This window comes from Amycolatopsis suaedae (genome assembly GCF_004214935.1).
GTDB lineage: Bacteria > Actinomycetota > Actinomycetes > Mycobacteriales > Pseudonocardiaceae > Amycolatopsis > Amycolatopsis suaedae.
Map to the genome: position 1 here is coordinate 168731 of NZ_SFCC01000005.1, position 55989 is coordinate 224719.

Annotated in this window: 54 protein-coding genes (2 of these 54 only partly in view); 14 read left to right on the plus strand and 40 right to left on the minus strand. The window is 71.8% G+C overall.

Annotation, left to right across the window (positions count from 1 at the left end; translation table 11 throughout):
• Positions 1-264 carry the 3' end of a carbohydrate ABC transporter permease gene (locus EWH70_RS11645; RefSeq protein WP_240686935.1) on the plus strand. The gene continues 606 nt to the left of window position 1, outside the view, so 264 of the gene's 870 nt are visible here — the last part of the coding sequence; its start codon lies off the left edge, out of view; the stop codon is at positions 262-264.
• Positions 261-1172: a carbohydrate ABC transporter permease gene (locus EWH70_RS11650; RefSeq protein ID WP_130475336.1), complete on the plus strand. Its 912-nt coding sequence runs from the start codon at positions 261-263 to the stop codon at positions 1170-1172. Before EWH70_RS11645 ends, EWH70_RS11650 begins: the two co-directional genes overlap by 4 nt.
• 76 nt (positions 1173-1248) lie before the next feature.
• Here EWH70_RS11650 and EWH70_RS11655 read toward each other — a convergent pair whose 3' ends face one another.
• Positions 1249-2124 (minus strand): NAD(P)-dependent oxidoreductase, encoded by an 876-nt coding sequence (locus tag EWH70_RS11655; protein WP_130475337.1) that lies wholly within the window; start codon positions 2122-2124, stop codon positions 1249-1251.
• A gap of 91 nt (positions 2125-2215) precedes the next feature.
• Here EWH70_RS11655 and EWH70_RS11660 point away from each other — a divergent pair, with 91 nt between their 5' ends.
• On the plus strand, positions 2216-5320 hold the full coding sequence (locus EWH70_RS11660) for an ATP-binding protein (RefSeq protein ID WP_130475338.1): 3105 nt from the start codon (positions 2216-2218) through the stop codon (positions 5318-5320).
• Here the strand turns inward: EWH70_RS11660 and EWH70_RS11665 are convergent.
• A complete protein-coding gene (locus tag EWH70_RS11665; protein WP_130475339.1) occupies positions 5249-6208 on the minus strand; it encodes a GlxA family transcriptional regulator in 960 nt (319 codons plus the stop codon). The two genes, EWH70_RS11660 and EWH70_RS11665, sit on opposite strands and share 72 nt — an antisense overlap.
• A gap of 95 nt (positions 6209-6303) precedes the next feature.
• Between EWH70_RS11665 and EWH70_RS11670 the strand changes: the two genes are divergently transcribed.
• A complete protein-coding gene (locus EWH70_RS11670; RefSeq protein ID WP_130475340.1) occupies positions 6304-7053 on the plus strand; it encodes an NAD(P)H-dependent oxidoreductase in 750 nt (249 codons plus the stop codon).
• Here the strand turns inward: EWH70_RS11670 and EWH70_RS11675 are convergent.
• On the minus strand, positions 7025-7930 hold the full coding sequence (locus tag EWH70_RS11675; protein WP_130475341.1) for a TetR/AcrR family transcriptional regulator C-terminal domain-containing protein: 906 nt from the start codon (positions 7928-7930) through the stop codon (positions 7025-7027). The two genes, EWH70_RS11670 and EWH70_RS11675, sit on opposite strands and share 29 nt — an antisense overlap.
• A 92-nt stretch (positions 7931-8022) precedes the next feature.
• On the opposite strand from EWH70_RS11675, the gene EWH70_RS11680 reads away from it, so the two are divergent.
• On the plus strand, positions 8023-9156 hold the full coding sequence (locus EWH70_RS11680; RefSeq protein ID WP_130475342.1) for a C45 family autoproteolytic acyltransferase/hydrolase: 1134 nt from the start codon (positions 8023-8025) through the stop codon (positions 9154-9156).
• On the opposite strand, the gene EWH70_RS11685 is transcribed toward EWH70_RS11680, so the two are convergent.
• The 3 genes from EWH70_RS11685 to EWH70_RS11695 are packed head-to-tail and all read right to left on the minus strand — an operon-like array spanning position 9140 to position 11144.
• A complete protein-coding gene (locus tag EWH70_RS11685) occupies positions 9140-9730 on the minus strand; it encodes a DUF6239 family natural product biosynthesis protein (protein WP_130475343.1) in 591 nt (196 codons plus the stop codon). The two genes, EWH70_RS11680 and EWH70_RS11685, sit on opposite strands and share 17 nt — an antisense overlap.
• Positions 9727-10293: a hypothetical protein gene (locus EWH70_RS11690; protein WP_130475344.1), complete on the minus strand. Its 567-nt coding sequence runs from the start codon at positions 10291-10293 to the stop codon at positions 9727-9729. Before EWH70_RS11690 ends, EWH70_RS11685 begins: the two co-directional genes overlap by 4 nt.
• Positions 10294-10337: 44 nt before the next feature.
• On the minus strand, positions 10338-11144 hold the full coding sequence (locus EWH70_RS11695) for a thioesterase family protein (RefSeq protein ID WP_130475345.1): 807 nt from the start codon (positions 11142-11144) through the stop codon (positions 10338-10340).
• Positions 11145-11212: 68 nt separating this feature from the next.
• Here EWH70_RS11695 and EWH70_RS11700 point away from each other — a divergent pair, with 68 nt between their 5' ends.
• Positions 11213-11887 carry a TetR/AcrR family transcriptional regulator gene (locus EWH70_RS11700; protein WP_130475346.1) on the plus strand — a complete coding sequence of 225 codons (675 nt, stop codon included), beginning with the start codon at positions 11213-11215 and terminating at the stop codon, positions 11885-11887.
• Here the strand turns inward: EWH70_RS11700 and EWH70_RS11705 are convergent.
• Positions 11884-13794, minus strand: a complete 1911-nt coding sequence (locus EWH70_RS11705; RefSeq protein WP_130475347.1) for an ABC transporter ATP-binding protein — start codon at positions 13792-13794, stop codon at positions 11884-11886. The two genes, EWH70_RS11700 and EWH70_RS11705, sit on opposite strands and share 4 nt — an antisense overlap.
• Before the next feature lie 247 nt (positions 13795-14041).
• On the opposite strand from EWH70_RS11705, the gene EWH70_RS36145 reads away from it, so the two are divergent.
• The gene (locus tag EWH70_RS36145) at positions 14042-14551 is read left to right on the plus strand and encodes an Asp23/Gls24 family envelope stress response protein (RefSeq protein ID WP_240686936.1); all 510 of its coding nucleotides are present in this window, start codon (positions 14042-14044) and stop codon (positions 14549-14551) included.
• Between the two features lie 50 nt (positions 14552-14601).
• Here EWH70_RS36145 and EWH70_RS11715 read toward each other — a convergent pair whose 3' ends face one another.
• The 10 genes from EWH70_RS11715 to EWH70_RS11755 all read right to left on the minus strand — a co-directional run bounded on the left by EWH70_RS11715 (position 14602) and on the right by EWH70_RS11755 (position 26131).
• Complete coding sequence (locus EWH70_RS11715; RefSeq protein ID WP_240686937.1) at positions 14602-15387, minus strand: ABC transporter permease; 786 nt, start codon at positions 15385-15387, stop codon at positions 14602-14604.
• A complete protein-coding gene (locus tag EWH70_RS36150; RefSeq protein WP_240686938.1) occupies positions 15384-15587 on the minus strand; it encodes a hypothetical protein in 204 nt (67 codons plus the stop codon). The genes EWH70_RS11715 and EWH70_RS36150 overlap by 4 nt, the downstream gene beginning before the upstream one ends.
• On the minus strand, positions 15584-16576 hold the full coding sequence (locus EWH70_RS11720; protein WP_130475349.1) for an ABC transporter permease: 993 nt from the start codon (positions 16574-16576) through the stop codon (positions 15584-15586). The genes EWH70_RS36150 and EWH70_RS11720 overlap by 4 nt, the downstream gene beginning before the upstream one ends.
• Entirely contained in the window at positions 16569-18098 is a 1530-nt protein-coding gene (locus tag EWH70_RS11725) for a sugar ABC transporter ATP-binding protein (protein WP_130475350.1), read from the minus strand. The genes EWH70_RS11720 and EWH70_RS11725 overlap by 8 nt, the downstream gene beginning before the upstream one ends.
• Positions 18088-19167, minus strand: a complete 1080-nt coding sequence (locus EWH70_RS11730; RefSeq protein ID WP_130475351.1) for an ABC transporter substrate-binding protein — start codon at positions 19165-19167, stop codon at positions 18088-18090. Before EWH70_RS11730 ends, EWH70_RS11725 begins: the two co-directional genes overlap by 11 nt.
• Positions 19168-19192: 25 nt before the next feature.
• Positions 19193-21631 (minus strand): LamG-like jellyroll fold domain-containing protein, encoded by a 2439-nt coding sequence (locus EWH70_RS11735; RefSeq protein WP_130475352.1) that lies wholly within the window; start codon positions 21629-21631, stop codon positions 19193-19195.
• A gap of 320 nt (positions 21632-21951) precedes the next feature.
• Positions 21952-23136 (minus strand): glycoside hydrolase family 64 protein, encoded by a 1185-nt coding sequence (locus tag EWH70_RS11740; protein ID WP_130475353.1) that lies wholly within the window; start codon positions 23134-23136, stop codon positions 21952-21954.
• Positions 23137-23343: 207 nt separating this feature from the next.
• Entirely contained in the window at positions 23344-24306 is a 963-nt protein-coding gene (locus EWH70_RS11745; protein ID WP_130475354.1) for an ABC transporter substrate-binding protein, read from the minus strand.
• Positions 24303-25091, minus strand: coding sequence for an ABC transporter ATP-binding protein (locus EWH70_RS11750; protein WP_130475355.1), 789 nt, complete (start codon positions 25089-25091; stop codon positions 24303-24305). Before EWH70_RS11750 ends, EWH70_RS11745 begins: the two co-directional genes overlap by 4 nt.
• The gene (locus EWH70_RS11755; RefSeq protein WP_130475356.1) at positions 25091-26131 is read right to left on the minus strand and encodes a FecCD family ABC transporter permease; all 1041 of its coding nucleotides are present in this window, start codon (positions 26129-26131) and stop codon (positions 25091-25093) included. The genes EWH70_RS11750 and EWH70_RS11755 overlap by 1 nt, the downstream gene beginning before the upstream one ends.
• Before the next feature lie 78 nt (positions 26132-26209).
• Between EWH70_RS11755 and EWH70_RS11760 the strand changes: the two genes are divergently transcribed.
• Positions 26210-27166, plus strand: a complete 957-nt coding sequence (locus EWH70_RS11760) for a threonine ammonia-lyase (protein ID WP_130475357.1) — start codon at positions 26210-26212, stop codon at positions 27164-27166.
• A 95-nt stretch (positions 27167-27261) separates the two neighbouring features.
• On the opposite strand, the gene EWH70_RS11765 is transcribed toward EWH70_RS11760, so the two are convergent.
• The 5 genes from EWH70_RS11765 to EWH70_RS11785 all read right to left on the minus strand — a co-directional run bounded on the left by EWH70_RS11765 (position 27262) and on the right by EWH70_RS11785 (position 33754).
• Positions 27262-28728: a glycoside hydrolase family 76 protein gene (locus tag EWH70_RS11765; RefSeq protein ID WP_240686939.1), complete on the minus strand. Its 1467-nt coding sequence runs from the start codon at positions 28726-28728 to the stop codon at positions 27262-27264.
• 78 nt (positions 28729-28806) lie between these two features.
• The gene (locus tag EWH70_RS11770) at positions 28807-30621 is read right to left on the minus strand and encodes an amylo-alpha-1,6-glucosidase (protein ID WP_130475358.1); all 1815 of its coding nucleotides are present in this window, start codon (positions 30619-30621) and stop codon (positions 28807-28809) included.
• A 6-nt stretch (positions 30622-30627) separates the two neighbouring features.
• The gene (locus EWH70_RS11775; RefSeq protein WP_130475359.1) at positions 30628-31914 is read right to left on the minus strand and encodes an MGH1-like glycoside hydrolase domain-containing protein; all 1287 of its coding nucleotides are present in this window, start codon (positions 31912-31914) and stop codon (positions 30628-30630) included.
• Positions 31911-32711: a sugar phosphate isomerase/epimerase family protein gene (locus tag EWH70_RS11780; protein WP_130475360.1), complete on the minus strand. Its 801-nt coding sequence runs from the start codon at positions 32709-32711 to the stop codon at positions 31911-31913. The genes EWH70_RS11775 and EWH70_RS11780 overlap by 4 nt, the downstream gene beginning before the upstream one ends.
• Positions 32711-33754, minus strand: coding sequence for a zinc-binding dehydrogenase (locus EWH70_RS11785; RefSeq protein WP_130475361.1), 1044 nt, complete (start codon positions 33752-33754; stop codon positions 32711-32713). Before EWH70_RS11785 ends, EWH70_RS11780 begins: the two co-directional genes overlap by 1 nt.
• Positions 33755-33874: 120 nt before the next feature.
• Here EWH70_RS11785 and EWH70_RS11790 point away from each other — a divergent pair, with 120 nt between their 5' ends.
• From EWH70_RS11790 to EWH70_RS11805, 4 genes are read left to right on the plus strand one after another with little or no spacing between them, the layout of a single operon-like run.
• Entirely contained in the window at positions 33875-35257 is a 1383-nt protein-coding gene (locus tag EWH70_RS11790; RefSeq protein WP_130475362.1) for an ABC transporter substrate-binding protein, read from the plus strand.
• Positions 35258-35262: 5 nt separating this feature from the next.
• A complete protein-coding gene (locus tag EWH70_RS11795) occupies positions 35263-36204 on the plus strand; it encodes a carbohydrate ABC transporter permease (protein ID WP_130475363.1) in 942 nt (313 codons plus the stop codon).
• Positions 36201-37070, plus strand: coding sequence for a carbohydrate ABC transporter permease (locus tag EWH70_RS11800; RefSeq protein ID WP_205669094.1), 870 nt, complete (start codon positions 36201-36203; stop codon positions 37068-37070). Before EWH70_RS11795 ends, EWH70_RS11800 begins: the two co-directional genes overlap by 4 nt.
• A complete protein-coding gene (locus EWH70_RS11805) occupies positions 37054-38238 on the plus strand; it encodes an ROK family transcriptional regulator (protein ID WP_240686940.1) in 1185 nt (394 codons plus the stop codon). Before EWH70_RS11800 ends, EWH70_RS11805 begins: the two co-directional genes overlap by 17 nt.
• On the opposite strand, the gene EWH70_RS11810 is transcribed toward EWH70_RS11805, so the two are convergent.
• The 3 genes from EWH70_RS11810 to EWH70_RS35435 are packed head-to-tail and all read right to left on the minus strand — an operon-like array spanning position 38235 to position 39862.
• Positions 38235-38648, minus strand: a complete 414-nt coding sequence (locus EWH70_RS11810) for a DUF6292 family protein (protein ID WP_130475364.1) — start codon at positions 38646-38648, stop codon at positions 38235-38237. The two genes, EWH70_RS11805 and EWH70_RS11810, sit on opposite strands and share 4 nt — an antisense overlap.
• Before the next feature lie 33 nt (positions 38649-38681).
• The gene (locus EWH70_RS11815) at positions 38682-39704 is read right to left on the minus strand and encodes a fatty acid desaturase family protein (RefSeq protein ID WP_130475365.1); all 1023 of its coding nucleotides are present in this window, start codon (positions 39702-39704) and stop codon (positions 38682-38684) included.
• A complete protein-coding gene (locus tag EWH70_RS35435) occupies positions 39701-39862 on the minus strand; it encodes a hypothetical protein (RefSeq protein ID WP_165436237.1) in 162 nt (53 codons plus the stop codon). The genes EWH70_RS11815 and EWH70_RS35435 overlap by 4 nt, the downstream gene beginning before the upstream one ends.
• Positions 39863-40229: 367 nt before the next feature.
• On the opposite strand from EWH70_RS35435, the gene EWH70_RS11820 reads away from it, so the two are divergent.
• The gene (locus tag EWH70_RS11820; RefSeq protein ID WP_130475366.1) at positions 40230-40433 is read left to right on the plus strand and encodes a cold-shock protein; all 204 of its coding nucleotides are present in this window, start codon (positions 40230-40232) and stop codon (positions 40431-40433) included.
• A gap of 75 nt (positions 40434-40508) precedes the next feature.
• Here EWH70_RS11820 and EWH70_RS11825 read toward each other — a convergent pair whose 3' ends face one another.
• The 7 genes from EWH70_RS11825 to EWH70_RS35440 all read right to left on the minus strand — a co-directional run bounded on the left by EWH70_RS11825 (position 40509) and on the right by EWH70_RS35440 (position 46719).
• Positions 40509-41738, minus strand: coding sequence for a styrene monooxygenase/indole monooxygenase family protein (locus tag EWH70_RS11825; RefSeq protein ID WP_130475367.1), 1230 nt, complete (start codon positions 41736-41738; stop codon positions 40509-40511).
• Between the two features lie 69 nt (positions 41739-41807).
• The gene (locus EWH70_RS11830; protein ID WP_130475529.1) at positions 41808-42434 is read right to left on the minus strand and encodes a GTP-binding protein; all 627 of its coding nucleotides are present in this window, start codon (positions 42432-42434) and stop codon (positions 41808-41810) included.
• A gap of 39 nt (positions 42435-42473) precedes the next feature.
• Positions 42474-42815: a DUF742 domain-containing protein gene (locus EWH70_RS11835; protein WP_130475530.1), complete on the minus strand. Its 342-nt coding sequence runs from the start codon at positions 42813-42815 to the stop codon at positions 42474-42476.
• A 76-nt stretch (positions 42816-42891) separates the two neighbouring features.
• Complete coding sequence (locus EWH70_RS11840; RefSeq protein ID WP_130475368.1) at positions 42892-43335, minus strand: roadblock/LC7 domain-containing protein; 444 nt, start codon at positions 43333-43335, stop codon at positions 42892-42894.
• Entirely contained in the window at positions 43332-44603 is a 1272-nt protein-coding gene (locus tag EWH70_RS11845) for a sensor histidine kinase (RefSeq protein ID WP_130475369.1), read from the minus strand. Before EWH70_RS11845 ends, EWH70_RS11840 begins: the two co-directional genes overlap by 4 nt.
• 212 nt (positions 44604-44815) lie before the next feature.
• A complete protein-coding gene (locus EWH70_RS11850; RefSeq protein WP_165436238.1) occupies positions 44816-46231 on the minus strand; it encodes an MFS transporter in 1416 nt (471 codons plus the stop codon).
• Positions 46228-46719, minus strand: a complete 492-nt coding sequence (locus EWH70_RS35440; protein ID WP_165436239.1) for an SRPBCC family protein — start codon at positions 46717-46719, stop codon at positions 46228-46230. Before EWH70_RS35440 ends, EWH70_RS11850 begins: the two co-directional genes overlap by 4 nt.
• A 182-nt stretch (positions 46720-46901) precedes the next feature.
• Here EWH70_RS35440 and EWH70_RS11860 point away from each other — a divergent pair, with 182 nt between their 5' ends.
• Entirely contained in the window at positions 46902-48995 is a 2094-nt protein-coding gene (locus EWH70_RS11860) for a prolyl oligopeptidase family serine peptidase (protein ID WP_130475372.1), read from the plus strand.
• Here the strand turns inward: EWH70_RS11860 and dinB are convergent.
• From dinB to EWH70_RS11900, 8 genes are all read right to left on the minus strand, one after another.
• On the minus strand, positions 48992-50185 hold the full coding sequence (dinB, locus tag EWH70_RS11865; protein ID WP_130475373.1) for a DNA polymerase IV: 1194 nt from the start codon (positions 50183-50185) through the stop codon (positions 48992-48994). The two genes, EWH70_RS11860 and dinB, sit on opposite strands and share 4 nt — an antisense overlap.
• A gap of 32 nt (positions 50186-50217) precedes the next feature.
• Positions 50218-50547 (minus strand): hypothetical protein, encoded by a 330-nt coding sequence (locus EWH70_RS11870; RefSeq protein ID WP_130475374.1) that lies wholly within the window; start codon positions 50545-50547, stop codon positions 50218-50220.
• A gap of 126 nt (positions 50548-50673) precedes the next feature.
• A complete protein-coding gene (locus tag EWH70_RS11875) occupies positions 50674-51333 on the minus strand; it encodes a C39 family peptidase (protein WP_130475375.1) in 660 nt (219 codons plus the stop codon).
• A 113-nt stretch (positions 51334-51446) separates the two neighbouring features.
• Positions 51447-52001, minus strand: coding sequence for a hypothetical protein (locus EWH70_RS11880; protein ID WP_130475376.1), 555 nt, complete (start codon positions 51999-52001; stop codon positions 51447-51449).
• A gap of 14 nt (positions 52002-52015) precedes the next feature.
• Positions 52016-53245 (minus strand): MlaD family protein, encoded by a 1230-nt coding sequence (locus EWH70_RS11885; protein ID WP_130475377.1) that lies wholly within the window; start codon positions 53243-53245, stop codon positions 52016-52018.
• The gene (locus EWH70_RS11890) at positions 53242-54267 is read right to left on the minus strand and encodes an MCE family protein (protein ID WP_165436240.1); all 1026 of its coding nucleotides are present in this window, start codon (positions 54265-54267) and stop codon (positions 53242-53244) included. Before EWH70_RS11890 ends, EWH70_RS11885 begins: the two co-directional genes overlap by 4 nt.
• A complete protein-coding gene (locus EWH70_RS11895) occupies positions 54264-55346 on the minus strand; it encodes an MCE family protein (RefSeq protein ID WP_130475379.1) in 1083 nt (360 codons plus the stop codon). The genes EWH70_RS11890 and EWH70_RS11895 overlap by 4 nt, the downstream gene beginning before the upstream one ends.
• Positions 55343-55989, minus strand: partial view of an MCE family protein gene (locus EWH70_RS11900; protein ID WP_165436241.1) — the 3' portion only. Its footprint extends 334 nt past the window's final position; only the last 647 of its 981 coding nucleotides appear in the window; its start codon lies off the right edge, out of view — the gene reads right to left on this strand; the stop codon is at positions 55343-55345. The genes EWH70_RS11895 and EWH70_RS11900 overlap by 4 nt, the downstream gene beginning before the upstream one ends.

Sequence of the window (55989 nt, forward strand, 5' to 3'; positions counted from 1 at the left end):
GTCACCCTGCCCGCGCTGCGGCCGGTGCTGGTGATCCTGGTGACGCTGGCCGCGATCCGTGGCCTGCGGGTGTTCACCGAGGTCTTCCTGCTCACCAACGGCGGACCGAACGGGGCGTCGGAGGTGCTGATGACCCTGATCTACAAGCTCGGGCTGGAACGCGGTGAGCTGGGCGTCGCGGCCGCGGGCTCGGTGGTGCTGTTCCTGGCCACGGCGATCCTGACGATCGTGACGCAGCTCGTGCGCAGGAGGGCGGACGCATGACCACCCGGCTGACCATCCCGCAGCGGCGGCGGCGTCCCGGCGCCTCCGGCGTCACCGACACCGCGCTGGGCCTGTCCGGCCGGCGCGGTCCGGTGTCGGTCGTGCTGCGCGTGGTGCTGTACGTGGCAATCGCCTTCGTGTTCGCCGGGCCGCTGCTGGCGGTCCTGGTCGGCGCGTTCTCCGAGCTGTCCGACCCGGCGGAGCTGTCGCTGATCCCGGACTCGTTCACCCTGAACAACTTCGCGGTGGCCGCGGACCGGGGTGTGCTCGGCTACCTGCTGAACTCGTTCCTGGTGGTCGGCTTCGGGCTGCTGCTGCAGATCTCGGTGAGCGTGCTGGCGGCCTATGCCCTGGCACGCAAGAAGTTCCGCGGGATGACCGCGGTGCTGCTGCTGATCCTGGCCACGATGATGCTGCCCGAGGAGATCTTGGCCATCCCGCTGTCGGTGGTGCTGTCGGACCTTCCGGTGTTCGGCACCAACCTGATCGGCTCGCTGGCCGGGATGATCCTGCCGGTCGGGGCGTGGGGTTTCTCGATCCTGGTGATGACCGAGTTCATGCGGGAGGTGCCGATCGAGCTGGAGGAGGCTGCCCGCATCGACGGGGCGGGCGAGCTGCGCATCTTCTGGTCGGTCGTGCTGCCGCTGTGCCGTCCCGCGGTCGGGGTGATCGGCGTGTTCGGCTTCACCATGGTGTGGGACCAGTACCTGCTGCCGCTGATCGTGGCGACCGAGCCGGGTCAGTACACCCTGCCGATCGCGCTGCGCATCCTGCGCTCCGACGAGCAGGTCGGCTCCGGCGTGCTGCTGGCCAGCGCACTGCTCGCGCTGCTGCCGTCGGTGATCGCGTTCCTGGCCATGCAGCGCCAGTTCATGCGTGGCCTCACCGCCGGTGCCGTGAAGGGCTGACGATCGAAGCACGTGAAGGCCACCTTCATTACGTGAGACGTGCTGAAGGTGGCCTTCACGTGCTTTCGCCGTTGCCTCAGCGGCCGGAGATCACCTCGATGAGGCTGGGCCAGCCCTCCTTGCCACGGCCGGCGGCGATGGTGCGTGCGTACAGGCTCTGCACCGCCTTCGGCAGGACCGTGTCCACCCCGGCCGCCTCGCTGGCACCCACGATGTGGTCGGCCGTGGCGCCCATCATCACCACGGTCGCGCCGTCGCCGGGGTACTCGCCGTCCTCCAGCTGCTTCACCACGTCGTCGAAGTAGTACGACAGGGTGTCGAAGGTTTCCTTGGCGTAGGGCGAGAACGTGCTCGGCGAGACGCCCGCCGACCCGACCAGCGCGTTGGCGTGCAGGTAGGCCGCCAGCGCGGTGAGGAACATGTCCAGCTGCGCCTGGTAGTACAGCTGCGCCAGGGCGTGGTCCTCGCCGCGGTAGTCCGGCCTGCCGATGCGCGCCAGCGTCGCCTCGAACCGGTCGAACTCGGCCTTCGGGCCGCTGTAGAACACGTAGGCCTGCTCGGTGCCGACCAGTTCCTCCGGCACCATCACCCCGCCGACCACCAGCTTCGCGCCACGCGCGGCCAGCCAGTCGGCCGCATCCCTGCTGGCCTGCGGGGTGTCCGAGGACAGGTTCACGATCACCCGGCCGGCCAGCGCGTCCTCCGCCTGGCCGAGGATGTCGTACATGGCCTGGTAGTCGGTCAGGCTCAGGACCACCAGCTCGTTGGCGGCCAGTGCCTGGGCCACCGAGCCCGCCGGCACCGCGCCCTCGGCGACCAGCTCGTCGGCGCGGCTCACCGTGCGGTTCCACACCGTCGTGGGGTGACCGCCGGCCAGGAACCGCCGGACCATCGCCCGGCCCATCGGGCCCAGCCCGATCAGCGTGACACCGGTGGCGTTCTTCTCGGTCATCGTCGTCCTCTCGTGGTTGTTCGCTTCGAGGACCACGGTGCCCGCGGGCTCGCACGAACCACTGTGGATCCACGCACGGTAGGTTCGACCGGTGCGATTCGGGGTGCTCGGGCCACTGGCCGTGTGGACGGCCGACGGCACGCCGGTAGGGGTCCCCGAGCCGAAGGTGCGGGCCCTGCTGGCCGACCTCGTTGTCCACGCCGGAACGGTGGTCTCCGCGGACCGGCTCGCCGAGGACCTGTGGGGCGACCGCCAGCCCGGCAACCCGGCCAACGCCCTGCAGACCAAGATCTCCCAGCTGCGCAAGGCACTCGGCGACCCCGGACTGGTCGTCCGCACGCCGCCCGGCTATCTCCTGCGGGTGTCACCCGGCGCCGTGGACGCGCACCGCTTCGCCGAGCTGACCGCCCGCGCCGCCGCCGAACCCGGCTCCAGGGTCGCCCTGCTCACCGAGGCCCTCGCCCTGTGGCGGGGCGAACCGCTGGCCGACTTCGCCGACGAACCGTTCGCGCGGCCGGTGGCCCGGCGGCTGGCCGAGGACCGCCTGGTGGCGCTGGAGGACCTCGCCGAGGCCCGGCTGGAGCGGGGCGAGCACGGCAGGCTGGTCGGCGAGCTGGCCGACCTCGTGGCCACGTACCCGCTACGCGAGCGGCTGCGGGCCCTGCACCTGCGCGCGCTCTACCGCGCGGGACGGCCGCAGGAGGCCCTCGACGGGTTCCACGAGCTGCGCCGCCGCCTCGCCGACGACCTCGGCCTGGAACCCGGGCCCGACCTGACCGCGCTGCACCAGGCGATGCTGGCCAGGGACCCAGCACTCGACGCCCCGCCGCCGGCGCCGGGCGGCAACCTGCCCGCGGCGGTGACCGACCTGCTCGGCCGGGGCCCCGCGGTCCGGGAGGTCCGCGGCCTGCTGGAGTCGGCCCGCCTGGTCACCCTCACCGGGCCCGGTGGCGTCGGCAAGACGTCCCTGGCCCTGGAGACCGCCCGCCGGATCGCCGACGGCTATCCCGACGGCGTCTGGCTGGTGGAACTGGCCGGGGCCGAGCAGCACACCTGTCCCGGACCGGACGGCGTCACGGAGGCGATCGCCACGGCACTGGACATCCGCGGCCCGCTGCACACCGCGGTGCGGGACAAGGACATGCTGCTGGTCATCGACAACTGCGAGCAGGTGATCGACGCCGTCGCGACCGTCGCCGGCGGGCTGCTGGCGGCCGCGCCCCGGCTGCGGATCCTGGCCACCAGCCGGGAACCGCTCGGGGTCGGCGGCGAGGCACTGTGGGCGGTGCCGCCGCTGGGCGTTCCCGGGCCGGAGGCCGCGACCTCCGCCACCGTCCGCGACCACAGCGCCGTGCGGCTGTTCGTCGCCAGGGCGGCCGCCGCCGCACCGGGGTTCACCCTCGACGACACCAACGCCGCCGCCGTCGCGCGGATCTGCCGGGCACTCGACGGCATCCCGCTGGCACTGGAACTGGCCGCCACCAGGATCCGCGCGCTGGGACCGGACGAGCTGCTGCGCAGGCTCGGCGACCGGTTCCGGTTGCTGGACGGCGGGCGCCGCGGCGTGCCCGCCCGGCAGCAGACGCTGCGCGCGATGATCGACTGGAGCTGGGACCTGCTCGACGAGCCCCAGCGGCGGACCCTGTGCAGGCTCGCCGTGCATCCGGAAGGCTGTGCGCTCGACGCCGCCGAGGCGGTGTGCGCGGGTGACGGCGTGGACGCCGCCGACGTGGCCGGACTGCTGACGCAGCTCGTCGACCGCTCGCTGGTCGTGGCCCAGCCCGGCCCGCGCTTCCGGCTGCTGGAGTCGGTCGCCCACTACTGCCTCGAACGCCTCGACGACGCCGACGCCGTCCGGCTGCGGCACGCGCGGTTCCACGCCGGCCTGGCCGCACGGGCGGACCCGCTGCTGCGCACCGGCGATCAGCGGCGCTGGCTGGAACGGCTGGACGCCGACACGGCGAACCTGCGAGCGGCACTGGACACCTTCGCCCAGCACGGCATGGCCGACGACGCGCTGCGGCTCACCGAATCGCTGGTCTGGTACTGGTTCCTGCGCGGCAGGCTGGCCGAGGCACGCCGGTCGCTGCGCACCGCGCTGGACGTCGGCGGCGGCGACCCCGCGTTGCGTGCCACCGTCACGGCCTGGGAGCACGCGATCACCGTCTTCGCCGACCGTCCTGACGGGCAGCCGCCACCGGTGCGCGGCCGCGCGCTGTGGTTCCTCGGGCACGCCGCCGCGACCATCGGCGACATGGACGGCGCCCGGCGGATCACCGAGTCGGCGCTGGCCGGCTTCGCGGCCGACGGCGACCGCTGGGGCATCGCGGTCTGCCGGATCGACCAGGTCAGCCAGGCGATGGCGACCGGCGACTTCGCCGCCGCCCGACGTTACGCCGCCGAGGGCGACCGGCTGTTCGCCGAGACCGGCGACCGGTGGGGACAGCTCCAGGCCACCTTCGCGGGTGGCACGCTGGCCAGCGTCGCCGGCGACTACGCCGAAGCCGCCCGGCTGCACACCGAGGGCCTGCGCAGAGCCGAGGAACTGCAGCTGTGGCCGGAGGTGTCCTACCAGCTGTCCTGGCTGGGCCGCACCGCGCTGCTGACCGGCGACCTGGCCGCCGGCCGCGAGTACCACGAGCGCGCGATCCGGGTCGCCGCCGAGCAGGGGTTCACCCCGGCGCGGCGCTACGCCGAGACCGGTCTCGCGCTGGGCGCGCGGCAGGAGGGCAGGCTCGACGAGGCGGAGCGGCTCCTGCTGTCGGTGCTGGACTGGCACCGCGACGTCGGGTTCGAGCAGGGCGGCTCGCTGGTGCTGGCCGAGCTGGGGTTCGTCGCCGAGCTGCGCGGCGACGCCGACGCCGCGCTGCGGCTGCAGCGGCAGGGCCACGACCTGGCGCTCCGCGGTGGCGACCCGCGGGCGATCGCGCTGGCCAAGGAAGGGCTCGCCGGGGCCCACGCGCTACGCGGCGAGCACGCCGTCGCGGCACGGCTGCTCGGTGCCGCGACGAGGGCCCGCGAGTCGGTCGGCACTCCCCTGCCACCCGCCGAGCGCGGCGACGTCGACCGCATCACCGCGACCGTGCGCGCCGCACTGGGCGACGAGGCGTTCGCGGCCGAGTTCTCAGCGCCCGCGGAAGGTGGCCCGGTAGGCGGTGGGTGTGACGCCGATGGCGGCGTGCAGGTGCGCGCGTAGCGACCCGGCGCTGCCGAAGCCGGTCCGCCGCGCCACCTGGTCGACGTCGAGGTCGGTCTCCTCCAGCAGCTGCCGGGCCAGCTCCACCCGCTGGCGGGTCAGCCAGCGGGACGGCGACGTCCCGACCTCCTCCCGGAAGCGCCGGGTGAACGTGCGCACGCTCATCGACGCCTGCCCGGCCAGCTCACGCAGGGTCAGCGGCCGGTCCAGCCGGTCCAGTGCCCAGGCCCGGGCCGCGCCGGTCGCCGCGACCCGCGGCTCGGCCACCGGGCGCGGGATGAACTGCGCCTGCCCGCCGTCGCGGTGCGGCGGGACGACCGTCCGCCGGGCGACGTCGTTGGCGACCGCCGCCCCGTGGTCGCACCGGATCAGGTGCAGGCACAGGTCGATCCCGGCGGCCTCGCCTGCCGAGGTGAGGACGCGGCCGTTGTCGGTGTAGAGCACGCCGGGCTCCAGCCGCACCCGCGGGTACAGCAGGCGGAACTTCTCAGCCGACAGCCAGTGCGTGGTGGCCACCGCCCCGTCCAGCAGCCCGGCCGCCGCCAGCGCGAACGCCCCGGTGCAGATCGACGCGATCCGCGCCGACGGCCGGATCAACGCGAACGCCGCCGCGAGCGGCGCGGGCAGCCTGCCCTCGGTCTCGGTCTCGTCCGGTTCATGAGTGGCGGGTACCAGCACCGTGTCGGCCCCGGCCAGCACCTCCGGGCCGACCGTCACCTCGATCGGGAAGTCCGCGTCGGTGCGGACCGGGCCAGGCTCCAGCGTGCAGGTCACGACGTCGTAGAGCCGCGTGCCCTCCGGGGAGATCGCCTGCCGGAACAGCTGGTGGACGATGCCCAGTTCGAGCGGCATGACGCCGTGCCGCACGAGAACGGCGACGCGGTGCATGGCCCGATCCTGACACACGTTGGCCTGCGGGCCGGTCGTCGCGGCACCCGTCGGCCCGCATCGTGGAGGACACCGACGAGCGAAAGGAGCCCGGCATGCGGGTCCTCTGGGTCTACGCCCACCCCGACCACCACTCGCTGAACGCGGCGCTGCGCGACGAGGGCCTCGCGGCGCTGACCGAGGCCGGCCACGAACACCGGCTGTCCGACCTGTACGCGATGAAGTGGAAGGCCGTACTGGACCGCGACGACTTCACCGGCCCGCCGGAGCCGGACGCGACGCTCAGCGCGGCGTCCCAGCACGCCTACACCGGCGGCACGCTGTCCCCGGACATCCGTGCCGAACTGGACAAGCTGGCCTGGGCGGACACGCTGGTGCTGCAGTTCCCGCTGTGGTGGTACGCCCCGCCGGCCATCCTCAAGGGCTGGATCGACCGGGTCTTCGTCAAGGGGTTCGCCTACGGCGTCCCGGGCCGCCGCTACGGCGACGGCAAGCTCGCCGGCCGGCGCGGGCTGGTGGTGACCAGCGCCGGGGCGCGGGAACCGGGCCTCGGGCCACGCGGAATCCACGGCGACCCCCGGCACATCCTGTACCCGCTGCTGCACGGAACCCTGTGGTACACCGGCATCGCGGCACTGCCACCGGTGGTGGTGCCCGGCGCGGACCGCGTGAGCGCGGCGGACTTCCGCGCCGCCGCGGCCGGCCTGCGGGACCGCGTACTGTCCATTCCGGACACCGAGCCGATCCCCTACCGGCACGAGAACGGCGGCGACTACGGTCCCGGCCTGGTGCTGCGGGACGACCTGGCGCCCGGCCTCACCGGCCCGGACATCCACCTCCGCTGAGCCGCTGCCGCAGCCCGCTCAGATGCCGCTCCAGTCCGTGCTCAAACACCGCGTCGAGGTCGCCGGCGATCTCCTCGGACAGCTCGCCGAGCCTGCTGAAACCGTGGGCCCGCAACACGGTGTTCAGCTCGGCGTCCCTGGTGACCCACCACTGGTCCGACGTCAGCCCGGTGTCGCGCTGTGCCTTCACCTCGACACCGCCCAGCAGGGCCATCCCGCCGACGAACGCCGACAACGCGATCACCTCGGTGGTCAGCTCGGCGGGCGAGAGCCCGAGACCGTCGAGTGCGCGCAGCGTCCACTCGGTCTGGGCCATCGCCTCGGGTACCAGCAGCGGCCGGGTCAGCGAGATGTGCTCGGCCAGCCACGGGTGCTCGCGGTAGAGGTCCCACTGCAGCCGGCACACCAGCCGCAGCTTCGCCTCCCAGCCGTCCGGGCCCGGCTCGGGCAGCGGCCGAGCGCCGAAGGCGGACCGGATCATCAGCAGCACCAGCTGTTCGCGACCGCTGACGTGCCGGTAGAGCGACGTCGGCGGCACGCCCAGGTCGGCGGCCAGCCGCCGCATCGACAGCGCGCTCATCCCCTCGTCGTCCGCGATGTCCATCGCGGCCCGCACGATCCGTGCCACCTCGAGTACCGCCTCCGGTCCCCGTGCCGCGGCCGGTGGCGTGGCGACCACCGTCGCGGCCCCCGGCCTGGTGCGGACCCAGCCCTGCTGACGCAGCAGCCCGAGTGCCTTGGCCGCGGTCGCCATCGCGACGTTCCACTCCCTGGTCACCGCCCGGGTCGACGGCACCGGGTCGCCGGGACGCAGCCTGCCGGATCGGATCTGCTCGGCGATCGCGGCGGCGATCCGGCGGTACGGCGGCTCGGCCATATCTCCACCGTACTAGAACAGTGGCGACGCCGACTAGAACACTCCCCCTGATTTTCTTGCCTCGCAACGGCTCCGCCGGGAACGTTGTACGCATGACAGTGCAGCAGCAGACAGTCGCGGGCGGCGGCGCCGGCGACTTCATGACCGTCACCCACCTGACCGTGCGCGGCAGCCAGACCGAGATCGGCCGCGTGCTGGCCGAGCACGCCCGTGACAGCTACGGCTGGCAACCGCGCCCGGCCGAGCCCGTCCTGGCCGGTGCCCGGCGCCGCTGGTTCGAACGCAACTGGCCGCAGCACCACGCCCGCCTGCTCGGCGTCGCCGCTGCCACCGGCACCCGACCGGACAGCGCACACCTCGACGGACTCGGCGGAATCCCCGCCGGTTCCGGCTGTTCGGCGACCGCGTACCCGCCGTCGGCCACCGACGAGGGGAACACGCTGCTGGGCCGCAACTACGACTTCTTCACCACCAGCATGTCGGCACTGGTGGCGAGCATGACCGGCGCGCCGCAGCCCGCCACGCCGGAGCCGCCGGTCTCGTCGCGGCCGTACGTGCTGACCACCGTGCCCGACGACGGCCCGGCCAGCACGCTGATCACCATGAACGAGCTGGACGGCGCCATGGAAGGCGTCAACGAGCACGGTCTCGCCGTGGCGCTGCTGATCGCCGACGGGGAGAACGCCACCCCGCCGGGCGACACCACCCCGCAGGTGGGCCTGTCCAGCGTGCAGCTGCCCCGGTTCCTGCTCGACACCTGCGCCACCGCCGAGGAAGCCGAGCGGGCGCTGCTGGACGCCAAGCAGTACGACCACGGGATGCCGCTGCACTACCTGGTCGCCGACGCACACGGTGACGCGTTCGTCTGGGAACGCGGCCGCGACGGGCACGAGCACGCGATCCGCGCCGACGGCGCGCTGTGCGTGACCAACCACCCGCTGCACCGGCATCCCGACCCGGCGCGGCTGCCGGCCGACAACGACGAGACGATGCTGTCCTACGGCCGGTACCAGCGCCTGCACAAGGAATCCGCGACCACGACCTCGGCACGCCGGCTGCGGGACACGCTGGACGAGGTGGCCTTCGGCGCGGACACCTACGCGGCCTACCCGGTGCGCACGCTCTGGCAGTCGGTGTTCGACCTGGGCACACGCACCATGTCGACGCGGTTCTACCTGGCCGACGACCGGTACAGCCCGGAGATCGTCTTCACAGCGTCAGCGTGATGGCGTGCGCGGCGGCCGCGGTGACGGCGGTGGCCAGGGTGGCGGCCGGGACGTGGACCGCCAGGCCGCCGCGCACCGTCCGCGGCCGGCACAACGCGGCGCAGCACAGCCCGGGCAGGCCGATCAACAGGCCGGTGTGCAGCAGCGTGGTCAGCGTCGCCCGGTCCCACTGGCCGAGCCAGGCCCTGCCGAACTCGGTCAGTGCCGCGGCCGCCGTCAGCGCCAGCACCCAGGGCGCCGCCCGGCGCAGCCGGTGCAACGCGGTGGCGAAGCGATCCGGGGCGGCGAACGCGGCCCACAGCGTGGATCCGGTCACGGCGAGCACCAGCACGACGAACTGCTGCGGCAGGTCCAGGCCGTCGGCCAGCAGCAGCACCGCGACGACGGCGGCGGTGCCCAGCACGGCCACCGCGGCCGTCGCGGCGCGGTCGGCACCGGTCAGGAACACCCGGAGCAACGCGCCACCCGCGACCACCGGAACGGCCGCCAGCAACGTGACCCGCAGGATCGCCGGGCCGATGTCGATCGGCGAGGTCACCACATGGTCGTGGCCCTGCGCGATCTCCAGGATCATCGCGCGGCGGCCAGCGCACAGGCGCAGGACATCCGCTCGCGTTCCGCGGCCCGGGGGCGCTGGTGCAGCAGCATCCCGACCAGCATCGGCACGAACACGATCGCGTTGTAGACCAGGTGCAGCTCCACCCGGGGGATCACCAGCTGGATGATGCTGGTCGGCGCCGGCTTGCCCAGGATGTTCGACCCGGTGAGCGCCTGCAGCAACAACAGCAGGTGTTCGAAGTGGTGCCACACCTGGATCCACATCGCGATCCGCCACCACCGCCCGGACCGCCCGTGGAACCCGTGCCGCAGCACCACCAGCCCGAACAACATCACCACGGCGTAGCCGTAGTGCATCCACTCCGAACTGACCAGCCACGGGAACGGAATCCCCAGCACCCCACGCGCCTGCGGCACCGGCCAGCCCAGCGCGTAGATCTGGATCGCCTGGGCGATGTGCTCGGCCCAGTGCGCCACCACGATCACCAGGAAGCCGTACAGCGCCAGCTTGTGCCAGCGGGTGTTCAGCGCGGTGATCGCGTCGGACCACCGCCCCTGCCGTACCGGTGTCGTCATCATGCGTTTCACGCTAGACGGCACCGGGTTCTTCATGGGTGCGCTCTTCAGCGGGGCACGCGTACCGCCGCGAGCTGGGTCGCCTGGGCGACCGGACGGCCCTTGCTGTCCCAGGCGCGGGCGGTCTCGTCCATCCGGCCGCCGCCGACGTCGGTGGCGAACATCCGCACCCGGACCGGGCCCGGCGCGGGCAGGCGCCGCAGGTACGCGGTGAACTGCACGGTGGGCGCCCAGCCCGGCATGCCGAGGTCGTAGGAGACCGGCGGCACCGGGTCCAGCGCGACGAGCAGGCTCAGCGGGTCCCAGTCGGAGCCGTCGGCCAGCCGCTGCCAGGAGGAGATCACGCCGTCGCCCGCCGGTTTACCGACGGCGAACCCGGCGTGCCGCGGGTCGACCCGCTGGTCGACGACATCGAGCAGGTTCACCCGGAAGCCCGCGCCCGGGGCGTCGGCCGTGGCGGGTACGCAGTTCTCCTCTGGCGGGATGTCGATCGGCTCGACCGAGGACCACCACGAGTCCGCGTCGTCCAGCGTGCCCTGGGTGATCAGCGCCTCGGCGGCGGGCTTGCCCTCCTGGACCAGCGTGGCACGCAGCTGGCTGACACCCGTTCCGGCCCGCAGCAGTTCGACCGCGACGGTCGCCGGGCCCGGCCGCGGCGGGACGGCGAACGATCCGCTGATCGCGGTCAGGTGCGGGTGGTGGGCGATCTCCCCCGCCGCCCTGGCCATGACCGCGAGCAGGTAGCCGCCGTGCAGCTTGTCCCCCACCGTCCACTGTGGATCGAGCTCCGCCGTGAACTCGGCGCTGTCCGGAGCCGTCCTGCTGACGGCACTGGCTGCGGCGAACGCACTCATGCCGCTCCCCTTTCGACGTTGACAGCGTCAGGTTGACACTGTCAACGTAACGGTGTCAACCTTGTCCGATGGCAGGAACGCGAACCCGCTACCGGCCCGGCGAGGGCGACCGGCTGCGCGAGGAGGTCCTCACCGCGGCCGAGGCACTGCTGGTCGAGGCGGGCACCGACGAGGCCGTCACCCTGCGTGCCGTCGCGGCCAGGGTCGGGGTCACCACTCCGTCGGTGTACCGGCACTTCCCCAGCAGGGAGGCCCTGCTGTCGGCGACCTGCCTGCGGGTCTGGGGCGAGCTGGACCGGCGGGTCCGCGAGTACATCGCGGGCGTCGACGACCCGCTGCGGGCGCTGGGCCGCTGCGGCAGGGCGTATGCCCGGTTCGCGCTGGAGCACCCCGTGCAGTACCGGGTGCTGATGATGCGCCCGTCCCCGTCACCCTCCCCCGGGGTGGCCGCCTGCTTCCGGCACGTCGTCGAGGTGACGGCGGCCTGCGTGCGGGCCGGTGTGATGCGGGGCGACGCCGAGTCGCTCGCGCTGAGCATGTGGTCCGCCCTGCACGGGTGCGTCACGCTGCTCATCACCCAGCCCGACTTCCCGTGGCCGGACGACGTGGAAACGGTGGTGGACAACGCCATCCGCATGGCCGGGTTCGGCGCCGCACTGTCCAGCCGGATCCCCCGGGAAGCCACCCCGGCCAGCGCCGACCTGGCCGCCGGCCTGGACTCCCTGACCACGGCCTGGACCTAGACGGCCTGGGCCTCGCCCGCGCGGTAGGGCCTGGCCTGGATCTCGTACAGGTCCCGGTAGGCGCCGCCCCGCGCCATCAGTTCGTCGTGCGTGCCCTGCTGCACCAGCCGCCCGCGCTCCAGCACCAGGATCCGGTCCGCCGTGCGGATGTTGGCCAGCCGGTGCGTCACCAGGATCGTGGTGCGGCGGCGGTCGCCGTCGAGGCTGGCCGAGTTCAGCGCGGCGAACACCCGCGCCTCCGCGCGGGCGTCCAGCGCGGCGGTCGGCTCGTCGGCGACCAGGACGGCCGCGTCCCGGTAGATGCCCCTGGCGATGCCCATCCGCTGCCACTGCCCGCCCGACAGATCCTGGCCGTCGTTGAACTTCTTCGACAGCACCGTGTCCTCGCCCCGGGGCAGCCCGTCGATCACCTCGTCCACACCGGACCGGCCGACCGCGTGCCGCCACGCCGCGCCCTCCGGATCGTCGCGGTCGACCCTGCCCACCGTGACGTTGTTGCGCGCGGTCATCGGCCACTCGGCGGGATGCTGGGCGATCACCGCGATCTGCTCGTGCACCGAACGGCGGTCCAGCGTGGTCAGGTCCGCGCCGTCCCAGGTGACCACGCCCTCGGTCGGCGGATACAGGCCGGTGATCAGCTTGCCCAGCGTCGTCTTCCCCGACCCGTTCTCGCCCACCAGCGCAACCACCTCGCCGCGGCGGATGGTGAAGTTCAGCCCGGTCAGCGCGGGTTCGGGCTGGCCCGGATAGCTGAACGTCACGTCGTGCAGCCGGATCTCCGCCGGGTCCTCCGGTGCCGTGATCGCCGACGACGGTGCCCTGCGCTGGGCCGCCTCCGCCAGCAGCTTGCGGTAGAAGTCCAGATGGAACGAGTCCTCGTAGAGCAGGTTGACCGCACGCGTGGTCTGCGACAGCGACTGCGACGCCGTCCGCATCGCCAGCACAGCCGTACCGGCCAGCGCCAGCTCCATCGCCTGCGTGTACAGCAGCAGGCCGAGCACGACGTAGGCCGCGCCGGTGCCGACTCCCGCGGCCGCCCGCCCGGCCAGCCGCACCAGGTTGCTGCGGTGCGCCAGCCGGATGTCGTCGTCCATCAGGCTCGCCGCCACCCGCCGGTACTCGCCGAGCAGCCGGTCCTGCAACGTCAGCGCGTGCCGCTCCAGCGCCAGATCACGGTAGGTGGCCGCCTCCTCGATCACCGACTTGCGCATGTTCCGGGTGACCGTGTCCAGGAAGTGCTGGTAGTTCATCTTCGCCACCCGCGCCGACGCCCAGCCGTCGGCGAGCGCCGCCAGCAGCAGCACCGGCGCCAGCCACGGGTTCAGCACCGCGGCGGTGACCAGCGCGGCGATCAGCGCGATACCGGACGAGACCAGGGCCGCGATCTCCCGGAGGCTGGTGTCGATCGACCGGATGCCCTGCCGCGCACCCTGCCTGGCCAGCTCGCGGAAGTCCGCGTCGTCGAACGCCAGCAGTTCCACGCCGACCACGGCCGCGGTCACCTCGTCGTCGGCCGCCCGGGTCACCCTCGGCCGCAGCGCGCCCTCGACGGCGGCGACCGCGGCGTCCAGCAGCGCCCGCAACGCGTAGGACCCGACCACGACGGCGATCGCGGGCAGCGACTCGACGACCCGCTCCGGCGTCGGCCCCTGCTGCAGCAGCGCGGTGAACACGTCCGCGGTCGCCAGCAACCCGAACGCGGTGACACAGCCGGACACCACGTGCACCACGCCGGCGAGCGCGGTCAGCCCCGGCGAGGTCGCCCACGCCAGCCGCAGCACGACCGCGACCGCCCTGGGCAGGCTCGCCAGCGCCTTGCGGAACCCCGCCTTGGCGACCTTCGCGTCGACGGCCGCCCACCGCGGCGTGGCGATGTCGGCCACGCCGATCAACGGTTGCGCTGTCATTCCCCCACTACTACCGCAGGGCACCGACAGTTCCCGGCTGAACTCCCGGGGAACAGGCCGCAACGGGTCGGCGACCGACGGGGTGCGACGGGCCGCTGCGGCCCTATGCTGTCGCGAAATACTTGTTGATATACAAGGACATTTTCCGATGGGCCTCGTGATCAGGATCGTCGAGCTGGTCCTATCATGGCGCCGTTCGTTCGCCGTCCCCATCCGTCGTCGTGCTCCCGAAAGGGGAAACCACACCATGTCCGACGTCATCAGCACCTACGGCCGCTCCGAGACTCCCCAGACTCCCGAGACCGCTGAGACTCCCGAGCCCATCGCCTACGACGACTCCTTCGACGCCACCGAGGACGACGCCGTCGCGGAGGAGACCGACCAGGCCGAGACGGTCGACGAGGAGGAGAACGAGGACACCGCCGAGGCCGGCGAGGAGACCGCCGAGGCCAGGCCCGCCGCGGCGACCCGCGGTGGCACCTCGGTCGACGACGCCGTCGTGTCGAAGATCGTGACCATGGTGACCGGCAAGGCCGACGGTGTGCACGGCGTCGGCGACGAGGGCACCTCGGTCACCGTCGAGGGCGACGTCGCCCGGATCACCGTGGCCGTCGTGGTCGAGTTCGGGCACGTGGTGAAGACGCTGGCCGAGCAGGTCCGCGTCGACGTGATCGACGCCGTCGAGAAGTACCTCGGCCTGGACGTCGAGACCGTGGACGTCCGCGTCACCGACGTCCACTTCCCCGAGGCCGGCTGAAAGGCGCATGAAGGCCACCTTCATCCCGCGAGACGGGATGAAGGTGGCCTTCATGCGCTCTCGCGGGACAACCAGCGCTGCAACGTCACCACGACGAGCAGGATGCCGCCGCTGACCACCGCCTGCCAGTTCGAGTTCAGCGAGCCCACCTGGTTGATCACGTTCTTGATCACCTGCAGCAGCAGGACGCCGACCAGCGTCCCCAGCACCGTTCCGGCGCCGCCGGTGAGTAGCGTGCCGCCCAGCACGACCGCCGAGATGACCTCCAGCTCCATGCCAACGCCGAGCACGGTCACGCCGGACGAGGTGTACGACGCGATCAGCAACCCGCCCAGCCCGGCCAGCAGCCCGGACACCAGGTAGGTAATCACCTTCGTGCGCACCACCGGGAGACCCATCAGGTCGGCCGCGTCCTCCTGACCGCCGATGGCGAGCACCGTCGACCCGTAGGACGTGCGGTGCAGCACCAGCGCGCCGAGCGCGAACGCGATCACCACCAGCCAGATCGGGTAGCCGATCCCGAACAGGCTGCCCTGCGCCAGCTCACGGAAACCCGAGTCCGGCGGCACCTTGTAGGTGGTCGCGCCCTCGTCGGTGATCAGCAGCAGCACGCCGCGCCCGAGCAGCAGCCCGGCCAGGGTGACGATGAACGGCGGCAGCCCGCCGCGCGCGATCACCAGGCCCTGCACCAGCCCGATCAGACCGCACACGCCCAGCGGCAGCAGCACCGCCACCAGCGGCCCGTACTGCGAACCCCACGCGGCCAGCACACCGCCCAGCGCGAACACCGACCCGACGGACAGGTCGATGCCGCCGGTCATGATCACGAACGTCATGCCAGCGCCACCACGGCGAGGAACGACGCCTGCAACGCGATGTTGGTCAGGTTGGCCGCGGTGCCGAACGAGTCGAACGCGAACGTCGACCCGACCACGGCCAGCACCAGGATCACCAGCGCGCCCTGCCGCTGCACGCTGCGGGCGAGCCGGACCCTGGCGACCTGCCCCGCCGGTGTGCTCACGGTCGAGGTCGTCACGTCCGCCTCCCCTTGCCCAGCTGCACGTACACCGCCGCCACGACGATCACCGCCTGCGCGACCTGCGCGGTCGAGTCGGGGATGTTGTGGAAGATCAGCGTCGCCGTGATCAGCTGCATCAGCAGCGCGCCGGCGATCGTGCCCGCGACCCGCACCTGCCCGCCGGACAGCGGGGTCCCGCCGATCACCACGGCGGTGATCGCGGACAGCTCGACCAGCAGCCCGAGCTTGGTCGGGTCGCTGGCCTGCGACCGGGCCGCCATCAGCACCCCGGCCAGCGCCGCCAGCAGTCCACAGAGGACATACGTGGTGACCAGCACCCGGCCGACCGGCAGGCCGGCCAGCTCGGCGGCCTTCCGGTTGCCGCCGATGGCCACCAGCTGCCTGCCGTAGGTCGTGCGCCGCACGGCGAACCAGCTCGCCAGCGCGATCACCGCGGCGATCAGCACCACGTACGGAACACCGAGCACCGAGCCGGAGCCGAGTTCGACGATGCCGGGGTCGCGGATGCTCTTGATCTCCCCGCCGAACACGTTGGCCAGCCCGCGCCCGGCGACCATGATGCCGAGCGTGGCGATGATCGGCTGCACACCGACCTTCGCCACCAGGAACCCGGCGATCAGCCCGGTGACCACCCCGGCCAGCATCCCGATCAGCACCGCGGCGACCGTGCCGTAGCCGATGTAGAGCGGGATGAGCGCCGCGGCCAGTGCCATCACGGCGCCGACCGACAGGTCGATGCCCTTGGTGCCGATCACCAGCGCCATGCCCAGCGCCACGACGAGCACCGGCGCGACCTGGATCAGCTGCAGCCGCAGCGTGTCCGGGGTGAGGAAGTTGTCGGTGACGAACACGTTGACCAGCACCAGCAACGCCAGCGCGACGTAGACACCGTTGCGCCGCACCCAGTCGCCGTCCAACCGGCGCGTCCGGGGTGGCACGGGTTCGGGCGGTTCCACCCGCTCGGGAACGACCACCTGCTCACTCATCCTTCGTACCCCCGCCCGCGAGCGCCGCCAGCAGCCGCGCGCTGGTCAGCCGGTCCGCGGCCAGTTCCTCCTGCACGGACCCGCTGCGCAGCACCACGATCCGGTCCGCGCCCTCGACCAGCTCGTCCATCTCGCTGGAGATCAGCACGACCGCCAGCCCCTGCTCAGCCAGCTCGTCGATCAGCGCCTGCACCTCGGCCTTCGCACCGATGTCGATGCCCCGCGTCGGCTCGTCGAGCAGGAACACCTTCGGCTCAGTGCACAGCCAGCGGGCCAGCAGCACCTTCTGCTGGTTGCCGCCGGACAGCTCGCGGACCTTCTGCGCCGGACTGGACGCCTTGATCCGCAGCCGGGTCATGAACGTCTCCACCAGGGCGTCGATCCGCCGTCCGGACACCAGCCCGGCGCGGGCGAACCGGGGCAGCACGGCCAGCGCGATGTTCTCCCGCACCGACAGGTCCGGGATGATGCCCTCGCCCTTGCGGTCCTCCGACAGCAGCGCCACCCCGGCGGCCAGCGCGTGCCGGACCGATCCTGTCCGCACCCGCGTGCCACCCACGGTCACCGACCCGGCCTGCGCGGGCAGCACACCGTAGACGGCCTTGACCGTCTCGCTGCGTCCCGAGCCGAGCAGCCCGCCGAGCCCGACCACCTCACCGGGCCGCACCGTCAGCCCGACGCCGTCCAGCCGGTGCCGTACCGACAGCCCGGACACCGACAGCACCGGCTCACCGGACCGCTTGTGCGTGTCGCCGAACTCGGTGGCACCGTCCCGCTCGACCTCGCCGATCTCGCGGCCGAGCATGTGTGCCACCAGCTCGACCCGGCCGAGCCCGGCCATCGGGCCGGTGTGCACGCGCCTGCCGTCACGCAGGATCGTGACGTTGTCGCACAGTTCCCACAGTTCCTCCAGGCGGTGCGACACGAACACCAGCCCGACGCCACGGTCACGCAGGGTCCTGGCCACCTCGAACAGGGTGGCGACCTCCCTGGCCTCCAGCGACGACGTCGGCTCGTCCATGATCACCACGCGGCTGTCCACCGACATGGCCCGCGCCAGCGCGACCATCTGCTGGACGCCGAGGCCGAGCGTGCCCAGCTCGGCGGTGACGTCCAGGTCGAGCCCGAGCGAGCCGGTCAGCTCGGCGGCCCGGCGGTTCATCGCGGGCACGTCGATCAGCCCGAACCGCCCGCGGGGCTCCCTGCCCAGGAAAATGTTGCGTGCCACCGACAGCAGCGGCACCAGGTTGACCTCCTGGTAGATCGTGGAGATCCCGGCCTGCTGGGCCGCCGCCGGGCGGGGGAAGTCCACCGCCCGCCCGGCGAAGAACACCTGGCCGCCGTCGGGCCGGTGCACCCCGGTGAGCACCTTGATCAGCGTGGACTTGCCCGCGCCGTTCTCTCCGACCAGCGCGTGGATCTCCCCTGGTGCGAGGGAGAAGTCCACGCCCCGGAGGGCGTGCACCCCGCCGAACGACTTGGTGACGCCCTCCGTGCGCAGCACGGCTTGCTCAGAACGCATTGGCGAGGTTCTGTGCCGCGTTGTCCCGGTTGTACTCGTCGTCCTCGATGATGACGTTGGCCGGGATCGGCTCGCCGTTCAGGAACTTCTGCGCCGTCTGGAACGACAGCGGGCCGAACCGCGGGTTCGACTCGATGACGGCGTTGATCTTGCCGTCGACGATGGCCTGCACGGCGTTGCGGGTGCCGTCGATGGAGACGATCTTGATGTCCTCACCGGGGCGCTTGCCGGCCGCCTGTACCGCGGTGACCGCGCCCAGCGCCATCTCGTCGTTGTGCGCGTAGATGGCGGTAATCCCGGGGTTGGCCTGGATCAGCTGCTCGGCGACGGCCTGACCGCGTTCCCTGGCGAAGTTGCCGGTCTGCTCGGCGACGATCTCCAGCCCGGGATGCTTGGCCTTGACCTGCTCCTTGAAGCCGGAGTTGCGGTCGTCGGTCACGTTGTTGCCCGACGACCCCAGCAGCACGGCCACCTTCGCGGTGCCGCCGGTGGCCTTGGCCAGCGCGTCGGCGGCCCGCCTGCCCTGGTCCTTGAAGTCCGAGCCGAGGAAGGCGACGTAGTCGACGCAGTGCTGGTTGGTCACCTTCCGGTCGATGGTCAGCACCGGCACGCCCTTGGCCTTGGCCGCGGCCAGCGCCGGGTCGAGGCCGTCGGAGTTCACCGGCGCCACGATCAGGAACTTGACGTTCTTGGCCAGCAGATCCTGGATATCGGCGATCTGCTTGGGCAGCTCGTTGTTGGCGTTGGTCACCAGCAGGTTGACGCCCTGCTCCTTGGCCGCGGCCTGCAGCGAGGCGGTCTCCGCCGCGCGGAACGCCGCCGTGTCCGGTTCGGACTGGGAGAACCCGACCGTCGCGCCCTTCAGGTCGAACTTCTGGGCGCCGTACTTCTGCAGGGTGCAGCCCTCACCGGCGGGCTGCGGGTCCTGCTTGACCACCTGGCCGTCGCCCGCGCCGGGAGCGGGCGCCTGCCCGCCCGGCGCGGCGGAGTCGCCGGGGTTGGTGCAGGCGGCCAGGGCCAGCCCGGCGATGGCCAGGCCGGCCAGCGCCCGTCTCTTCGCTGTTGTCATGTGCGTTTCTCCTTGCTCGCAAGAACTACGGCCGGGTGGCCAGGGTGGCGACCTCGTGGTCGGTCAGCGCCCGGTCGAACAGCCGGACGTCGTCGACCGCGCCGCGGAGGTGGTCGACCTGGTTGCCGCCGTACTGCGCGCGGCCGATCACGGTCGGGCCGTTCGACGAGTCGGCGACGCACGAGCTGCGCGTGTCGACCTTGCGGCCGTCGACGTAGAGCGACACGGTGCCCGCCTTGGCGTCCCGCACGCCGGTCAGGTGGTACCAGCGGCCCGGCTCCGGCTTCTCCGGCGAGATCGCCCGCAGCCCGACGAAGCTCATCGCCCAGCGCTGGTCCTGACCGGAGTACTGCAGGAAGAACGCGCTGTTGCTGCTGGAGTCCTGGCTGACGACGGTCTGGAAGCCGCCGTCGGCGACGTCCAGCTTCGCCCACGCCGACACGCTGTAGCTGCTGCCGGTGTTCAGCAGCGGCTTGCCGGTGTCGGCCTGGCCGTTGCCGTTGAACGTGACGGCGCCGCCGTCGACACCCGCGGTCCAGCCGGCGTTGGTCAGCCGCGCGTCCGCGTCACCGACGGCGTCGGTGGCGGTGGTGCCGCTGCCCTCGTCGAACCGGTAGGCGTGCACGCCGTCGATGCCGGGGGTACCCGGACCGGGGTCGGGTGCGCCCGTCCCGCTGCCGTCGGCCTTGCGGATGATCTCCTCGTTGATGGCCTTGACCTGGCCGAAGTCCATCTTCGCCACCTGCCGGTCGTAGGTGAAGAAGCCGTTGACCTCGTGTTCCACGTCGGTGATCTGGGTGTAGATGGCGCCACCGATGCCGCAGCGCTGGGCGGCGGTCAGCACGTCGCGCTGGTTGGCGACGTAGGCCCGGGTGAGCGCGGCCTTGTCCGGCAGCAGCTCGCCGTAGCCGTGGCCCTCGCCGAACCACATGTGGCCCTCGATCTCCAGGCCGTAGCCGCCGTGCTCGCCGTCGATGGACGAGCGGCGCTCGTCCGGCACCGGGGTGGCCGGGCCGTGGTAGGCGTGCCAGTCGATCACGTCGCCCTTGCCGGAGTCGCCGAGCGAGTCGCAGCAGTTCACGCCGCTGTGGGCGTTGACCAGCCGGGTCGGGTCCTGGCGTTTGATGTCGTCGGCGATGCGGCCGGTGGCCTCGCGCGACCACTCGCCCCAGCCCTCGTTGAACGGCACCCAGCCGATGACCGAGGTCCAGTTCTTCTTCTGCTCGATCATCTCGTGCAGTTCGGCCTCCCACTTGACGGTCGCCTCGTGCGGGGGCCGCTCCTTGCCGTTCTCCATCGACGGCATGTCCTGCCACACCATGAGGCCGAGCCGGTCGGCGTGGTAGTACCAGCGGTCCGGTTCGGTCTTGATGTGCTTGCGCACGGTGTTGAAGCCGAGCTTCTTGTGCTGTTCGAGGTCGAACGCGAGCGCGGCGTCGGTCGGCGCGGTGTAGATGCCGTCCGGCCAGTAGCCCTGGTCCAAAGTGGACATCAGGAAGGTGATCTTGCCGTTCAGCGTGAGCCGGAGCTTGCCGTCCTTGCCCTTGGCCTGGCCGATCTCACGCATGCCGAAGTACGAGCTGACCTTGTCCACCGGCTTGCCGCCGTCACGCAGGACGACCTCCAGGTCGTACAGGTGCGGCGAGTCCGGCGACCACAGCTTGGCGTTGGGCACCCGCACGGTGATCGGCTTGTTCACCGGCCCGCGGGTGCGGGTGACGACGCGGTTGCCGTCGCGGACGACGACCTCGGCCATCATCTCCCGGTCGCCCGCGGCCTTGACGGTGAGGCCGAGCGTGGAGGTGTCGATGTCGGGCACCATGCCCAGCTCGGTGACGTGGCCGGCGGACACCGGCTCCATCCACACCGTCTGCCAGATGCCCGACGCGCTCTCGTAGAAGATCCCGCGGTCAGGCACCCTGCGCTGCTTGCCGATGGCCTGCCATTCGGCGTCGGTACGGTCGGTGACCCCGACGATGACCTCCTGGTCGGCGCCGGGCTTGAGGGCGTCGGTGATGTCGGCGGAGAACGCGCCATAGCCGCCGGAGTGCTCGGCGACCTTGCGGCCGTTGACGTAGACCACCGCGCTGTGGTCGACGGCGCCGAAGTTCAGCTTGATCCGCTGGTCGCGCCAGTTGTCCGGCACGCTGACCGTGCGGCGGTACCACATGTGGTCGTCGTGCCTGCCGATGCCGGACAGGTCGGACTCGGCCGGGTAGGGCACCAGGATGCGTTCCGGCAGCGTACGGCCGACCGGCGGCGCCTCGCCCTGGGTCGCGGCGGCGAACTCCCACAGTCCGTTGAGGTTGCGCCATTCCTTGCGCACCAGCTGCGGGCGGGGGTACTCGGGAAGTGCGTTGTCCGGCGAGACCAGGTGGGTCCACGGGGTCGGCAGGCGTGGCTCCTTCGGCGCCCACTCGGGCGCGCTCGCCATCGCCGGGGAACCGGTCGTGAGCAGCAGCATCGCACTCACCAGGGACGCGGCGGCCAGTAGTGATCTGCGAACAGGTGACATCGTTGTCGACACCTCTCGGGGCGGCAGGGAGGCGTCAGCGGTCGCTGACGCCCACGAGCGCAGTCGCCCGGGTGTGCCGGCACGAACGGGTGACCCTCGATCGGTGACCTATTTCACGCAAGCAATCAACATTTGTCAACATATCCGACCATCATTACTCAGACATCAAACAAATCGACGAGCTTCCGTGACCTGGCGTCAGGGCACGTGAAGGCCACCTTCACCACGTGAGACGTAATGAAGGTGGCCTTCACGTGCGGGGGCGGGGCTCAGCGCAGGGACTTGACCGTCACGGTGAGCACGTCCGGGTCACCGGCCCGTACCGCGCCGCTGAAGTCCGGGCCGCCGGTGGCGGTCACGTCGTCGTACGGGAAGGCGTACCCGCGGTTGTCCGGCAGCAGTTCGTGCACGATCCGCGCGTAGTGGTTGGTCGCCGGCGTGCGGTAGAACTGGTCCGGTTTCTCGCCGTTGGGCTGGTCGGCGTTGGCCAGCAACGTCGTGCGGTTCAGCGCCGCGGCCAGCCGGGGAATGAGCGCCTTGCGCAGGTCGCTCGCACCGCCGAGGGAGAACGGGCCGCTGTCGCAGCTGAAGATGTCGGCCGTGCTGGGCTTGGCGAAACCCTCGCTGCCCAGCCGCAGCTGGCCGTCACCGCCGACCCTGCCGGTCAGCACACCGAAGCTGGCCTGGGTGTCGACCTTCAGGTCGGTGCCGCGGTACTTGTTCCACACCTCGTCGACGTAACCGCCGAGGTAGTTGCCGAACTCGCCCGCCTTGTAGTGCGCGCTCATCGCCCGCAGCGGCTGGCCGCCCGCCCGCTGCACCAGGCTGCCCCACGGCGCGCCGTCGCGGCCCGCCTGCTCCTCCAGCCGCGTCACCAGGCTGCCCAGCGCGCCGGCGGGCAGGCCGGGGACGGTTTCCGTCTTCCCCGACGCCGTCCGCAACGACAACCCGAGCGGCGCGGCGACGAAGTCGACATAGCTGATGTTGGCGAACAGCTCCGCCTCGTTGAACGTGAACTCCGCGAACGTCCAGTTCCTGGCGAAGTTCGGGTCGCCGGTGTTGAGGAAGCTCGGGTGCACGACGTGCGGACCGGGGTTGACGAAGAAGCTCAGCTTCTCCCCTGTCACCACGTAGATCCGCGCGCCGTACATGCGAGGCACCGACACGGTGGTCGTGCTGCCCTGCCCGCCGAGGGGAATCGAGCAGTCCTCCGGCAACGGCGTCACCGGGGCACCCGGCGAGGGCGGGTAGTACGAGCTGCCGTTGGGCCGCACGAACAGTGGTTTCCCACCGGACAGCCCGGTCACGTAGGCGAAAGCCGTGTTCGAACCCGAGTTGTTGACCAGGGCGAGTCTGAACGTCTCGGGCGTCTGGGCGGAGGCGGACAGCCTGGCCAGTGCGGGGACTGCCAGCGCCGCGGCGGACGCACCGAGGAAGGTACGGCGAGAGATCATGGCTGCTCCTCGACGTTGAGGGGACCGTTGCTCGCTGTCGCAGCGTGGTTCAGACCACTGAATTTGTCAACGGTGACAACAAACCCGCCCGAGCCGTTCTCCGGGCACACCGGATCGACGCTCGTGCGCACCCCGCTCACCAGCGCTGACGCGAGCCTGCCCGGTGCGTCTGAAGGAATTCTCCACGGCCCATGTCACCCGGCTGGCCTACAGCGAACGCAGGTACTCGGCGAACCGCTCCAGGCCGTCCACCACCCGGGGACCGCTGATGCCCTCGTTGTAGTCCAGGACGAAGAACCGGTTGCCGACGACCGCGGGCAGGCTCGCCGTCGTCGGCGACTCCTTCAGGAACTTGATCTTCTCCGCGGCCGGCTTGTCGCCGTAGTCGAGGATGACGATCACCTCCGGCTGCGCCCGCACCACCGGCTCCCAGCCGACCTTCGTCCACCGGGCGTCCAGCCCGGCGAAGATGTTGCGGCCACCGGCGAAGGAGATGATGTCGTTGGGCGGCACCTGGTTGCCCGCCGTCGCGGCCTGGTCGGTGCCCGAGTCGTAGAGGAACACCGGCACGGCCCGGTCCTTCGGCGCGCGGGCCCGCACCGCGTCGACCCGGCCGCGTAGCCCGGCCACCACCTGCGCCGCCCGCTCGGGGACACCGAAGATCGCGCCGAGGCGCTGCAGGTCGGTGTAGAGGGCGTCGAACGGTGCCTGACGTTCCGGGAAGCCGGGGTAGTTGAAGCAGGACTCGGTGTGCATGAAGCTCTGGATACCCAGCCCGTCCAGGATCGCCGGGGTGATCCCGCGCTGGTCGCTGAACCCGGAGTTCCAGCCCGCGACCACCAGGTCCGCCTTGGCCTGGACGACCTGCTCGCGGTTGAGCAGGTCGTCGCCGAGGAAGGTGATCTTGCGGTACTCCGCGGCGTACGGCGACCGTTCGACCGGCGGGTTGGCCGGCGGCATGACGTAGCCGTGCACGTGGTCGGTCAGGCCCAGCGCGAACAGCTTGTCCGCGCTGCCCGCCTCGTAGGCCACCGCACGTTTCGGTGTGGTGTAACGGACCTGCTCGCCACAGCGCTGCACGGTGACGGCGCCGTCCTGCGCGCCGGGCTCCACCGTGGCACCGCAGCCGCCCAGCACCAGCACCGCCGCCAGCGCGATCGCACGTCTCATCGGGTCTTCGCCTCCAGGGTCTCGGGAAGGGTGTAGAGCAGTTGCGGGACACCGGTTTCCGGATGCTCGACGACGGACGCGGCCACGCCGAACACCTCCCGCACCAGGTCGGTGGTCAGCACCTCACGCGGGCTGCCGACGGTGACCAGCGCACCGCCGGACAGCACGCCGAGGCGGTCGCAGGCCGCGGCCGCCAGGTTGAGGTCGTGCAGCACCACCAGCACGGTCAGCCCGGTCCGGCGCAGCAGGCCGAGCAGGCCCAGCTGGTGGTGGACGTCGAGATGGTTGGTGGGTTCGTCGAGCACCAGCACCGACGGCTCCTGCGCCAGCGCCCTGGCGACGAGCACCCGCTGCCGCTCGCCGCCGGACAGGGTGAGCACACCCCGGCCGGCCAGGTGGGCCACGTCCATCCGCGCCATGGCGTCCGCGCACAGTTCGCGGTCGCGCTCGCCGAGCGGCTGGTTGCCGCGCAGGTGCGGGGTCCGGCCCAGCGCCACCATCTCCGCGACGGTGAAGTCCAGGCCGGAGCCGTTCTCCTGGGCTACGGCCGCGACCGACCGCGCGGCGTCCCGCAGCCGCAGTGCCGACAGTTCGGTGTCGCCCAGCCACACCGCTCCCCCGGCGGGCCGCAGCGCGCGGTACACGCAGCGCAGGGCGGTCGACTTGCCGGAACCGTTGGGCCCCACCAGTCCCACCACCCGGCCGGACGGGACGTCCAGGCTCAGCTCACGCAGGATCCGCCTGCCACCGAGTTCGACCGTGAGCCGGTCCAGCCGCAAGTCCATCACCGGCCTCCGAACAGGTATCCGCGGCGGCGCAGCAGGAACACGAACACGGGCACGCCGACCAGCGCGGTGACCACCCCGAGCGGCAGTTCCCTCGGTGCCACCAGGGTGCGCGACACCAGGTCGGCACACACCAGGAACACCGCGCCCAGCGGCGGCGCGATCGCCAGCACCCTGGCGTGTCCCGACCCGGCCAGCAGCCGCACCAGGTGCGGGATCACCAGCCCGACGAACCCGACCGCACCGCTGACCGCGACCGCCGCGCCGGTCAGCACCGCGGTCAGCACGTAGAGGATCCGGCGCAGCACCACGCCGTCGACGCCGAGCCCGGCCGCCGTCTCGTCGCCGAGGGAGAGCACGTCCAGGCTCCGCGACCGCCGGTGCAGCAGTCCGTAGGCGAGGACGAACACCACCGCGAGCACCGGCAGCGAGCCCCAGGTCGCCCCGCCGACGCCACCCATCGTCCAGTACAGGACCGTCGCGGTGGCCTCGCCGTCGGGCACCAGGTAGATGATCACGCTCAGCACCGCCTGGAATCCCAGCGCCAGCGCGACGCCGGTGAGCACCAGGCGCAACGGGCTGGCCGACCCGGACACGGCGTACACCAGTGCCGACGCGCCCAGCGCGCCGAGGAAGGCCCCCGCCGACACCGCGTGCACGCCGAACGCCGCCAGCCCGCCGGACACGCTCACCGTGACCGCGCCGACCGAGGCACCCGAGGAGATGCCGAGCACGAACGGGTCGGCCAGCGCGTTGCGCACCATGGCCTGGATCGCCACCCCGACGAGGCTCAGTGCCGCGCCGACCAGCGCGGCCAGCAGGACCCGCGGGGTGCGGACCTGCCAGATGATCTGGTACTGGCTCAGCTCGGACGCGGGGATCCGGCCGCCGGTCAGCGCGGCCCACAGGTACCGCGCGGTGTCGGCGGGCGCGACCGGCGCCGGGCCGAGCCCGATGGCGAGCACCACGGCGGCCAGCAACACGACCAGCAGGACCGTTACCGGCACAGCGGTTCTGCGCTGTGTCAGGGACGTGCTCATGGCGGGGACCGGCTCCACTAATGTAATTGAATGTCGTTTTCGAGAACGAACGCTAGCACAGGGCGGTAGGCTCCGGTCATGGCTGAGCCTCGCGTTGTCGACCGTCCCGGTCCGGCCGATCTCGAACAGGCGTGGGAAGTGGTGGGCAAGCACCTGCGGCCCACCCCGGTCAGCACCGTCCACCCGCCCGGCACCCCCGCGATGACGCTGAAGCTGGAGAACCTCCAGCCCACCGGGGCGTTCAAGGTGCGGGGCGCGCTGGCCGCCCTGGCCGCGCTCGACCCGGACACCGAGGTGGTCACCGCGTCGGCCGGCAACCACGCGCTCGGCATCGCCCACGCCGCCACGGCGCTGGGCCGCCGCGCCACCGTGGTGACCGCGACGACGGCGTCACCGGCGAAGGTCGAGGCCATCCGCGCGTACGGCATCGACCTCGTGCAGGCCGGCACGTCCTACGACGACGCGGAAGCACACGCGCTGGACCTGGCCGCCCGCGGCGCCCGCTACGTGTCGGCCTACAACGACACCCACGTCATCGCGGGCCAGGCCACCATCGGCCGCGAGCTGGACACCCAGGTCGACGGCCCGCTGACGGTCGTGTGCGGCGTCGGTGGCGGCGGCATGGCCTCGGGCCTGGCGTTGTGGGCCGCGGGCCGCGACGACGTCCGCGTGGTCGGCGTCGAGGCCGCCGCGTCCACCGCGACCTCGGCCTCGGTCGCCGCCGGGACGGTGGTCGACGTCGAGATCGGCGACACGATCGCCGACGGGCTCGCCGGCGGCATCGAGCCCGGCAGCGTCACCGTGCCGATCCTCGCCGAGCTGGGCGTCGAGCTGATCACCGTGACCGAGGACGAGCTGCGTACCGGCCTGCGGTACCTGGCCGGCGCCCGCAACGTGCTCGCCGAGGGTGCGGGCGCCGCGGCCGCCGCGGCGGTCCTGGCCGGCAAGGTCGAGCCGTCCGGCACCGTGGTGGCGGTGGTGTCCGGCGGCAACATCGCGCTGCCGCTCCTGGCGGACGTGCTCGCCGGCTCGTGACCGGCAGGCGTCCAAGCACGTGAAGGCCACCTTCATTACGTGAGACGTGGTGAAGGTGGCCTTCACGTGCTTTGGGGCGTTGTGACCCGCCGGGGTCAGCCGGGTGCGGCGTTGAGCAGGTCGAGCGCGCTCTGCTGGCGGGCGGCGTCGGCCCGGTCGAACGGGCCCGCCCATCGCAGGCCGTAGGTGTTCAGGCTGGTGCGGCTGCGGGCGTGTGCCGAATCGGCCTGCCTGCGCAGGTAGGCGTCGTAGCGGCCGGACGACACCGCGTTGAGGCCGCCGAGGCCACGGGTGTAGATGCCTTTGAAACTCGGGCCGTCGACACCGCAGTCGCCGCCCTCGCACGGCTCCCGCAGGATGCCGCCGGGGTTGAGCGACTCCGCGGTGGTGGAGGCGTCGGCGAGGTCCCTGGCGCGGGTGAGCAGCGTGGCGTCGCCGGTGGCCCGGTGCATCTCGACGAGCCCGTCCAGGATGACGCCCTGGTTGTAGGTCCAGGCAGGCTGGCCGTTGTTGCGGCAGTCGGCGGTCAGGCCGTCGTTGATCAGCCGGGAGCCGTTGATCATGCCGCTGGCGGCGAACCACTGCCAGCCCGCGACGGCGCGCTGCCGGTACACCGTGTCGCCGGACATCCGGTTGTGCAGTGCGGCGTTGAGGTGAATGTACAGCTCGTTGGTGACGGCGTTCTTGTAGTTACGCGAGACGTGCCACCACACTCCCCCGCCACACGTCGAGTCCCAGTAGGCGGCCAGGTGGTCGGCGCCGATCCGCGCGGTATTCAGGTAGCGGGCGTCGCCGGTGAGGTCGTAGGCGGCGATCCAGGCCAGCCCCCACCAGCCGGTGTCGTCGAGGTAGTCGTTGCGGAACTCCCCGAGGTGCGCGGTGCGGTTGCGGTCGTAGGTGTTGGCGACGGCGTACCGGTAACTGTCCATTCCGGACACCCGGATGTTGTCGATGACCGCGTTGAGCGCGTTCGCGGAGTTCCACCAGCCGGTCGTACGGAACAGGCCGGTGCCCTGGTCGTAGAACTGCATCAGCGCGGTGGCCGCGGCGGTGCGCCGGTCCCAGGCGTTCCAGGTGCTGCGGGCCCACGCCGTGCACGCGATCGCCTGCTGCCCCGCCGGTTTCCCGCACGCCCGCAGCGCGCCGATCCCGCGGTTGGCCCAGTCGTCGACGTTGAACATCATGGTGCGCCACCCGGTCCGCCCGGCGGGAACCGCGGTCGCGCCCAGCCGGCTGCCCGACGCCCAGGTCTGCCCGCCGTCGAAGGACCGGTCCAGCCACACCTCGTCGCCCGCCGCGCCGCGGTCGGTGGTGGCCCAGCCCATCGAGTCGGTGTCGTCGATCAGCAGGGCGATGCGCCGCCCGGCGAGGTCGACGGTCACCGCCTGCCGCTGGTCCGGGGCGAGTGCCGGATCACGGGGTTCGCAGTGGCGGTTGCAGATCACCGCCGCTGCCTTCGGCTCCTGCGCTGCCGCCGGGGCCGCGCTCCCGACCGTGATCAGGGCAGCGAGCAACACCGATCTCCACATCGAGACCTCCAGTGCCGGGTTCGCGGCCGACACCGGGCCACGACCTCACGGTAGGTCCAGACCAGTTGGCAGAAAACAAACCTGTCCGTTACCGGACAATCGCTGCTGCGTTCAGCCCAACAGCCACAGCGGCGCCGTGGCCGCCCACGCCTGCGGTGAGCAGGCATGCGGGTAGGGCACCGGTGCCGCCACCTCGTCGTCACCGAAGCCCGCCAGAACCTCGGGCAGCCGGAAGCCGAAGTGCTCCGCGGCCCGCAGCAGCCCGCCGGCCAGCCGCTGCGCGTGCCCGGTCAGGCCGTACCCGGTCAGCCCGGCGACAGCCAGCGCGGTGTCGTGCGGCCATACCCCGCCCCGGTGGTAGGACAGCGGGTGGTACGGCCGCTGCCCGGCGGCCACGGTCCGCAGGCCCCAGCCGGTGAAGAATTCCGGCGACAGCAACCGGCCGGCCACCCCCTCGGCCTGCCGCCGGTCCAGGATTCCGCTCCACAGCAGGTGCCCGGCGTTCGACGCGAGCAGGTCGACGCGGCGGCCCGCACCGTCCAGCGCGAGCGCCGGGAAGTCCCGCTCCGGCAACCAGAAGTCCTCGGCGAACCGGTCTCGCAGGTCTTCGGCGTACCCGGTCAGCTCATCGGCGTAGGCCCGGTCCCGCCAGACGTCCCTGGCCACCTTCGCGACGGCCCGCAGGCCCCGGTAGGCGTAGCCCTGCGCCTCGGCGACGGCGATCGGGCCCTCGGCCGGCTCACCGGAGGCGAACACGATCGAGTCCGCCGAGTCCTTCCAGCAGTGGTGGACCAGGCCCGGCCCGTCGGTCCGGTAGGTCAGGTAGCCCGCGCCCACGCCACGCAGCACCCAGCCGGCCGCCGCCCGCGCAGCGGCTTCCAGTTCCGCGGCCAGTGCGGCGTCGCCGCATTCGCCCAGCAGGATCAGGAACAGCGGGGTCGCGTCGACGGTTCCGTAGAACCGCTCGAACGGCACCTGGCCGAACCGGCTCAGCTCCCCGGCACGGACCTCGTGCACGATCCGCCCCGGCTCCTCGCAGCGCGCCGGGTCCACCCGGGTGCCCTGGCAGGCGGCCAGCGCCCGCAGGACACCGGCGGCCAGGTCCCGGTTGCACGGCAGCGCGGCCAGTGCCGTGATCAGGCTGTCCCTGCCGAACAACGTCAGGAACCACGGCGCGCCCGCCCCGGGCACCTGTTCCCGCCCGGCGGGGATCATCAGCGTCGCCAGGTCGTCGAGTCCACTGTGGACCGCGCGGCGCAGTACCGGGTCGTCGATGGCGGGCAGCGCGAAGCCGGCGACCACGCGGTCCAGGTCCGCCTGCCGTGCAGCCACCACGGCGTCCACGTCCGCCGCGGCGCCGCCCGCCGACACCCGCACGGTCAGCTCGGCCTGCTCGTGCGGCTCCAGCTCGGCCTGCCACAGCACGCCGCGGCGATCGCAGCGGCCCGGCCCGCCCGGCGTCACGACGGTCCGCTTCGCGTAGGACTCCCGCCGGTACCGCAACACCAGCGACCCGTCCTCGACGGCGGTCTGCCGCACGGCGCCGGGCTTGGCGTACTCGGCCGAGCCCCGCAGCTCGAACTGGTCGGCGAAGTCGGCGGAGACCTCGTAGCGGATCTCCACCACCGCGGCCTCGGCACGCAGGTTGCGTATCCGCAGCCGCTCGGCCAGGCCGGACGCGTCGAGGGCCTGGGTGCGGACCAGCACGTACGGCGGCGGCTCACCCCGCCGCGCGGGCGGGGCCAGCACGGTTTCCGCCGACACGGCCGTCCGGGTCACCGTGAGCGGCCGCAGCCGCCTGCCGTCCACCCGCAGCTCCCAGGTGGCCAGGTGCCGGGTGTCGGCGACGAACAGGCCCTCGCCCGACCCCGGCGGGACGTCCCCGGCGTCGTCGGTCACCAGGAACGTGGTCCCCGCGACGAGCACTGCCGGTCACCCCTTCCCCGAGTCGAGCAGATCCAGTGTCACCGCGGCACTCCAGCTGAAGTCGCGGGCGCCGCGGCCGTGCCCGGTCAGCGGGTCGAGGTACTCCCGGAACCCCGCCCGCGCCGCCGCCCGCACCAGCGCCGCCCGGACGGTGTCCGCGACGCCGGTCGCGCCGTGCAGCCGCAGGCCGCGCCACAGCAGCCAGCCGATGTTGAACCACGCCGGGCCACGCCAGTAGCGGCTGGTGTCGAACAACGCGTCGGTACGGTCGTAGCTGGGCGGCAGGCCGGTCTCCCCGATGCGGAACCGGTCGCCGACGGCCGTGCGCACCAGCGCGTCGGCCACCGGCAGCCCCGGCACCACCAGCGGGACGAGCCCGGCGACGCTGCCTGCCCGCAGCGACTGTCCGGTGTGGACGTCGCGGGCGTGGAGCAGGCCGTCGCCCTCGTCGAACAGCCACTCGACCATCGCCTCCCGCAACCGCTTCAGCTCGGCGTGGTGCGGTGCCGGGTCGGCGCCCACCTCGGCGGCGATGTCGGCCAGCGCGGCCTCCGCCGCGGCCAGCAGCGCGTTGGTCAGCGGGTCCTGCACGGCGAACGCCGGTATGGCCGGGCCGTCGGCGTAGCCGTGGTCGCGGTAGTCCGCGGCCAGCCGGACGTACCGGCCGTAGTCGGTGTCGGTCGGCCGCTCCCCCGCGACTGCGTGCGCGAGGTCGGCCCGCCGGAACGACCCGGCGGGCAGCGGCTCCACCCGGCTCAGCGGACCGTCCCAGGCCGGGCTGTTGTCCATTCCGGACTCCCACGGGTGCACGATGGACACCAGACCACCGGTGCCCAGAGCCCGCCTGCCGGTCAGGTACCGGTGCCAGGCGACCAGCCGCGGGTACAGCCTGGCCAGGAATCCCCGCCGCCGGGCCAGTTCCGGGTCGGCGCGGAACGTCTCCCATGCCGCGATCGCGTGGACCGGCGGCTGGACCAGGCCGGACGTCGCCGGGTGCCGTACGCCGGTCACCGCGGCCGAACGCCAGAAGTCCGCGCCGGGAAAGTACGCCCCGGCCGGGGTGGCCCGGTCGAACACGATGTGCGGCACCCGCCCGTCCGGCCACTGCGCGCCGAACAGCGACTCCAGCTCACGCTGCGCCCGCCGGGGCGAGACGTGCCGCAGCCCGACGGCGATGAACGCGGAGTCCCAGCTCCACTGGTGCGGGTACAGGTCCGCGGCGGGAACCGTCGACTGGCCCTGCCAGTTCGCCAGCAGGACGCGGCTGGCCCGCTCGCGCAGCCCGGCCGTCACGACGCCCGCCGCAGGAACTCCGGCACGGCGGGCAGCACGGCCTCCGGCTCGCCGCGCAGGCGGCACTCCAGCACGAGGTAGCCCTCGTACCCGGCCGCCGCCAGCGCGCCCAGCATCGCCTGCCAATCGATGTGCCCGGTGCCCGGCTGGGCCCGGTTGGACTCGCTGACGTGCACGTGCCCGAGGTGCGGCGCCGCCCGCAGCAGTGCCGCCGCGGGGTCGTCCTCCTCGATGTTCATGTGGTAGGTGTCGGCGGCGATGCGCACCGACTCCTGGCCGGACAGCTCGATCAGCTCGGCGGCCTGATCGAGCCGGTTCACCATGTGGTCCTCGTACCGGTTGAGCGGTTCCAGGTACAACCGCACGCCCTCGCGTGCCGCGTGCTCGCCCAGCTCGGCCAGGCCCGCGACCAGCACGGCCCGGTCGCCCGCCTCGTCGCGGGGCGGCTGGAACGGCGGCAACCTGCGGGAGAACATCCCGTAGGAAGCCGGTGTCATGACCCCCTCGCCGCCGATCTCGGCCACAGTGGACAGTTGGGACTTGAGCTGCGCGATGGCGTCGGCCCGCTGATCCGCGTCGAACGCGCCGAAGAAGTGGTCCATCTCCACGCACACCGTCGGCATGACGACTCCGGCGGCCGCGGCGCGGCGCAGCTCGGGCAGGCGGTCGCGGAACGCGAAGTCACCCCGGCCCCGCAGCTCGATGGCGTCGAAGCCGGCGGACTGGGCGAACTCCCACTTGCGGACGAGGTCGTCGCCCGGGAGCAACTGCTCCTGGCAGCCGAAACGGGTCACCATCACTCCTGCTCGAAGTCGAGGACGATCTGCAGCGCGGCACCGGGGTCGGTGTCCAGCAACTCGTAGGCCTGCCCCACCCGCGACGGCGGCAGCAGGTGGCTGACCAGGGCCGCCGGGTCGACGGTGCCCCGCGCGCACTGCCGCAGGAACACCTCGTTCAGCCTGGGCTGGTCCCAGCGGCCGGCCAGTCGTCCGGGCACGCCGCCGATCTGCGAGCTGACCAGCTCGACCCGGTTGTGATGGAACTCCTCGCCGAGCCGCAGGCCGATGCCCTCACCCTGGTAGAACCCGGCCGCGACCACCCGGCCGCCGGGGCCGACGGTGCGGATGGCCTCCTGCAGGGCCGGATGCGATCCGCTCAGCTCGATGACGACGTCGGCACCGGCGCCGCCGTTCGCCTCGCGCACCCGCTCGGCCACGTCCTCCGCGGCCGGGTCGAGCGCCAGCAGCGCGCCCGCCTTCGCCGCCGCGGCCCGGCGGGCAGGCAGGGTGTCGACGGCGATCACCTCCACCCCGGCACAACCGCAGAGCTGGGTGGCCAGCAGGCCGATCACCCCCTGCCCGAAGATCGCCACCAGCTCGCCGAGGTTCGCCTGCGCGGCGAGCACGGCGTTCAGCGCCACCGCGCCGACCCTGGCGAACGAGGCGGCCAGCAGCGTGACGCCGTCCGGAACCGCGCGGACCTTCGCCGCGGGCAGCACCGCCTCGCTGCGATGTCCCCAGATCCCCCACACCGGATCGCCCGGCCGCAGCCCGCTGACGTCCGCGCCCACCTCGACGACCTGGCCTGCCTCCGAGTAGCCCCAGCCGACCAGCGGGTACCGCGGCGCCGCTTCGGCGCGTTCGCCGGTGAACAGCTTCCGTTCCGGATCCCAGGTCCGGGTCAGGTAGGGGTTGGTGCCCCGGTACGCGGTCAGCTCCGTCCCCGCGGAGATGCCGGAGAACCGGGTCCGCACGCGGACCTCACCGGGACCGACGGGCTCGGCCGGTACCTCGGCGAGTTCGACCTGCCGGGGCCCGGTGAACTGGACGACGCTCGGCACCCGGACCTCCTTCGCTCACGCTGCCTTACGGCCGACACTGTACATACTTCTGTCTTGTCGTCGGTCATAAGATCTGCTGTGATGTAGCCGCCTCGGCCCAAAGACGGAACGGAGCCCCGGATGGTGCGCAGAGCGACAGCCGCCGTGCTGGCCGCGGTGTTCGCCGCCACGACGCTCGCCGGATGCGGCGGCCGCGACGACGGTTCCGGAAAGCTCGTGGTCTGGAGCCTGGAGAACCTCACCGACCGGGTCCGGGTCACCGAGGAGCTGGTCGCGGAGTTCACCCGGCGGACGGGCGTCGAGGTCGAACTCGTCGCCGTCGACGAGAACCAGTTCAGCCAGATGATCATGTCCGCGGCGGCGGCCGGCCAGCTGCCCGACGTCATCGGCGCGCTTCCGCTCACCGCGACCTGGCAGATGGCGGGCAACGAGCTGCTCGACACCCGCGCCACCGCCGAGGTGCTGGGCAGGCTCGACCCCGCGACGTTCACCCCGAGGGCACTGGAACTGACCCGCGACGGCGACCGGCCGCTGGCCGTTCCGTCCGACGGCTGGGCGCAGATCCTGGTCTACCGCAAGGACCTGTTCGCCGCGGCCGGTCTCCCGCCGCCGGACAGCTACGAACGCATCCTCACCGCCGCCCGCACGCTGCACCGCGGGGACGTCGCCGGCATCGCGATGGCCACCGCGGCCAACGACGCCGCCACCGGGCAGGCGTTCGAGGGCCTCGCCGTCGGCAACGACTGCCAGCTCGTCGACGCGGCCGGCGGCGTCACGCTGGACTCGCCACGCTGCGAGCGGACGTTCGACCTGGTCGGCCAGCTGGCCACCCGGTTCTCGCCACCGGGCGCGCAGGACATCGACAGCATCCGCGCCACCTACTTCGCCGGCCGCTCGGCGATGGTGGTCTGGTCGTCGTTCCTGCTCGACGAGCTGGCCGGACTGCGGTCGGACGCGCTGCCGTCCTGCCCGCAGTGCCAGGCCGACCCGCTGTTCCTGGCCCGCAACAGCGGCGTCGTCGGGGCGCTCACCGGCGCGCCCGGCTCGGGTGAGCCCGCGCAGTACGGCGAGCTGACCTCGTGGACGCTGCCCGTCGGCGACCGCACGGCGCAGGCGCAGCAGTTCGTCGAGTTCATGATGAGCGAGGCGGCCTACCCGCGCTGGCTGGGCATGGCACCGGAGGGCAAGATCCCCGCCCGCACCGGCACGCCCGCCGACCGCGAGCTGTTCAGCCGCACCTGGGACACGCTGCCCGCGGGCGTGGACACCAAACGCCCGCTGGGCGAGATCTACCCGCCGGACACCATGCGTGCGCTGCGGCAGGGGCCGCAGTCGTTCCGCCGCTGGGGTTTCGAACAGGAACAGGGGGTGCTGATGGGCGCGACGCTGGCCGAGATGCCGGTGCCCAAGGCTGTGGACGCCATGCTCGGCGGAACGTCGCCGGCCGAGGCCGCCGCCGAGGCGGCCGACGACGTCCGCTCGATCCAGACCTCCCTGGGGTGAGCGCGATGCCCAAGGGAGCACTGCGCAGGTCCGAGAACCGCGCCGGGTTGCTGCTCATCTCCCCCACACTGCTGGTGGTGCTGGCCGTCGTCGTGGTGCCGGTGCTGTGGACGCTGATCCTGGCGTTCCAGCGCATCCGGCTGATCAACATCCGCGACACCGGCCTGTTCGACGCCTACACGCTGCACAACTTCGCCACGGTGTTCGGCTCGCCGGGGTTCTGGAGCTCGATCGGCACGACGCTGGTCTACGCCATCGGCGGCACCGTGCTGTCGCTGGCGCTGGGTCTGGCGGCCGCGCTCGCGCTGCGGCGGTCGTTCCGCGGCCGCGGGCTGCTGCGCGGGGCGATGCTGCTGCCCTACGTCGCGCCGGTGGTGGCGGTGGCGTTCGTGTGGGAGGTCATGCTCAGCCCGCAGTACGGCATCCTCAACGAGTGGGGCGTCAAGCTGCTCGGCTGGGACAAGCCGGTCGCGTTCCTCACCCAGCGGGAGACCACGATCTCCCTGCTGGGACTGGACATCCCGGTGCCGGTCGCGCTGCTGACGGTGATCGCGTTCGAGGGCTGGCGGTACTTTCCGTTCGCGTTCCTGTTCCTGCTGGCCCGGTTGCAGGCCATCCCGCCGGACCTGGAGGAGGCCGCCAGGGTCGACGGCGCGACGCTGACCCAGCGCTTCCGGCACATCGTGCTGCCGCAGCTGGCCTCGGTGATCGCCCTGCTGGCGATGCTGCGGTTCGTGATGAACTTCAACAAGTTCGACGACGTCTACCTGCTCACCGGTGGCGGCTCCGGCACCGACGTCGCCAGCGTGCGGGTCTACGACTTCCTCACCGCGCGGTTCGACGTCGGCGCCGCGTCGGCGCAGGCGCTGGTGCTGGCCGTGGTGCTGCTGGTGTTCCTGGCCGGATACCTGAAGTTCTTCGCACCCAAGCCGGAGGCCGGCCGATGATGGACCGCGACCGCTTCGAGAACCGCCTGTTCGGCGTGCTGCGCTGGGTCGTCATCGTGGTGCTGGCACTGGCGACGCTGTTCCCGTTCTACTACATGGTGCTGCTGTCCATCCGGCCCATCGAGAGCCTGCTGCAGGACCCGGGCAGGCTGTGGGTCGACTTCTCCGAGTGGACACTGCGCACCTACGGCGAGGTGCTGGCGTCCACCGAGGACGACGGGCAGGGCATGCTGAGCCTGCTCGGCAACTCCGCGCTGGTGTCGGCCGGGACCGTCCTGCTGACGCTGGCCGTGGCCATCCCCGGCGCGTACGCGATCAGCAGGCTGCGGTTCTTCGGCCACCGGCAGGTGCATTTCCTGTTCCTGGCCGTGTACATGTTCCCGGCGATCCTGCTCGCGGTTCCGCTGTTCGTGCTGTTCACCAAGCTGGGCCTGCGGGACTCGCTGACCGGGCTGATGATCGTCTACATCGCACAGACGATCCCGGTGTCGATCTACACGCTGCGCAACTACCTCACCACGATCCCGGACAGCATCGAGGAGGCGGCCGCGATCGACGGCTGCAGCCGCTGGCAGACGATGTGGCGGGTGACGATGCCGCTGGCCGCGCCCGCGGTGATGGCCAACGCGCTGTACGTGTTCATGATCGCGTGGAACGAATTCCTGTTCGCGCTGCTCTTCCTGGCCGCCGACCGGTCACAGTGGACGGTCTCGCTGGGGCTGGCGCAGCTTTCCGGTGGTATCGAGGTGCCCAAGACCGTGTTGATGGCAGGATCGGTGGTACTGACCATCCCGATCGTCGCGTTGTTCTACGCGGCCGAGCGGATGCTGACCGAAGGGCTCACCAGCGGTGCCGACAAGGGCTGACCTGCGACAGGCCGCGGCACAGCCGTCGGCAGGCCACCTGCTGTGGCTGATCCGCACCGGACGGGCACACACCCGCGCGGAGCTGCAGCAGCGGACCGGGCTGGCCCGGTCCACGGTCAGCCAGCGGCTGGACGCGCTGCGGGCGGGCGGGTTCCTGCGGGTCGGCGGCGTCGACTCGTCCACCGGCGGGCGGCCGCCGTCCCGGCTGGAGTTCGACTACCAGCAGGGCGTCGTGCTGGCCGCCGACCTCGGCGCCACCCACGCACGGCTGGGCGTGTTCGACCTGGCCGGAGCGGCGCTGGCGGAGTCGGTGAGCAGGCTGCGGATCAGCGACGGCCCCGGCAAAGTCCTCGGCTGGGTGACCGCCGAGCTGCGGTCGCTGCTGGACCGGGCCGGGCAGCCCGCCAACCGGGTCCGCGGCGTCGGCCTCGGCGTGCCCGGGCCGGTGGAGTCCGGCACCGTCCGCCAGCCGCCGATCATGCCCGGCTGGGACGGCTACCCGATCGCCGAGCACCTGGGCCGCGACTGGGGTGTGCCGGTGCTGGTCGACAACGACGCCAACGTGATGGCGTTCGGCGAGTACGCCGGCGGCTACCCGGACTGCCCGTCGCTGGTGCTGGTGAAGGTCGCCACCGGGATCGGCGCGGGCCTGGTGCTCGACGGCGCGGTCTACCGGGGCATCGACGGCGGCGCCGGCGACATCGGGCACGTCCGCGTCGACGCGACCTCGCGGGCACGGTGCATGTGCGGTTCGCTGGGCTGCCTGGCCGCGCTGGCCAGCGGCACGGCGCTGGCCGAACGGCTCACCGCCGGGGGCATCCCCGCCGCGGGCGGCAAGGAGTTCGTCGAGCTGGTGCGGGCCGGGATCCCGGAAGCCGTCGGGCTGGCCAGGGAGGCGGGCCGGCTGGTCGGCGAGGTGCTCAGCACGGTGGTGTGCCTGGTCAACCCGCAGGTGCTGGTGATCGCGGGCGACGTCGCCGAGACGCAGTTCGTCACCGGCGTCCGCGAGGTGCTCTACCAGCGGGCACTGCCGCGAGCCACCCGCAACCTGGCCGTGGTGACCAGCGAGCTGGGCGACCGCGCCGGCGTGCTCGGCCTGCGGGCGATGGTCGTCGACGCGGTCTACGCGCCCGAGGCCGTCGACCGCCTCCTGGAGGCCCGACACTAGTCGGTGACGTAGCGGGCCAGCTGCGCCGCGAGCCTGCCGCGTTCCACGGTGGTGCCGTACACAGGCTGCTCGGGCCCCTCCCGGCGGCCGGCGAGGACGTCGGTGACGAACCCCGCCACGGCCTCCGGTTCCGGGACCACGTCCGCGCTGTCGAGGTAGGCCACGACGGTGGCTCGCTCCCCCGGCGCGGTCTCGACGGCCAGTGCCCAGCCGTGCCGCTCACTCCAGGTCAGCATCAGGTCGTGGTCGGGCCGCCGGCTCCAGCGCCGGGCCAGGCCGAGGTAGGCCGTGACCGTGTCGCTGACCTCGAACGACGTGGCTTCCAGCGGGACGCCGACGGCCCGCGCCACGGCGCCGAGGTAGGCCGCCACGCCACGGGCCAGCGACACGGCTGGGACAGGGTCGTTCATCGCGACAACAGTAGAGGCCACCGGAGCGCGGTCCTAGACGGCCGCCACCGCCCGGTCGGCGGCCCGCAGCGGCGCGCCCATCTCGTGCAGGTGCTCCAGGACGTGGCGGTAGGACCGCAGCAGGCTCGCCTGGCTGTACGGAATACCGCGCTCGGCGCAGAAGGACTGCACGATCGGCTGCGCCAGGCGCAGGTGCGGCCGGGGCATGTTCGGGAACAGGTGGTGCTCGATCTGGTAGTTCAGCCCACCGAGCACGAAGTCGGTGAGCGGCCCGCCGCGGATATTGCGGGAGGTCAGCACCTGCTTGCGCAGGAAGTCGGCCGACTGGCCGGTCATCGTCGGCATGCCCTTGTGGTTGGGCGCGAACGAACAGCCCATGTAGACGCCCCACAGCGCCTGGTGGACCACCACGAACAGCACTGCGAGCCCCGGCGAGAGCACCAGGAAGACCGTGGTGAGGTAGCCCACGACGTGGGCGGTCAGCAGGGCGCCCTCGATCCGCCGCGCCTTCGTCTCACCCTTGAGCACGGCGCGGATGCCGGACACGTGCAGGTTGAGCCCCTCCAGCGTGAGCAGCGGGAAGAACAACCACGCCTGGTGCTTGGCCATCCAGCGCAGGAAACCCTTCTTCAGCCGCGCCTGCTTGGTGGTGAACGCGAGTGCGGAGATGTCCAGGTCGGGGTCGTGTTCCTCGTGGTTGGGGTTGGCGTGGTGACGCGTGTGACCGCCGACCCACTCCTGGTAGCTCATCCCGATCAGGCCGCCGTGCATCGTGCCGAGGATGTCGTTGGGGCGGCGGGTGCGGAAGATCTGCTTGTGCCCGGCGTCGTGGCCGAGGAAGGCCAGCTGGGCGAACACGACGGCGAGACCGGCCGCGATGAACAGCTGCCACCAGCTGTCGCCGATGAACGCGAACCCGACCCACGCGCCCGCGAAGGCCAGTAACGTGCCGGCGGTCTTGATCGTGTAATAGCCGTAGCGCCGCCGCAGCAGGCCCGCTTCGCGGATCCGCAGGGACAGGGCCGAGTAGTCGCTCTGGGTAGCCGTAGCCGTCACCGTGACGACCTCCCGGCCGGTGCCGAGAAGGGCAGCCGGCGGGCGCGGTCGCCGACCGCGCCGTTGTCGACGGGGCGGGCGACGTGCTCATCGCGGCTGGGGTGGCTGAAGACCACCGCCGTGGTGGCCGAGGTCCGGCCTGAGGTTTTGTTGCGCATGGAGGAAAACTCCTGAAGTTGGGGGACGTGACCGTGTTGGGGTTTCAACACCGGACGGACAGTCCACTGTGGACCGTGGGGTCGACGGCACGACCGGGAACACGAAGGTCACGAGAACGGTGGCGGTGTGGCCACCGGTTATGGCGGCATCCAGCCGCGGTCACTGCCCAGCGTACGCGACCCGCCGGCTCCTGGCCAGCCGGACCCCGGTTGCGCGTTCACGGCCGGGCGTGCTTCACTTGTCGTGGTTGAAGGTTTTTGTGTTCGTTTCACTGGTGACGCTCGCAAGGATTCTTGAGCGGGCGTGTTTCTTCTGATTCCCGGTCCGCACAGCCGTGACATTCATTTACGCAATCAGGAGAAACCCATGGCTCAGGGCACCGTGAAGTGGTTCAACTCGGAGAAGGGCTTCGGCTTCATCACGCCGGACGACGGCGGCGCCGACCTCTTCGTCCACTACTCGGCGATCAGCGGCAACGGCTTCCGCAGCCTCGACGAGAACTCCCGCGTGGAGTTCGAGGTCGGGCAGGGCCAGCGCGGCCCGCAGGCGACCAGCGTCTCCGTCGTCTGACGATCACAACACCGTGAAGGCCACCTTCACCACGGTTGACGTGGTGAAGGTGGCCTTCACGTACGTCCGGGGCGGCTACACGCTCGCCAGGTAGGCGGCCGCCTTCTCCGGGTCGAAGAACCAGTTCTGGAAGTCCGACGGGTCCTCGAAGCCCCTGGCGAACCGCTCGGCGACCGCCGGCTTCTGCCCCGCCACACCGAGGATCTCCATGACGTGTGGGGGCGGCGGCTGCAGCATCGCGTTGGTCCAGAACGTGACGTGCTGGGCGTACTCCCAGTACCGGTCGAACGCCGACTGCATCCACTGCCGGTCGAACGGCTTGTCGCCGTGCTCGACAATGGACTCCAAATAGGACTGTGCGCAGATCGCGGCGTTGTTGGAACCCTGGCCGGTGATCGGGTCGTTGGCGACGACGACGTCGGCCATGCCGAGCACCACGTTGCCCGAGGGCAGCTCGCCCGAGGGCCTGCGGACCACCGGGGTGTACCCGCCGGACAGCGTGGCCCGCGGGTCGGTCAGCTCGGCCGCGCCGCAGCGGTCGTACTCCCACGGGTAGTACTGCTTCATCAGCTCCAGCATGCGGTCCAGGTGCTCCTGCGGTCCCGGCTTGTCGTCGAAGACGTCCAGCGGCCCGCCCGGCAGCCCCTCGAAGAACAGGATCTCGCAGTTCCCGCTCAGCGTGTAGCCGGGGATGACGAACAGCTCGCCGGCACCGGGCGCGATGTTGAACCGCACGGCCGAGAAGTCCGGGTGCTCCGGCCTCGGCTCCATGCCGTGGACGTAGGCGACCGTCAGCGCGCGCTGCGGCGTGGTGTACGGCGAACGCTCCGGGTCGCGGTCGAACAGCTGGACCAGCTCGCCCTTGCCCGCGGCGATGACGACCAGGTCGTAGAGCTTGGACAGCGGGTCGAGGTCGGACGTGGTGACGCCGTGCAGCACGAGCTTGCCGCCACGGTCCTCGAACAGCTCCAGCCAGCCGGCCATCTTCACCCGCTGGTCAACCGACTGGGCGTAGTTGTCCAGCTTGCCGACCCAGTCCAGCACGCGGCCGCTGCCGTCCGGCGCCCCGATGGACAGGCCGAGGCCCTCCACCTTGACCGTCTGCTCCTCCCAGAGGTTGAGCTTGTGGTCACGCTCGATCTGGAGCGCCTTGTTGAACATGCACTGGGTGGACATCACCCGGCCGCCGCGGATCTCCTCCGGCGTGCGGGCCGACATCACGGTGACGTCGTACTGGTGATCGAGCAGGCTCAGCGCCAGCTGCAGACCGGACTGACCGGCGCCGACGATCAGGACCTTGCGCATGATCGAGCGTCCTCCAGGGGAAGTAGAGGCTGGGTGGTTCTCCACTATGGCGCGACAGCGCCGCCGACACTAGAGCCGCGCGGGCGTCAACTGCTGTCCGCCGGGTGCCGACACCTGCGACAACGCGAGCGTGTGCCGCACGACGGCCTGCAGCGCCGCCGACACCGACGCGCCGTCGCGGGCGTCGCAGGTGATCAGCGGGATGTCCGGGCTCAGCGCGAGCGCCTCGCGTACCTCGTCGAGGTCGTGGGTCAGCACGCCGTCGAACAGGTTGACCGCGACGATGAACGGCAGGTCCGAGTCGTTCTCGAAGTAGTTCAGCGCGGCGAACGACTGGTCGATGCGGCGGGTGTCGACGAGGACGATGGCGCCGAGCGCCCCGCGGGACAGGTCGTCCCACAGGAACCAGAACCGTGCCTGACCCGGCGTGCCGAACAGGTACAGCAGCAGGTCGGAATGCAGGGTGATCTTGCCGAAGTCCATCGCGACGGTCGTGGTCGACTTCGCGCCGTCGGGCGGGAGCTCGTCGACGCCCTGGCCGGCCTCGGTCATCCAGGCCTCGGTGTTGATCGGCGGCACCTCGGAGACGGCGTTCACCATCGTCGTCTTCCCGACGCCGAACCCGCCCGCGATGACGATCTTCGCCGAGATCGTCAGCAGGTCGTCGTCGGGCTCGCCGGAGCTGGGGTTGGTCATCATGTCCTTTCCGCTGGCACTAACGCGCCGACGCCCGGGTCAGACGGGAAGCCGCTTCAAGCCATCGAGGATGCGCTCCAGCACGCTCGTGTCGTTCTGGAAGCTGTGGGCCGTGGGGTGGATGTAGATCGCCCCCTGCACGGCCAGGTCGCTGAGCAGCACCCGGACCACGCCCAGCGGCATCGTCAGCCCGGCCGACAGCTCCGCGATCGACGACCGCGACCGTGCTCTCTCGTAGAGCGCCCGGGACTCCGGCATCAGCGAATCCGCCAGTGCCGGATCGTAGCGGGGCACCGAGATGAGCGTCTCCACCAGCAGGTGGTGCCTCGTCTTGGTGCGGCCTCCGGTGAGTGTGTACGGCCGGACCCGGCTGCTACGCATCTTGTACGCCGAGGCCGGCTCGTCGGTGGTGCCGGTGTCTGTGGACACGGTGATCACATCCTCGTCCCGGGGGCGGTCAGGACTGCGGCCTGCGGGCGGTGAGCACGCGCCGGAGGTCGGCACGCATCTCGGGGGTCAGCACGTGGCCTGCGCTCGAGACGAACTGCGTCATCTCGTAGGCAACGACCTTCATATCGCACTCCGGGCCGGTCAGCACAGCGAGCCCGGCGCCCGGATCGATGCCCATGAACAGGAAGTACCCCCGGGTCAGCCGGATGATGATCTGCTCACACCGCCCCTTGCCGAACAGGGTCGCGCTGTTCCCGGCGAGGCTGAGCAGCCCGCTGGCGATGGCGGCCAGCTGCTCGGCCGCCTCCTCGTCGACCTCGGCGGAGGCGGTCAGCGGGAACCCGTCGGTCGACATGATCAACGCGTGGCTCACGCCGTGCACCTTCGACACGAAGTCGTTGATCAGCCAGGCGAATTCTTCTTTGCGGGTGTGGTTTTCGGCGGCCGTCACGCTTGCTTGTCCTCGGTGGTATCGATGTCTGCTGTCGTGGTGCGCCGCTCGTCGAGTGCGGCCTGCTCGCCCTCGGTGAACGCGCCGAGGTCACCGATCAGCTGCTCGTGCCCGTTGTCGCCCAGGTCGCTGCCGAACTCCGGCGGGCCGGAGTCCTCGCCGGTTCCCTTGATGCTGCGGGGAACCCTGCGGGGTAGCCCGCCCGCGGTCGTCCCGCCCGACACCGGCACGGGTGACGGCTTGCGGCGGGGCGGCTCCTCGGCGACCGCGGTCGCCGGTGCCGTGGCGGCGTGCCGTCGCGGCAGCTTGCCCAGCGACGACTGCCTGGTCACCGGCGGCGGTTCCGGCGCGGCCTCGGCGGTGCCGCCGGACTGGGCGACGGCGGCGTTGCGGGGGAACACGACGGTCTGCGTGCCCGACCAGCTGGCCTCGGCCAGCTCGCTGACCAACTCCGCGGGCAGCAGCGTGGTCGCGGTGGTGCCGTGCGGGATCCGGCGCTCCAGCCGGACCCGGATGCCGTGCCTGCTGGCCACCCGCCGCACGACCGCCAGCCCCATGTGCCGCACGGAGTCGTGGTCGAGCACCGGGTCGCCGGTGAGGCGGTCGTTGAGCTCGGACAGGCGGTCACCGGGCAGGCCGATACCCTCGTCCTCGATGCGCAGCAGCACACTGCCCTGCTCGGTCAGGTGCGCGCTGACCCGGACCGGCGCGTTCGGCGGCGAGTGCCGGGTGGCGTTGTCCAGCAGCTCGGCGACGACCCGGCTGACGTCGTCGGCCGCGAAGCCCACGACGCCCAGCGGCACGACCCGGCCGATGGTGACCCGCGTGTAGTGGTCGATCGACGACATGCCCGCCCGGATGACATCGACGACCGAGGTGGTGTCCGTGGTGTTGTCGCTGGCCTCCCGCCCGGCGAGAACCCGCAGGTTCTCCGCATTGCGGCGCAACCGGGTGGCGAGGTGGTCGAGCCGGTACAGCTGTGCCAGGCGCTCCTCGTCGTCCTCCCTGGCCTCCATCTGCTCCAGCTGGGCGAGCAGGCTGTCGACGAGGTTCAGGTCGCGCAGCGAGACGCTGGCGCACACGCCGGCCAGCACCTCGTCCTGCTCACCCGGAGCAGGCCGCGGCGGCGCGGCTTCGATCACCGGCCGTTGCGTGACCTGCGGAGACGCCGCCTGCCGTTGAGCGGCGAGGAACTGCGCCGCCGCGGCACGGGACCGGTCGAGCAAACTCCGCGAGCGATCCAACAGTTCCCGAGCCCGCGTCGCCATCGTCTGTCACTACCCTTTTCGTCTGCGTACGGCCCCTGTTGCGCCGACGGACAACCACGTCGGCAACGCACGCCATGCAAGCAGACAAGACCGCCCATGTCCACAAAAAGTTTCCGTTTGGTCGCTCACCGTGACAGCCCTGCCGCGCCGGGTGCACGAAGTCGATCTTGACTATCCACAGTGGACGGTGTGAGGAACATCCCCCGCTTGGGCTATTGGCGTGCGGCGGCCAGCCGGGCGGGAAGGCCGAAGGACGCCAGGGCCACAACGAGACCCACCGCGCCGGCACCGAGGAACGCCCAGGTGATGGCGTTCCAGCTGGGCAGCTGCGTACCCGGAATCACCTCCAGGGCCACGACGGTGGCGGCTACCTGGGCACCGACCGCACTGCCCACCGACCGCAGGACGTAGGCGACCCCGGAGACGCTCGCGACGCGGTCCGCGGGAAGTGTGAGCGCGATGATGTTGACGCCCTGGGTGAGCCCGGCCCCGACCGCCACACCGACCATGCCGGCGCCGGCGGCGAGCACGACGGCGTCGGCCCGGCCACCCATCATCACCAGCCCCGCGCCGAGGAACAGGACGCCGGACAGGACCATGACCATGCGCGACCCGACCAGCTTCTCCAGCTTTCCGGTCAGCGGGGAGACGATCGCGCCGAGCACACCGAGCGGGAACATGATCAGCCCGGTGACGAGCGGGGTCAGGCCCAGTCCGTACCCGGTCGCCGCCGGTGCCGCGACGATCGTCGGGACGGTGATGAGCACCACGGCCGAGGACATTCCCGCGGCGAACGCGGTCACGTGCACGATCGCCACCGCCCGTCCGCCCAGCCGCAGGTCGACCAGGGGTTGCGCGACCCGCCGCTCGACGGCGACGAACCCGGCCAGCGCGAGGACGGCCACGGCGCCCAGCCCGAGCACGGGCGCGGACGTCCAGCCCGCCGACGGGACGAACGTGACGCCGAGCAGCAGCGCGACCAGACCGGCGCCGAGCAGGATGGCGCCCGCCCAGTCGACCCGGCCCCGCGCCGCGGGTGGGTAGGACGGCATCACGCGGAACGCGAGCACCGTCAGTGGTACGAGCACGATCAAGGCGATCCAGTACAGCCATCGGTACGAGAGCACGGTGAGGATCGGCCCGGCCAGCAGCACACCGGTCGCGTTCGCGACGGCCATTCCGCCGACGAGCAGGCCGTTGGTCCTGCGGAGCTTCTCGGGTGGCTCGCTGTCGCGGACGATGCCGACGGCCAGGGGTACGAGGCCGATCCCGACGCCCTGCAGGCCCTGCCCGATCGCGAACACCGCCACCGAGGAGGCCAGCCCCGCGATCGCGATCCCCACGCAGGTGAGCGCGAGAACGCCGAGCAGTACGCCCCGCCGGTCGCGGACGTCGGCGAGCCTGCCCACGACCGGGGTCGCGACCCCGCCGGTGAGCGCCATCGCCGAGATGATCCACCCGGCTTGCGCCGGTGTGGCGCCGATTCCCTGCTGAATGAGCGCGAGGGCGGGCAGAATCATCGCCTCGAGCAGGCCGTAGATGACCACACAGCCGACCAGCAGCACGCTCACCGACCGTGCGCGGGCCCGCACAACCGGCGTGCCGCTGACCACCGCTTCGTTGCTCATCGGACGGACACCTCCGCCTCGACCAGCCGCGCGAGCTCGGCGAGCTCGGCGTCGAAACGGACCCGGTGGGACGCGAGGTAGTCCTCCACGCTCAGCCCGGCACCTCCGATGTCGTGCCTGCTGTAGACGTCGTAGCTCACCAGTGCCGAATCCCCGAGCGGGACGAGCTGCCAGGCCGCCCATCCCGGATCGCCGGGTGAACCGGTCAGGAGCTTCACGACCTTGCGGAAGGGCGGTTCGAGCACGACCGTCTCGACGGTCAGCACGTACTCGACGCCGTCGGACTGCCCGCGGGCGACCCGGACCTCCCCGACGGCGTCCGGCTCACCGGACTCCCGGACCGGCTTCGCGCCCTGCTTCCAGCTGTTCGTGTCGAGCAGGAACGGCCAGATCACCGCCGGTTCCGCGGGAATCTCGACGGAGTTGTGGGTGACGAGGTCGACGATGTGCGGAGCAGCGGCGGTGCCCGGAGCTGAGCGTGCGGACATTCGTACCTCCTGGTGGCGGGGCCGGCGGCGAAGCTCGTAGCAGCATGAGACGCCACGTCGTGAGTGGGAACTGGACAGACGTCGAACAGATCCGCTTCGCGGCCCGACATCTGTCCACAGCCCCGGCGCGGCGGTGAATCCTAGGCTGAAGGGCCCCAAGGAAGTGGATCCGAGGAGTACGGGTGACAGCCGAAGCAGCGCACGGTGACGCGGAGGAGCAGGTCGTGACGGTCGGGTCGGTGACGTTCACCGACGAGAACCGCTGGCTGCGGGAGAACACACCCGAGGTGCTGGCCTGGCAGGAACAGGAGAACGCCGTCACCACGGCCGCGATCCACGGCTGGAAGCATTTCGGCGAGGTCCGCGACCAGCTCGACCGGACCATCGCGGACCAGCCGTCGACCGCGGAGATCTGGGGGACCACGACACCGCGCCGCATGGGCCGGTTCTGGTTCCGTCTCGACGCGGTCACCGCCGACGATCCGACGCTGGGCCTGTGGGTCTCGGAAACAGCTGACGGACCCCGCACCCTCATCGTCGACCCACGCGACCCCGCGTTCGGTCAGGACGGCACGCGAGCGCAACTGCTGTGGTACGAACCGGCTCCCGACGGATCACGCGTCGTGTTCGCCACCTACCCGCTGGGAGAGACGATCGGCACACTGCACGTCGTCGGCACCGAGGAGGGCAGGCTGTTGCCCGTCACAGCGCCGCCACATCTGGCCGCGGGCGCGACTCCCGGCTGGCTGCCGGACGGTACCGGGTTCTACACGGCCGACCGGACGGACGCCGGCGAGCACCGGATGCGCTTCGTCCCGGTGGACCCGGGTGTCCCCGGCGAGGCCGACACCGTGTTCACCCACACCCAGCTCCCGCACAACACGTTCACGCTGACCGCGCAGGTGTCCCCGGACGGCGCTCACGTCATCGCCCTGTCCGGACAGCACGAGCAGGTCGCCTGCCACCTCATGGACCGGGCCACCGGCGAGTGGCGCCCCTTCCTCCCCGTGGACCACCCCGGTGAGTGCCACGGTGTGTGGTACGACGACGACACCTACGTCGCGGTCGTCACCGCCAAGGCGCCCCGCGGCAGGGTGGTCGCCATCCCCGTCGCCACCTCCTCCGACGAGGGCACCTGGCGCGAACTGGTCCCGGAGTCCGAAGCGGTCCTGCGGTGCGTCCGGAAACTCGGGAACGACCTCGTGGTCTGCGAGATCCGGGACATCGCGGTGGAGTTCCGGGTGATCACCGCGACCGGCCAGGCGAAGGCCTCCATCCCGATGCCGGCTTCCGGCTCCTCGCCCACAGCGATGGCCGCCCGCCGCTTCGAGCGCTCCACCGAGCTGACGTTCACCCACGAAACCTTCCAGCAGGCATCCGCCGACTACCACTATCTGCCCGGGACGAACGAGCTCGTCCAGCTAAGCGAGAGCAGCCGGGCACTTCCGGGACTGACCGTCGGCCGCGGGTTCGCCACCAGCCGGGACGGCACCCGCATCCCCTACTTTCTCGTCCACCGGGCCGATGTCGACCGCACCCGGCCACAGCCGGCGTTCATCGAAGCCTACGGAGGCTTCAACATGGCGCTGATGCCCCACTATCTCGGGAATGTCGGCCCGTTCCTCGACGCGGGCGGCGTGTACGTGCAAGCGAACCTTCGCGGTGGTGCCGAATACGGCCGCGAGTGGTACGAAGCCGGGCGCCTGACCAACAAACAGAACACCTTCGACGACCTGTTCGCCGTCGCCGACGACCTGATCGCGGCCGGTGTCAGCGAAGCCGGGCGGCTGGCCTTCTACGGCAAGAGCAACGGCGGCATGCTCGCCGGTGTCGCGCTGGTCCGGCGGCCGGATCTCTGGGGCGCGGTGGTGGCCGATGTGCCACTGCTGGACATGCTGGAATTCCAGAGCCAGGGCAACCCCGCGGCCAGGTTCGCGCGCGGGGCGTTCCTGGAGGACTACGGCGACGTCACCGACCCCGATGACTCCCGCCGGATCGCCGCCTATTCCCCGTACCACAACATCCGCCTCGGCCTGCGGCACCCAGCCGTGCTGCAGATCCACGGGGAACACGACCACGGCTGCGAGCCGTTCCACGGTCGCGTCTTCACCGCGCGGCTGCGCGCCGCGAGCAGTGCGAACAAGCCACTGCTGCGAGTCCGGAAGGACTACGGGCATCTGCCGGCGACGCGAGCGCAAGCCCTCGAACACCATGCCGAGATCGTCGCCTTCGTCATGGACCACCTCGGGATGACACCGGCCGGCTCGGGCTCCTAGTCCGGCAGCAGCGGCACGGAGATGCCCGGGTCGCGGCCGAGCAGGACGGCCCGGGTGACGGCGGCCGTACCGTAGCGGTCGCGCACCCCGTCCAGGGCCGTGTCCAGCGCCGTCGCCCGGTCCACCTGGAACGGCAGTTCCAGCTGCACCGCACCATGGTTGTCCAAATTGGACAGAGAAATGCCGAGCAGTGTGATGCCCTCCCGCTCGATCAGCGGCATCGCCGCGGCCAGCAGGTCACGCACCGTCGCCAGCACGACGTCGGTGCCGTCCGTGGCCTCCCCCAGCGTGCGCGACCGCGTGATCCGGGTGAAGTCGGCGAACCGCAGCCGCAGCACCACCGTCCGGCACACCCGGCCGGCCGCACGCAGCCGTCGGGTCAGCCGGTCGACCAGCGTCACGGCGACCGCGTCGAGTTCGGCCCGCGACTTCGGCCCGCGCCCCAGCGCGCGCTGCGCGCCCATGGACCGGCGGCGCCTGCCCACCTGCACCGGGCGCGGGTCGTGGTTGTGCGCGAGCGCGTGCAGGTGCCTGCCGCCGGCTCTGCCGAGCATCGCCACCAGCCTGGCCTCCCCCAGCGCGGCCACCTGCCCGACCGTGCGCACCCCGCGTGCCCGCAGCTTCTCCGACGTCTTCTCCCCGACCCCCCACAGGCGTTCGACCGGCAGCGGATGCAGGAAGTCCAGTTCACCGTCCGGCGGGACGACGAGCAGCCCGTCCGGCTTGGCGACCCCGCTGGCGACCTTGGCCAGGAACTTCGTGCGTGCCACGCCGACGGTGATCGGCAGGCCGACCCGCTCCGCGACGTCGCGCCGCAGCCGGGCGGCGATCTGGTCGGCGGGCCCGGCGATCTTGCGTAGCCCACCGACGTCGAGGAACGCCTCGTCGATCGAGATGCCCTCGACCAGCGGCGTGGTGTCCCGGAAGACGGCGAACACCGCCTTGCTGGCCTCCGAGTAGGCCGACATCCGGGGCGGCACGATGATGGCCTGCGGGCAGAGCCTGCGGGCCTGGCCACCACCCATCGCGGTGCGCACCCCGAACGCCTTCGCCTCGTAGCTCGCGGCCAGCACCACGCCACCACCCACGATCACCGGGCGCCCCCGCAGGACGGGCCGGTCCCGCTGCTCGACCGACGCGTAGAACGAGTCCAGGTCGGCATGCAGAATGGTGGGTTCGGTCACGAACACATGTTCGCATGCCCCAACCTCAGAAGCGAGACCTATCGATCATTTGTTCGATTTTCTTGGTATCCTTGTCGTGTTCGCCGCACGTAAAGACTGGCCTCCGGCAGCCACATGAGAATGGTGGCGGCCACACTCGACCCGCTCAGCAGGCAGAAGATGACCACCACCAGCCAGGCGCCGGAGTCCACGTTCGCCGGCGTGTCGGTGAGGCCGAAGATGGACACCAGTCCCACGATCCCGAGCAACGTGAGCACATAACGCGGCCCCTGGAATCCCCTGCGCAGGCTCAAGGCGCCGAACACGGTCAGGGCTCCCAGCGCCATCACTCCCCCGGCCGCCCGGGTACCGTCGACCAGGTTGCTCACACCGAACGCGAACCAGAGAAGACCGTTACCGAGCCACAGTGCCCAGGAGATCCTGACGCACGCCGGACGCCGAATAGTTCCCATGGCCGGAACGGTAGCGCCGACCACCGCCGGACGCCGAACCGGTCAGGCCGCGTAACCCTTCGGCGGGATCAACGTAGCCAATTGGTTAAAGGTGAGCCAGTAGATCTGGTTCCCGCCGAAGTTCGCCGAGTCGGCGATCTTCACCGTCGAGTTCTCGGCGTTGTAGCCGATGATGGTGAAGTAGTGGTAGACGGTGTAGTTCGGGTAGCCCGGCGGGTGGTTGTTGGCTGGCGCCACGATGTTGGCGACGATGGCGTAGCCCTTGTCGACGTCCAGCACGATGTCACGCCACAGCAGGTCGCGCTGCGCCTGCGTCGGCGGGTCGTTCGGCATCTCCTTCGTCTCGTACCAGCCACCACCCAGGTTCTGGTTCAGCACCGTGGTGATCTGGCTGATGTGGTCGGTCCCGTTCTCGGTGGTGCCGAGCTGCGCGGCCAGCGCGCCCTGGCTCGGCAGGTTCGACGTCCGCGCGGACATGGCGATCCGCGTGGCGGCCGGGCCGCACCAGTACCCGGTTTCCTGCACCTGGTACTGGATGTTCAGCTCGGCCATCGGCCGGACGCCCTCGACCCTGGCCGGAGCCGGCATCGCCCGGACCCAGTCCGGAGCGGGCGCGACGACGTCGCTCGCGTACGCGGCCGGTGCCATCACCAGCCCGGCCACGGTCGCCGCGGCGACCAGCAGCTTGCCCATTCTTGCCATGACAGTCCTTCCCCACAGTGATAGTCAGTGAATGACCAACTGCAGGATCATCCCGTAACAAGGCGGCAAATCGGACGGAGCGACCCGATCGGCCCACGACGAAAGTCGCGGCCTCAGAGCAGCGTGATCTCGTCCAGGCGCCACTCGTCGCCGGAGCGCAGCAGGACCAGGCGCATGCGGCTGCGGTCGACGCGTGGCTCCTTCAGGTTGGTGTTGCGGATGGTCTGGTCGACGAACGCGAGCACGACCGCGCGATCGGCGGTCACCTCGGTCGCCGCCGCGTCCAGCACCGTGCCCTGCGACGTGGCCTGGTACTGGGTGATCAGCTGCATCAGCTGCGTGGACGACTCGCGGTACTCCGCGGCGAACTTCTCCGTCGACGTGGCGACCACGCCGTTGAGGTTGGCCGCCGAGTCGCGGAAGTCGTAGGTGGCGATCGAGGTCGCGTAGCGACGGCCGGCGTCCACCGCCGACGCGCGTGCGTCCTCGATCGCCGACGCCCCGTGCAGGCGCAGCCCGACCAGCACCGCGGCACCGCCGAGCAGCGACACGACGACCGCCGCGGCCAGCACCCGGCGCAGCGGTCCGGCGGGCCGGCGCGGTTGCGGCTCCCGCGAGACAGTGCGTGGGCGCGGCGACGGCTTCCTGGTCAACGTTGCGGTGGACACGATGCACTTCCCTTCTACGAGGCGCCCTGCAGCAGCAGGGCGTACCAGGACCGCGGGCCGAGCACGCCCGCCTGACCACCGGACGGGCCGATCCGCATCGCCGACCCGTCCGGGGCGACGGTGCGGCCGGTGGCGGGGTCGTAGGTGGTGACGGCGGGCCGGGGCGCGTTGGCGGCGCCGCGTTGCTGCAGGCCGGGCTGCCCGCCGGGACAGGACCAGCCCTCCTGCGGCGTCCTCGGCCCCTGTTCGGTGGCCGGCCGCCGGGGCGTGCCGTAGTAGCACGCCGCGCCCTGCGCACCGACCAGGTAGAACCGTGCGACACCACCGCGTTCGATCCCGGCGAGCCGGTGCAGGGTGTCCGGCATGGCGACCAGCAGCTGGTCCAGCGCCGGGGTGCGGGTCACCATGATCTGGCTGGTGGTGACCAGGTTGCCCATCAGCGTCGACACCGCGGGCCGCGCGCCGGTCAGCAGCGGGACGAGCCGCTGCGCGAGTTGCGGCCCGGTGTCGAGCAGGCTCTCCACGGCCGGGACCTGGCCGCGCAGCTGCCCGGTCAGCGCCCGCATGGCGGCCGTGGTCTCCCGCAGCCCACGGCCGTGCTCGCCAGCGGTGTCCAGCAGGTCCGCGGCGTTGCCGGTGAGGCTGACCAGCGTGGGCTGGTTGCGCCGCAACAGGTCCATCAGCGGTCCGCTCGCGTCCAGGATGCGCGTGAGGTCGCCGGTCGTGCCGGCCAGCCCGGCGGCCAGTTCACCGGTGAGCTTGTGCAGGTCCTCGGTGTTCAGCGAGTCGGCGAACCGCATGGCGTTGACCAGCACGGTCTCCAGCGGCAGCGGGCGGCTGGTCGCCTCGCTGTGGATGACCGCGCCGTCGGCGAGGTAGGGCGGCCGGTCGGTGTCCGGCCGCAGGTCGAGTTTCGTGACCGCGACCGGCGTCTCCATGCTGACCACCGCCCGCGTGGCCGCCGGAACCCGCGTGCCCGCGCGCAGCTCCAGGTGGATCTCCACGCCGCCGAACCCGGGCCGGATGCCGGTACCGGTCACCGTGCCGATCCGCACGCCGCGGTAGGTGACGTCGGACAGCGGCGTCAGCCCGCCGGTGTCGGCCATGTGGACGGTGACCCGGTAGGTGCCGCCGAGCGGGTCGTCACCGAAGATGCGCACCCCGACGTAGGCACTGCATGCCACGGCGATCACCAGGAACACGGCAAGCTGGGTCAGCACCGACCGCGACAGCGCCCGGCTCACCGGACACCCCCGCGCAGCAGGGCGTCGAGACCGCCCGGCTCCGGCGCGCTCCCGGCCGGCAGCGGCGACCCGGTGAGCAGCGGCAGGATCGTGCCCGGTACGTCCAGTGTCCCGTCGACGTTGAGGTAGTCGCCGGGGATCGCGCGGGCGAGGTCGCGGCCGAACGGCTCCAGCATCGCCAGCGTGCGGCCGAGTTCGCCGTCGAGCGAGCCGACCTCCGCCAGCACCTGCCGGGCCCGCGGCAGCATGCCGAGCAACTGCTCGCGGGTGCGGCCCAGCGCCTCGGTGGTGACCCGGCTCAGCGTGGTGACGCGGCCGAGCAGGTCCTGGACGTGGGTGCGCTGGTCGGCCAGCACCCGCAGGGCGGGCGCGAGCCTGGTGAGCCCGGCGGTGAGCGTGGCCTGCTCCCGGACGGCCAGTGCCGCCAGCGCGTTCAGCGAGTCCACGGTCCTGGTCAGCTCGCCGCGGTGGGCCTGCACCGACCCCAGCAGCGTGTCCAGCCGGGTGAACAGCTCACGCAGCTTGTCCTCCCGCCCGCCGATCGCCGCGCTGGTCTCGGTGACGATCGTGCGCACCTGGTCCAGCCCGGAGCCGCCGACCACGGTGCCGGCGGCGGCCAGCAGGTCCTCGACCGACGGGCCGGTGGACGTATCGCGGATCACCGCGCCGTCGGCGAGCCTGCCCGGCCCCGGGCCCGCCGGCGGGTGCAGTGCGACGAACTGCTCCCCCAGCGCCGAGTCGGCCTCGATGCGCGCGGTGGTTCCCTCCGGCAGGACGACCTCCTCCCGCACGGCCACGGTCAGCACCGCCTCGAACCCCTCGGCACGCAGTTCGCCGACGCGGCCGACCTCGGCCTGGCCGAGCTTGACCTTGCCGCCCGCGGTGAGCGTCCCGGCGTCGGCGAAGCGCAGCGTCAGGTGGTAGACGGGGCCGTCCGGGGAGCGGCCCACCGGCAGGTCCTGCAGCCCGACGCAGCCACCGCACAGCAGGGCCGCCGCCACGACCGCCGCCCTGGCCCTCACCGGCCACCGCCCAGCACCGACCCGATGCCCAGCCCGTCGATCGCGGCCGGCGGGAACGGGATCGGATTCACCAGGCCCGCGCCCGAGCACAGCGGGATGGGGAACCGCGCGCACAGGTCCCGCGCGGCCGGGATCTGGGACAGATTGGTGGAGATGTTGAGCCGGATCCGCAGCCTGCCGTCCGGGGTGATGGCCCTGCCGAAGTTGTCGAACGCCAGCGGTGCGACGTCGAGGATCTCGGCGAGCTGCCGCTGGTGCGCGCCGACCGTGCTGCTCAGTGCCGCCAGCCTGCCGAGGTCCTCGGCCAGCGGCGCCCCGTGTGCCTCGACCAGCCCGTTGACCTGCCGCAGCGTCTCGGCCAGCTGGGTGAGGCTGCCCGCGAGCTGGCCGCGTTGCTCGCCGAACAGCCGTGCCGCCTCGGTCACCGCGCCGGTCACGGAGTCCACTGTGGACTTGTTGGCGGCCAGGGTGCGCACCAGCGTGTCCAGGCTGGACAGTGCCGCGGTGATGTCGTCGCCGTGCCCGGCCACGACCTCCGACGCCCGCGCGATCTTGCCGACGGCGTCCCGGAACCGGGCGCCGTTGCCGTCCAGTGCCCTGGCACCCTGCCCGACCAGCTGGCCCAGCGGCGACGGCTGTCCCGGCGCGGGCGGGCCCAGCGCGGTGAGCAGTGTGTTCAGCGATCGCATCAGCTCGTCGAACGCCAGCGGGGCGCGGGTGCGTTCGAGCGGGATGGCGAGATCGCCCTCGGCGGCGGGCCCGCCGCGGTAGGGCGGATCCAGCTCGACGTACTTCTCGCTGATCACCGACGGCGTGATCACCCAGGCGCCGACCTCGGCAGGCAGCCGGAGATCACCGGGAACCGCCATGGTGACCCGGACGGTGCCGCCGCGTGGCTCGGTGGCGGTCACCGTGCCGACCTCGACGCCGAGCACGGTCACCCGGTTGCCCGGGAAGACACCGTCGGCCTGGGCGAAGTCGGCGGTCACCGTGCGCACGGCGTCGTCCCGGGTGAAATACCAGAGACCCCCGGCGGCCAGCAGCACGGCGATCACGGCCGCGGCGAGCAGGCGTTTCATCGGCACCCCCTGGCCAGGCCCACCACGCAGAGCAGGTTGTCCGGGATCGGCCCGCCGGGCGACGCGACGTCGCCCCAGGTGCCGTTGCCGGTGGCGTTGGCGAGGTAGCGGCTGACCGGCGCCAGCCGGGTGATCGTCGCGGCCAGCTCACCCTGCCGGGCGTGCAGCGACTGGGTGATCGTCCGCAGCTGGCCGAGCACGGTGTCCAGCCGCGGCCGGTTCTCCCGCAACAGCGCCGCCGCCGTGGCGGTGAGCCGGTCGACGTCGGTGAGCAGCGTGGCGATGACCTCCTTGCGATCGGTCAGCGTGCGCAGCACCAGATCGGCGTTGCCGAGCAGGGTGACCAGCCGGTCGCTCTGGCCGATGAGCAGCTGGGTTACCTGCTGCGCGCCGGTGAGCAGGCGGCCCAGCTCGGCGTCGTTCTCGCTGACCACGGTCGCCACCGCGCCCGCGCCGTCGAGTGCCCGGCGCAGCTGGGCGGGATCGTCCGGGGTCACCTCGGCCAGCGTGCGCAGCATCTGCCGGATGCGGTTCAGGTCGAGCTGCCCGGTGGTCTGCTGGGCGTCCCGGCCCAGGTCGTCGAGCAGGTAAGGCACCCTGGTCCGCTCCAGCGGGATGGTCTCCAGCGACCCCTGGCCCGCCG

What these genes read in the sequence shown, in the direction of transcription:
- EWH70_RS11650 (WP_130475336.1), top strand. Translation starts at nt 261, where the DNA reads ATGACCACCCGGCTGACCATCCCGCAGCGGCGGCGGCGTCCCGGCGCC.
- EWH70_RS11655 (WP_130475337.1), bottom strand. Translation starts at nt 2,124, where the DNA reads ATGACCGAGAAGAACGCCACCGGTGTCACGCTGATCGGGCTGGGCCCG.
- EWH70_RS11665 (WP_130475339.1), bottom strand. Translation starts at nt 6,208, where the DNA reads ATGCACCGCGTCGCCGTTCTCGTGCGGCACGGCGTCATGCCGCTCGAA.
- EWH70_RS11670 (WP_130475340.1), top strand. Translation starts at nt 6,304, where the DNA reads ATGCGGGTCCTCTGGGTCTACGCCCACCCCGACCACCACTCGCTGAAC.
- EWH70_RS11675 (WP_130475341.1), bottom strand. Translation starts at nt 7,930, where the DNA reads ATGGCCGAGCCGCCGTACCGCCGGATCGCCGCCGCGATCGCCGAGCAG.
- EWH70_RS11680 (WP_130475342.1), top strand. Translation starts at nt 8,023, where the DNA reads ATGACAGTGCAGCAGCAGACAGTCGCGGGCGGCGGCGCCGGCGACTTC.
- EWH70_RS11685 (WP_130475343.1), bottom strand. Translation starts at nt 9,730, where the DNA reads ATGATCCTGGAGATCGCGCAGGGCCACGACCATGTGGTGACCTCGCCG.
- EWH70_RS11690 (WP_130475344.1), bottom strand. Translation starts at nt 10,293, where the DNA reads ATGATGACGACACCGGTACGGCAGGGGCGGTGGTCCGACGCGATCACC.
- EWH70_RS11695 (WP_130475345.1), bottom strand. Translation starts at nt 11,144, where the DNA reads ATGAGTGCGTTCGCCGCAGCCAGTGCCGTCAGCAGGACGGCTCCGGAC.
- EWH70_RS11700 (WP_130475346.1), top strand. Translation starts at nt 11,213, where the DNA reads ATGGCAGGAACGCGAACCCGCTACCGGCCCGGCGAGGGCGACCGGCTG.
- EWH70_RS11705 (WP_130475347.1), bottom strand. Translation starts at nt 13,794, where the DNA reads ATGACAGCGCAACCGTTGATCGGCGTGGCCGACATCGCCACGCCGCGG.
- EWH70_RS36145 (WP_240686936.1), top strand. Translation starts at nt 14,042, where the DNA reads ATGTCCGACGTCATCAGCACCTACGGCCGCTCCGAGACTCCCCAGACT.
- EWH70_RS11715 (WP_240686937.1), bottom strand. Translation starts at nt 15,387, where the DNA reads ATGACGTTCGTGATCATGACCGGCGGCATCGACCTGTCCGTCGGGTCG.
- EWH70_RS11720 (WP_130475349.1), bottom strand. Translation starts at nt 16,576, where the DNA reads ATGAGTGAGCAGGTGGTCGTTCCCGAGCGGGTGGAACCGCCCGAACCC.
- EWH70_RS11725 (WP_130475350.1), bottom strand. Translation starts at nt 18,098, where the DNA reads ATGCGTTCTGAGCAAGCCGTGCTGCGCACGGAGGGCGTCACCAAGTCG.
- EWH70_RS11730 (WP_130475351.1), bottom strand. Translation starts at nt 19,167, where the DNA reads ATGACAACAGCGAAGAGACGGGCGCTGGCCGGCCTGGCCATCGCCGGG.
- EWH70_RS11735 (WP_130475352.1), bottom strand. Translation starts at nt 21,631, where the DNA reads ATGCTGCTGCTCACGACCGGTTCCCCGGCGATGGCGAGCGCGCCCGAG.
- EWH70_RS11740 (WP_130475353.1), bottom strand. Translation starts at nt 23,136, where the DNA reads ATGATCTCTCGCCGTACCTTCCTCGGTGCGTCCGCCGCGGCGCTGGCA.
- EWH70_RS11745 (WP_130475354.1), bottom strand. Translation starts at nt 24,306, where the DNA reads ATGAGACGTGCGATCGCGCTGGCGGCGGTGCTGGTGCTGGGCGGCTGC.
- EWH70_RS11750 (WP_130475355.1), bottom strand. Translation starts at nt 25,091, where the DNA reads ATGGACTTGCGGCTGGACCGGCTCACGGTCGAACTCGGTGGCAGGCGG.
- EWH70_RS11755 (WP_130475356.1), bottom strand. Translation starts at nt 26,131, where the DNA reads ATGAGCACGTCCCTGACACAGCGCAGAACCGCTGTGCCGGTAACGGTC.
- EWH70_RS11760 (WP_130475357.1), top strand. Translation starts at nt 26,210, where the DNA reads ATGGCTGAGCCTCGCGTTGTCGACCGTCCCGGTCCGGCCGATCTCGAA.
- EWH70_RS11780 (WP_130475360.1), bottom strand. Translation starts at nt 32,711, where the DNA reads ATGGTGACCCGTTTCGGCTGCCAGGAGCAGTTGCTCCCGGGCGACGAC.
- EWH70_RS11790 (WP_130475362.1), top strand. Translation starts at nt 33,875, where the DNA reads ATGGTGCGCAGAGCGACAGCCGCCGTGCTGGCCGCGGTGTTCGCCGCC.
- EWH70_RS11795 (WP_130475363.1), top strand. Translation starts at nt 35,263, where the DNA reads ATGCCCAAGGGAGCACTGCGCAGGTCCGAGAACCGCGCCGGGTTGCTG.
- EWH70_RS11800 (WP_205669094.1), top strand. Translation starts at nt 36,201, where the DNA reads ATGATGGACCGCGACCGCTTCGAGAACCGCCTGTTCGGCGTGCTGCGC.
- EWH70_RS11810 (WP_130475364.1), bottom strand. Translation starts at nt 38,648, where the DNA reads ATGAACGACCCTGTCCCAGCCGTGTCGCTGGCCCGTGGCGTGGCGGCC.
- EWH70_RS35435 (WP_165436237.1), bottom strand. Translation starts at nt 39,862, where the DNA reads ATGCGCAACAAAACCTCAGGCCGGACCTCGGCCACCACGGCGGTGGTC.
- EWH70_RS11820 (WP_130475366.1), top strand. Translation starts at nt 40,230, where the DNA reads ATGGCTCAGGGCACCGTGAAGTGGTTCAACTCGGAGAAGGGCTTCGGC.
- EWH70_RS11825 (WP_130475367.1), bottom strand. Translation starts at nt 41,738, where the DNA reads ATGCGCAAGGTCCTGATCGTCGGCGCCGGTCAGTCCGGTCTGCAGCTG.
- EWH70_RS11830 (WP_130475529.1), bottom strand. Translation starts at nt 42,434, where the DNA reads ATGACCAACCCCAGCTCCGGCGAGCCCGACGACGACCTGCTGACGATC.
- EWH70_RS11835 (WP_130475530.1), bottom strand. Translation starts at nt 42,815, where the DNA reads ATGCGTAGCAGCCGGGTCCGGCCGTACACACTCACCGGAGGCCGCACC.
- EWH70_RS11845 (WP_130475369.1), bottom strand. Translation starts at nt 44,603, where the DNA reads ATGGCGACGCGGGCTCGGGAACTGTTGGATCGCTCGCGGAGTTTGCTC.
- EWH70_RS11850 (WP_165436238.1), bottom strand. Translation starts at nt 46,231, where the DNA reads ATGAGCAACGAAGCGGTGGTCAGCGGCACGCCGGTTGTGCGGGCCCGC.
- EWH70_RS35440 (WP_165436239.1), bottom strand. Translation starts at nt 46,719, where the DNA reads ATGTCCGCACGCTCAGCTCCGGGCACCGCCGCTGCTCCGCACATCGTC.
- EWH70_RS11875 (WP_130475375.1), bottom strand. Translation starts at nt 51,333, where the DNA reads ATGGCAAGAATGGGCAAGCTGCTGGTCGCCGCGGCGACCGTGGCCGGG.
- EWH70_RS11895 (WP_130475379.1), bottom strand. Translation starts at nt 55,346, where the DNA reads ATGAAACGCCTGCTCGCCGCGGCCGTGATCGCCGTGCTGCTGGCCGCC.